This is a genomic window from Yoonia maritima (genome assembly GCF_002933395.1).
Taxonomy (GTDB): domain Bacteria; phylum Pseudomonadota; class Alphaproteobacteria; order Rhodobacterales; family Rhodobacteraceae; genus Yoonia; species Yoonia maritima_A.
The window spans coordinates 114,137-168,115 of the sequence record NZ_PKFN01000011.1; the positions used below are offsets into that span (position 1 = coordinate 114,137).

Sequence of the window (53,979 nt, forward strand, 5' to 3'; positions counted from 1 at the left end):
ACTTCGACAAAATCGCCAATTTTTACTGGACGGAAGAACACGATCATCACACCAGCCGCGACGTTTGACAGCGTGCCCTGCAACGCAAGACCAATCGCCAAACCAGCGGCACCGATGACGGCGACGAACGAAGTGGTTTCGACGCCAAACGTGTTCAACACAAATAGGAATGCAAAGCCAATCGCGATATACCGCGCTATATTTCCAAGGAAATTGAATAGCGTAATATCGAGATGTTTGTTGTTTTCACCAAGATGAACGAGCCGTTTTCGTAGCCAACCGCCGATCACAAAGCCGGCGATGATGATCAGTAACGCCGCAACGACATTACCAAAAATAGACGCTAGAAACTCAAGCGTCAGTAGATCTCCGATGGTTTTGCCATTCCAGATGGCGGTGTTTAGTAGCTTGTCCAAGTCAGCCCCCTGCGAGTTTGTCTAATTTAGCGCCGAGTTTGGCGTCTAGCGCCGATAGACCACCTGCGTCATGTGTGGTCAACGTAACCTTGACGGTTTTGTAGACATTGAACCATTCGGGGTGGTGGTTCCATTTTTCAGCCCAGATCGCAGCGCGGGTCATAAAGCCAAAGGCGTCGATGAAATTTGAGAACGTGTAGGTCTTTTCTATCGCATCACGACCACTGACAAAGCGCCAGCCGGTAGAAAGCAGTGGATTGATGAGTGCGTTGCGTTCGGTTTCGGTCAATGTGTTGGTCATTGCTGTTCCTCACGGTTGGATTTGCGGAATGGTCCATAGCTGGTCAGGACTTCGATTTCGTGGTCGATGGCGTCACGTTCTGCGTCAAGATAGCGCGCGACAGCGTCCCGAAAACCCGGATCACCGAACCAGTGCAGCGAATGTGTCGTGACAGGTAGGTACCCGCGCGCCAGTTTGTGTTCGCCTTGCGCCCCTGCTTCGACACGCGACAGACCCTGGGTGATGGCGAAATCAATCGCCTGATAGTAACAAAGTTCAAAGTGAAGACAGGGGTGGTGTTCGATACAGCCCCAATAGCGCCCAAATAGCGTTTCGCGCCCAATGAAATTCAGCGCCCCAGCCACGGCGCGACCGTCCCGCATAGCGAGCACCATCATCATATCGTCGCGCAGGGTTTCTTGGGCGCAGTCAAAGAATTCGCGCGTCAAATACGGGGTGCCCCATTTACGATTACCCGTGTCTTGGTAAAACTGCCAAAAGGCATCCCAATGTTCGGGCTGAATATCTTCGCCTGTCAGGGTAATGATATCTCCGCCAAAGCTTTGCGCTTGTGCGCGTTCTTTGCGGATGTTCTTGCGCTTGCGGCTGGATAGCGTGGCAAGGAATGCGTCGAAGTCTTTATAGCCGTCGTTGACCCAGTGGAATTGCTGGCCAATGCGGGCAAGCAGCCCCATTTCCTCGCCCGCGATTGCTTCGGCCTCGGTGCAAAAGGTGGCGTGGACGGATGAGATTTCGTTGTCTGCGGCGATCTGGATCGCGCCTTGGATCAGGGCAGACATTCCAATCACCTCGTACCCCGGTCTGGTCAGAAACCTGCGTCCTGTCGCAGGGGTGAACGGCACAGCGATTTGGAGTTTAGGGTAGTATCGCCCGCCCGCGTTTTCATAGGCATGCGCCCAGTTGTGATCAAAGATGTACTCGCCTTGGCTGTGCCCCTTTGCATAAAGCGGTGCTGCGGCGATCATTTGGCCGTTTTGGCGCACGGTCAAATAACGAGGCTGCCAGCCACTGCCGCCACCAACCGATCCGCTGTCTTCTAATGCCTTTAGAAATCGATACGTCGTGAATGGATCATAGGGGCGACCGTCGACTGCCTCTGGGCATGCGCAGGCATCCCAGTCGGTTGGGTTAATGTCCGCAAGGCTGGGATGGGCCGCGACTTCGATTGGGATGTCTGTCATATTATCAGACTTGGGTGCGATCTGCGCTTCGTCAAGCGAGGTAGCCTTCAAAGGTCACATTTTCGGCGATCTCGCGCGCTTTTGCCTCGGCTTCGGGCGAACGGATTGTCCAGCAAAGCACCTGCGCGCCTTGGGATTTCAGCTCTGCAACCCGAGGACGGTCCAAGTCGGCCGCTTCGTGGCTGATAAAGCAGGCCCCTGTGTGATCATAGTCGGGGATATCGCGCAAAACGGCGCGCGTTTCATCAGGGACTTCGGGCCAGTACTGCGCCTGATAGCTAGATGTGGTGATCCCGCGCGGGATATTTGGCGCAATCTGTGCCATCGCAGCGATGCTGTGCGGATTGAACGACATGACCGCAACCTCTCCGGAGTAGTCCTTGAGCGCGTTGCCCGTTGCCTGTTCCAGTATGCCGACATTCGGGCCCATTGCGCCGTCTTGATCCTTGATTTCGATCAGCAAAGGCACGCGGCCACCAACGGTTTCCAGAACTTGCGTCAGCGTTGGAATGGTTCCGGGGTCACCAGTCAACTTGATCGCGCCCAGTTCTTTGCTTGTGCGTGCTCGGATAGCGCCAGTTTCTGCGGTCAAGCGATCAAGCAGGTTGTCGTGAAACACCATTGCTTGATCATCGCGGCTTAGCTGTACGTCAATTTCGATGCCGTAGCCTGCATCGATTGCCGCTTGGATCGAGGCAAGGCTGTTTTCCACCCGCCCCGCAGCGCGGTCATGAAGGGCGCGGTGGGTGATCGGGCGGGCAATGAAAGATGGTGGCAAGGTCATTTGATCTGGAAGATTGCTTCGATTTCAACAGCAACGCCAAATGGCAGGCTCGCGGCACTTACCGCAGACCGCGCGTGGCGTCCCGCATCGCCGAGCGCCGCAACCATAAAGTCAGAAGCGCCGTTGATTACCTTCGGCTGGTCTGTAAATTCAGGGGTCGAGTTCACAAAGCCTACCAGCTTAACGACGCGCACGAGCCGGTCGATGTCGCCGCCACAGGCTGCTTTGAGTTGAGCGAGTAGGTTGACCGCGCATGTTTGTGCAGCGGCGGCGCCTGCTTCGGCGTCAGTGTCCTGACCCAGTTTTCCAGTAATCAGCCCGTCAGCATTGGCCGAGATCTGGCCGGATACATGGACCATATCGCCAATAACCACATAGGGAACATAGTTCGCTGCCGGCGCAGGCGCATCCGGTAGGGTGACGCCCAGTTCGGCCAGTTTGGTTTCGATCTCGCTCATGGGAATCTCCTGTCATTTTGCCTGAACGCTAGCGGGCAAAACGACAGGGTGCAATCACGACTCGCGGAAGGCCTTGGCGAAATAGTCAGCTAAAGGTTTGAGGAAGTACGCCATCGGGCTGCGGTCGGCTGTACGCATGAATGCTTCGACGGGCATACCGGGAATCAAAGCCATGTCTTTAGGTAGTCGGTCAATCTCGCCTTCGTTTAGCTGAACCTCTGCACGGTAAAACGACAGGCCGGAGTTTTCATTCTGAAACGCATCCGCGGAAACAAGTGTCACCTTGCCATTCAGTTCAGGTGTACGGCTGCGATCAAAGGCGGAAAAGCGCAGCGTCACGTCTTGGCCGACATAAATCTGATCGACGTCTTGCACGTTAACTTGGGTTGCGATGACCAACGGGCGGTCTTGGGGGATCAAGAAAAGCACAGGGTCGGCGGGTAGGATAACCGATTGCTGCGCAAAAACCTGCATGCCGTAAATAATGCCAGAAACAGGGGCGCGCACGTCAAGCCGATCAAGCTGCCGCACCAAGGTCCGGCGCCGTTCGGCAAGTTCCAATTGATTGTACTGAAGATCACGCAGCCGCGTGATTGCTTCTTCGCGGCGGGTGGTTGCAAGGCTTAGAATTTGTAGGTCTATTTCTGTTGTACGTTCTGCTGCTTGGGCCGCTTGGGCAGTGAGTTCACCCATCGTTCCCAACAGGCTTGCCTCTTCGCGCTGCAGCGCAAGGACGCGGCTGGCTTGGGCGAGGCCGCGATCAAGTAGGCTTTGTTGGTCACGCAGTTCTTCGGCGATTAAATTGCGCTGCGTGGTCAGCGCTGTTTGCTGCGCTGTGATTCCGTTGATTTGGCTTGCGATCTGCGCACGCTGCTGGGTCAGCTGTTCAACAGCGCCATCATTGGATTCACGGCGCGCATCAAACAGCCGATTTTGGCCGGCGATCAGTTCTGTGACCTCGGGGGTGTCGACCTCTAGTAGTGTGGACGAAAATGTAAGCGTGTCAGTATCGTCTCGTTCCGCTTCAAGACGCGCGCGCCGAGCAAGGATTTCAAATAGCTGCCCTTCGACAACGGCCAGTTCCGATTGTAGGACCGTCGCGTCAAGGCGGATAAGTAAATCACCTGCGATCACGGTGTCACCTTCATCCACAAGGATTTCGGAAACAACCCCGCCATCAGGGTGCTGCACGACCTGTCGGTTGCGGTCTACTTCGATTTGGCCGCTGGTAATAACGGCGCCTGTGATTTGGGCAAGGAAAGCCCATGTTCCAAAGCCGCCTACAAGGATCAAAAGTGTTAAAACGCCAGCGCCCAAGTGGTTCTTTGCGGACCAACGGTTTTCTGGTTGATCGGTCATGCTACGCCTCCCGACTTGCCGGTCGAGCGTTGGATGTCGCCATGATTTTTGACCAATTCAGCCATGACAGCATCCTTTGGCCCATAGGCGCGCCGCGTGCCGTTGTCGATGACGAGCAATGTGTCACATTCTTGGATCGCAGCGGGACGGTGAGCCATGATGAATATGACGTTTCCTTCAGACTTTAGGACCTTGATTGCTTGGTTCAGGGCAACGGAACCTTCGTTATCTAGGTTAGAATTGGGTTCATCCAACACCAACACGACCGGATCGCCGTAAAGGGCACGTGCAAGGCCGATCCGCTGAATTTGCCCACCTGATAGCCGCCCACCATTGGCCGAAACCCGAGTATCATATCCGTCGGGTAGTTTTAAAATCATGTCATGTGCCGCAGCTTTTTGTGCGGCTTTGACGACGGCTGCGTCGTCGGGCTGCATGAGCATACGTGCGATGTTTTCTTTGATCGTCCCGTCAAACAGTTGCACGCGCTGAGGTAAGTAGCCAATGTGTTTGCCTAAAACGTCAGGGTCATACTGTTCAAGCGATGCGCCATCTAAACGCACGTTACCAGATGCGGGTTGCCAAACACCTGTCAGCACCCGGGCAAGCGTTGATTTTCCTGCGCCTGACGTACCAATCACGCCGATGGCCTGTCCGGGTTTGACCTCGAAACTGATTGACCGCAGCGCGGGCAGTTTTTCCCCCGGCGGTACAACGGTAACCTGCTCAACACGTAAAGCAGCCTTGGGCTTTGGCAGTTCTGTACGAGGCATGTCTGGCGGCACCGCGCTGAGAAGAACACCTAAGTTGGCCCAGCCTTCGCGTCCGCGTTGAAATACGGCCCATTGGCCGACAATCATTTCAATCGGGGCAAGCCCGCGGCCCAGCAGGATCGAGCCCGCAATCATCGCACCGGGCGACAGTTCGTTGATTAGCACCAAGTATGCGCCAAGGCCCAGCATCGCCGATTGCAGGAATAGGCGAAACGTTTTGGTCATCGCGGTGAATGTGCCAGACGCGTCAGCCGCTGAAATGCTGGCGTCCAGCGACTTGCCACGTGCAAGCTGCCAGCGATCAAAGGCTGCGCTGCGCATTCCCAAAGAGTGAACCATTTCACTTTCAGACCGGATCTGGTTGCCGAGTTGATCTGCTGCAAAGCGTGAGGAGTTTGCGGTCTCTAGCGGTTTATGGCTGGTGACTTGGTTCGCGATGGCGACAATCATCAATACGATCGCGCCAAACAGGGCAAGAATGCCCATCGCTGGGTGGAAAATAAAGATGCCAAAGAAGAACAGCGGTGCCCATGGTAGGTCGAATAATGCCATCAAAGCGGGCGATGTAATTAGGCGCTGAACCGATTCGAGGTCGCGCAGGCCTGTTGCCGCTTCGCGAGGGGCGCGTGACAGTGTTGTTGCACGCATAACCGCCGCGAAAACAGGGCGATCAAGGCGCGCTTGAAACCGCGCACCGATCCGCCCCATGACCCGACCACGCACATAATCAAGAATCCCCATCATTCCATAAAGAAACGCGACGAGCGCAGACAGTGCGATCAAAGTTTCGAACGATCGTGAGCTAAGAACTCTGTCGTATACGTTTAACATATACAATGGGCCGGTTAGCATCAGAAGGTTCACGAAAAAGCTAAAGATCGCAACGGCCCAGTAAAGAGAACGGCTTTCTTGTCGGGCGGCGCGCAACTGCGCGCGTCCGTTCGGATATGAAGGCATTGGTTGGTCTTTTCCTTGCATCGAAAACCTATTGTGCAACCTATAGAAAAACGCGGCGTTAGTAACTGTTTATCTGGGATCATGCCCCGCGAAGGCGCAAGAATAATATAAATGATTGATCAATATGGCGATTTATCGCAAATATCAACGTCATGAAATATCTGACTTCTTTTTCGTTCGCCGCCGCTGTTTTGACGCCTGTTCTTGCTTTTGCAGGACCCTATGATGGTGTTTACAAACAAACCGCCCATTCCGAATGTGCGCTAGTTGGTGTCGATGGCGGTTCTCTTAAGATCGAAGAAGTCGTCTTTCATGGGGTTGAAATGGAATGCCGTATGACAAACCCTGTTGATATTAACGACATGGATGCGACGATATATCAGATGGAATGCTCTGGTGCCGGACAGACGTGGACGGAACGGTCAATCCTGATGAAAGACGCAGAAACTGACGGAATTATCATGGTGTGGAATGGCTACGCGTTTCGCTATGACCGCTGCGAAGAAGGCGAATATTGACGCTTGATTGATTGCCCGACATGCTTGGTGGTCGGGCAATCAAATCGGGATTTAGTTTCCGACAATCGAATCTAGCAAGTTCAGAATGTCTTGATCCAGCACTTCGCCGCCTTCGCTATGCAAAAGCCCCGACTGCGCTGGTTCTGGCGGGATTGTCATGGGAAGAGGCGTTGGGTTTTTGTCAGCAAGCACACGGGTCATGGTTTCACGCCAGATCGTTGCTGGCAGCCCCCCACCTGTTACGCCGCTTAGCGGGCGGTTGTCATCATAACCCATCCAGACCGCCGTGACATAGTCACCGGTAAAGCCAATGAACCACGCGTCGCGGGCACCTTGCGTCGTGCCGGATTTCCCGGCGATTTGCCATCCATCAATACGTGCGCGCCGTCCGGTGCCTTCTTCGACGACTTTCGTCATCATCCACGTTAGCTGCCGGGCCGCATCTTGACCGATGATCCTTTCGCCAATGCCTGCGCCCTGAGAATCCATCAAGGATTCATTGTCACCACGAATGCGCAGGTCGACAAGCCCGTAGGGCGTCACCTGCGATCCACCGTTTAGGATGCCGGCATAGGCGCCTGTCATGTCTAGTAGTGTGCTTTCAGAAACGCCAAGCGCCAAGGCCGGACCGGCGGCTAAGTCACCGTTTAGGCCGAATCCATTTGCGACATTCCGGACCAGTTCGCGGCCAACGTCTTCTGACAGGACAATCGCAGGGATGTTGCGGCTTTCGGCTAAGGCTTGGATCAATGTAATCGGACCTTTGAAAGTGCGATCATAGTTTTCCGGGCACCAATCGCTTGCGCCACGGCGTTTCCAGCATGTGCGTTCATCGTCAATCATCGTGTAAGGCGACATGCCCAGATCAAGCGCCGCGGCGAATATGAACGGCTTAAAGGATGAACCTGTCTGACGGTTTGCCTGTGTCGCCCGGTTAAATGCGCCAGTTTCGCCGATATTACGGCCCCCGACCATTGCACGGACGGCACCATCTGCGGACATCACAACAATGGCCGCTTGCGCCTCGGAACCTTCGCGAACTTCGTTTTCAAAGACACTGATCATCGCTTCTTCGGCAGCCGTTTGGATCGCTGGGTCAAGCGTCGTGCGGATGAATACGTCTTCGGTTGTGTTGCGGGTGAACGATTCTGGACCGCTGCGCATGATCCAGTCAGCAAAGAAAGTCGCTGCGTTGGCGCGCGCAGTTTCTGATAGCGTCGCTGGGTTCGCGCGGGCTTCATCGGCTTGGGCTTGGCTGAGATAGCCCTGATCCTCCATCAGGCCGACAACAACGGCTGCGCGGTTTTGCGAGCGCTGTAAGTTGCTTGTCGGGGCCAATGTCGATGGTGCGGTCAGCAAACCTGCAAGCATCGCAGATTGCGCAGGGCTAAGCGCCATAGCAGGAATGCCAAAGTACCGTTGCGACGCTGCCTCGAAGCCACGCGCCCCTGCGCCCAGATAGGCACGATTCAGATAGATCGTTAGGATTTCGTCCTTGGTGTAGGCGATTTCCATGCCAACTGCAAAGACGGCCTCGCGGGCTTTGCGCCAAAGCGATCCTTGGCGGCAGTCGTTTTCATATTCTGCCTCTGAATCCCACTTGTTCGGATCGAACGGAACACCAAGGCAAAGCAGTTTTGCTGTTTGCTGAGTGATTGTCGAACCACCATGACCCGATAACGGACCGCGCCCTTCGCGCAGGTTGATGCGCACTGCGGATGCAACCCCACGTGGGGAAATCCCAAAGTGACGGTAGAACCTTTTATCTTCGGTTGCGATAACTGCGTTGGTCAGGTGGCCGGATACGGTGTTAACTGTCACCATCCCGCCGAATTGATCGCCACGCCACGCAAACACTTCACCGCGGTAGTCGGTCATTGTAACCGAGCCACGCGTGCGACCGTCGATCAATTCGTCAACAGGGGGCATCTGCGCGGCAAAATAGAATGAAAAGCCAGCGATAATCAGGCCAACAACAAGCCCCAGTCGCCAGCTAACAGCCCAGATAATACGTGCCGCCCAAATGAATGGGAAAAGTAGCCACCCCAGTAACCCGCGCGGTTTGGTGCGCTTAGGTGCGGCCTTGCGGCGCGTTACTGTTTTTTTAGCGGGCTTTTTCTTGGGCGCAGGTTTCTTTTTCGCTGTCCCGTTTCCCGGGTAGCGCTTTTCGGCCACCAAAGGTGTCCGCTTATTGCCATTTCCACTCATGTTCTGCCCGACCGACTGTTTGTCTGATTTTTTACTACCATAGCGGGGGCTTTCACAAATGTAGAGCGCGATGAGTCGCCGATGCGGTGTTTTTATATTGCTAAACAATTAGGCGTTTCTGCTTATTTGTGCAAAAAATGTGCAATCGTGCCTGCTTTTGGGGCGGTCTGATACCTCAGGAGGCTTGCTCGCGGTGGCGACACGCGGTTTCTGTCTCTTTGCAAGCGGGCGCTGCCAAGAGCGCTTTGCATATGAATTTGCAAGGGGAAGAACGTGAAACTCATCATTGCAACAATTAAGCCGTTTAAACTCGAGGAGGTCCGCGAGGCGCTGACCACCGTGGGTGTACGCGGCATGATGGTGTCAGAAATCAAGGGCTTCGGCTCTCAATCCGGCCACACTGAAATTTACCGTGGCGCGGAATACGCCGTGAATTTTGTACCAAAAGTTAAGCTTGAGGTCGTCGTGCCAGATTCAATGGCTGAACAGGTGGTTTCTACTATCGCGTCCACCGCGAAAACCGAAAAAATCGGTGACGGTAAGATTTTCGTTCTCGACGTTGAAAGCGCCCTTCGCGTGCGCACCGGCGAGACAAACGACGACGCGCTTTAATCGCGCAACTAAGGGACAGAGACTAATGAAACTCAATAAATCACTTCTTGTTGGTGCGGGCCTTGCGCTTATGCCGACATTCGCGCTGGCGCAGGACGCCGCGCCAACATTCGATGAAATCGGCCCATATCTGATGACAACCTTGCTGTTCCTTGTGGGCGGCTTCTTGGTGTTCTGGATGGCTGCTGGTTTTGCCATGCTCGAAGCGGGTCTGGTGCGTTCCAAGAACGTTACAACACAGCTGACAAAGAACATCGCGCTGTTTTCAATCGCATCCATTATGTATTGGTTGGTTGGTTTCAACCTCATGTACCCAGGTGAATGGGTTGTCGAAGGCTGGCTTGGCCCGTTCTTCTCGATCACATCACTTGAGCCTGTAGGTCTGGCTGCTGCTGATGCGTCACTTGACTATGCATCTGTCGCGTCTGACTTTTTCTTCCAGCTGATGTTCTGTGCGACAACTGCATCGATCGTTTCTGGTACTTTGGCTGAGCGCATCAAACTGTGGCCATTCCTAATCTTCGTTGTTGTGCTGACTGGCTTTATCTACCCAATCGAAGCATCTTGGCAGTGGGGCGGTGGTTTCTTGTCCGCAATGGGCTTCTCTGACTTCGCTGGTTCAACGCTGGTTCACGCTGCTGGTGGTTTCGCCGCCCTCGCTGGTGCCTTTGTTCTGGGTCCACGGATCGGTAAATACAAAGATGGCAAAACAATCCCAATGCCGGGTTCTAACCTGACACTTGCTACACTGGGTACATTCATCCTGTGGCTGGGTTGGTTCGGCTTTAACGGTGGTTCGCAGTTGGCTGCGGGTACTGTTGGTGACATCACTGACGTTGGTCGCATCTTTGCAAACACCAACATGGCGGCTGCTGCCGGCGCTGTTGTGGCTCTGATCGTGACGCAAATCATGTACAAAAAAGTCGATCTTACCATGGTACTGAACGGCGCGCTTGCTGGTCTGGTGGCGATCACCGCCGAACCGCTGGCACCGTCACTTCTTAGTGCGCTGATTATCGGTGGTATTGGTGGCCTGATCGTTGTCTTCACTGTGCCTCTTTTGGACAAGTTCAAAATCGATGATGTTGTCGGTGCGATCCCTGTTCACTTGATCGCAGGTTTCTGGGGTACGATGGCAGTTGCCTTCAACACTCAAACGGAAATTTCCGAAGGTGTTGCTCGCTCTATGGGTGCGCAGTTCATGATCCAGTTCATCGGCTTTGCTGCAGTGGGTATCTTTGTCTTTGTCGTATCGCTGATCGTTTGGATCATCTTGAAAGCGACAATGGGTATCCGAGTTTCCGAAGAGGCTGAGATTAATGGTCTGGACGTGTCCGAACTGGGCATGGAAGCCTACCCTGAGTTCTCGAAAGGCTGATACCCTTCCTGTCAGTTTTTCAATACTTGCCCGGGCGTTCGCGCCCGGGTTTTTTGTTGGTAGGGTGGATCAAGATCCACCCTACGTAGTGTGTGCAATATTATCCCGTTTGTGGGATTTCTACGCTCCTATGTTGCGTATTTAGGTTTATCACTGGCCCACTTAGCGATGTAATTCCATATTTTACGCGCAATCCTCTCATGAATACCTTTTCTCGAATCCGGAGTGCCCAAATGATCCAGACCCCTTACCTACTGTTTCTTGGCGACGCGCCCGATCAGCTGGCCGCGAAGGTTGCACAGGGCATCAAAGACTGGCGCCCAGATAATGCGGTCGGTCAGTTTCGAATGCCGGGCTGTGGCGCTGATGTAGGTGCGAAAGACATGACTTTGGCCGATGCCAAAGCGGCAGGAGCAAAGACACTTGTGATCGGTGTGGCAAACCGTGGGGGGGTTATTTCGGATGCTTGGAAGGCTGTCCTGATCGAGGCTCTTCAAATGGGTTTCGATATTGCGTCGGGATTGCATAACCTTTTGCGCGACGAAAACGATTTGATGGCAGCTGCACGAGTATACGGTTGCAGCCTATTCGATGTGCGTATCCCATCGGTAGCCTACCCTATCGCAAATGGAAAAAAGCGTAGGGGGAAAAGATGTTTGGCGGTTGGTACGGATTGTTCTGTAGGTAAAATGTACACGGGCCTTGCTATGGATGCCGAGATGCAAAAGCGTGGCATGAAGTCGACGTTCCGTCCGACAGGTCAGACCGGCATCCTTATTACAGGTGGTGGCGTGCCACTGGACGCGGTGATCGCTGATTTTATGGCGGGCGCTGTAGAATACCTGACCCCCGATAATGACCCTGACCATTGGGATCACATCGAAGGGCAGGGCAGCTTATTTCACGTGTCATATTCAGGTGTGACAATGGCGCTGATTCACGGCGGGCAGCCTGATGCGTTGGTGCTCGCGCATGAACCGACCCGCACACATATGCGTGGTTTGCCCGACTATGCACTGCCGAGCCTAGATGCGCTTCGCGATAGTGCGCTTTCGATGGCGCGTGTTGCTAATCCGGCGTGTCAGGTCATAGGCATATCGGTGAATACGCAGCATATGTCTGAGCCCGAAGCGATAGCATATATGGCAGAGGTCGAAGAGCGGATGGGCCTTCCTACTGTCGACACGTTCCGCCAAGGGGCAGGGCGACTGGTCGATGCATTGGCGGCGATGTAAGATCAAATTTAGCTAAATTTGATCGCGCCCGCGTTCTAACCGAGAAAAGGCATATCGATGAAAATTCAAGTGACGCGCGATGTATTCCAGCTTGCGCAGGTATTCACGATCAGTCGTGGTTCGCGCACGCAGGCAGAGGTGCTAACCGTCACGGTTAGCGGCGATGGCGCCGTTGGTTGGGGTGAATGCGTGCCATATGCGCGCTACGACGAAACCTTGGATAGCGTGACAGAACAGATCAACGGCTTTTCTGGCGCGTGGGGTGACCTGCACGATGCTTTGCCAGCCGGCGCTGCCCGTAATGCTTTGGACTGTGCGTATTGGGATCATGCAGCCACGCAAGCCGGAAAACGGGTTTGGGACTTGTTAGGCCTGCCAGCCCCCGGCCCGGAAATCACGGCCTATACTTTGTCGCTTGATACGCCCGAGGCCATGCAGGTGCAGGCCGCAAAAAACGCGCACCGTCCGTTGTTGAAAATTAAACTTGGCACGCCCGACGATATGGCCCGGCTAGAGGCGGTTCGTCGCGGTGCACCTGACGCCCGGATCATCGTGGATGCAAACGAAGGTTGGACTGCTGATGTCTATGCCGACCTTGCGCCCCACTTGATCCGGCTTGGGGTTCAAATGGTTGAACAGCCGCTGCCCGCTGGCGAAGACGACATGCTGGCGGAAATCGCGCGCCCCTTGCCGGTGTGCGCCGACGAGAGCTGCCATGATCGAACCAGTCTGCCTGCGCTAAAGGGCAAATATGACATGGTGAACATCAAGTTGGACAAAACGGGTGGCCTCACCGAAGCGCTCGCATTGAAAGAGCAAGCCATCGCCGAGGGTTACGGTGTTATGGTTGGTTGCATGGTCGGATCGTCGCTTGCCATGGCACCTGCTACCATTCTTGCGCAGGGTGTGGCCTTTACGGACCTTGACGGCCCGCTCTTATTGGCCGAAGACCGTGATCAACCACTGATTTTTGATGACAAAGGCGTGCATCCACCTGCCGCCGCATTATGGGGATGACCATGCGCACAGTTTACGTCAACGGCGAATACCTACCTGAAAACGAAGCCAAGATTTCGATCTTTGATCGCGGTTTCCTGATGGCCGATGGCGTTTACGAGGTGACATCGGTGCTGGATGGCAAGCTGATTGACTTTGATGGGCACGCCAAACGGCTGGAGCGTTCATTGAATGAACTCGACATGCCGCGCCCTGATGTGCTGCCTGATTTGCTAGAAGTGTACCGTGAATTGGTGCGTTTGAACGGCATTGAAGAAGGCATGATATATCTTCAAATCACACGCGGTGCGCCCGACGACCGCGACTTTGCCTTCCCTGATCCTGAAACGACCAAACCGACTGTTGTTTTGTTCACCCAAAACAAACCGGGCCTTGCGGACAACCCGGCGGCCAAGAAAGGGATCAAAGTGATCTCGATTGAGGATCAGCGCTGGGCGCGCCGTGACATCAAAACCGTTCAATTGCTTTACCCATCTATGGGTAAAATGATGGCCAAAGCCGCTGGCGCAGACGATGCGTGGATGGTCGAAGATGGTGCTGTGACCGAAGGCACGTCAAACAACGCCTATATCGTCAAAGGCAACACGATCATCACGCGTAATCTGGGTAGCGAAATCCTGCACGGTATCACCCGCGCCGCCGTTCTGCGTTTCGCTCGCGAAGCACAGATGCAGGTCGAAGAGCGCAGCTTTACCATTACCGAAGCGCAAGAAGCCGACGAAGCATTCATCACGTCGGCCAGCACTTTCGTGATGCCCGTCGTCGACATCGATGGTGCATCCATCGGCACCGGCACACCCGGCCCAATCGCGGCGCGCCTGCGCGAGATCTATTTGGATGAAAGCCGCAAACTGGCTGTTTGATAATCGCATCTACGATCCCTCGTTCCGCGGGGGATCTGCTTTGCCTGCACTTATTTTCTGTTAGTGTTATGGCATGAATGATGCCGCAAAACAGGTCATCCCGCTTTACCGCCGCCATGCTGCCGCTTGGGTGCGTAATCATGGTACCAGCCTGATTGAAAAGAACTGGTTGGACCGGTTCACTGCGCCGCTCACTGTGAGGGCGCAGTTGTTGGATATTGGCTGCGGTGCCGGCGATCCGATTGCGCGATATCTGTTGGATCGCGGTTTTGCTGTGACCGGGGTCGATGCTTCGCCGGAGTTAATTGATGTGGCGCAGGAAAACATGCCAGCGGCGCATTGGGTCGTTGCTGACATGCGCGCATTGCAATTGAGCCAGCGGTTTGACGGTATGTTGGCGTGGGACAGTATATTTCACCTCACGCCGGGTGATCAGCGGTTGATGTTTCCCGTATTCGCCGCGCATGCCAATGTCGGGGCACAGCTGATGTTCACAAGCGGCCCGGCCCATGGCGACGCAATTGGCGAATTCGAAGGCGAGCCGCTGTATCATTCCAGCCTCGACCCTTCTGAGTACCGCTTGCTGCTTGATCAAAACCGGTTCGAGGTCGTCGATCATATCGTCGAAGACCTCGATTGCGGATTTCGTACTGTCTGGCTTGCGCAATTTGTGGGGCGTGAGTAGCCGAGGCGCGTTCTACCCGTGTGACTTCTTGAACGCGTCTTTGGCTTCAGCGCTCGCTTCGGTCTGGTGCTTCGCTTTCCACTCAGCAAACGGCATGCCGTAGAACGCTTCGCGGCCTTGCTCTTTGTCCATTTCAATGCCGTGCGCGTTCGCGGCTTCTTGGTACCAGCGCGACAGACAGTTACGGCAGAAACCGGCAAGGTTCATCATATCGATGTTTTGCGCGTCGGGGCGGTCTTCCAGAAGGTGCTGGCGTAGGCGGCGGAATGCTGCGGCTTCGATTTCGATGCGAGTTTGGTCGTCCATGGTGTTCTCCGTCAAAGCCCAGTCTGGGCGAGTACTTTTTTCAATATAGGTGCTAATCGCTGCGCCCAAAGGATTTGTCCGGCTTCTTCAGCAATAAGGTCGTTGCGCACTTCGATAAGAACGTTTGGCCGTCCGTGCTGTAGCGCATGTCGGTCGACAGCGTCGCCTTTGAGGTGGCCAGAGTAGGGTTCGTTGTCTCCAACGCACCAACCTTGATTGATACAGGCTTCGATGAATGGTTTCGCAAGCCGTTCATCATGCGCGTAAAGAACACCAACTTCCCAAGGGCGCGCTGAGCGTCCGCGCAGTTGCGGTGTAAAGCTATGGACCGCGCAGATCACGGGGTCCTGCATTTTTGCAGCTAGTTCCGCATAGGCGTTGTGATAGGGGCGGTGAAGCTGCTTCAGCCGCTTTTCCTTTTCAACCGCATCGGCATGACGGTTCGCGGGTATGATGGTTCCATCATAAAGGCGCATGAGCAATGTTGGGTCGTCTTCGCCCCGGTTAGGGTCAATCACAAGCCGCGAGAAGTTTGATAGAATGGCTGGGCTGTCCAATGCCTCTGCCAAATGTCGGGTCACCCCAGCTGCACCGACATCATATGCGATGTGGCGCTGCATGTCGTCATGGGGAAGCCCAAGGTCGCCGCTACTGATCCAATCTGGGACATGGTTAGTCGCATGATCACAGCTAACCAGCCATCGCCCGGACCTGTTTTTATCAATAATTTGGTAAGCAGAGTGTGTCATCTTTGGTGTCATTCCTTTGTCACCCGATTTAGGCTAGTTGTGATAGGATTGGAATTGCGTAATAAGGGCAACAAGCCACCTGTTATCGCTAACGGCATAGCCGCACGAAGGAAAAATCATGAGACGCCACCGTAACGTAAAGATCGTCGCCACACTTGGCCCAGCTTCCAATGATTATGAGATGATCCGCGCATTGCATGAAGCAGGCGCAGACGTTTTCCGCCTGAACATGTCACATGGTGATCATGCTGAAATTAAGGTCCGTCACGAGATTATCCGCCAAGTTGAAAAAGACATGGATAGCCCGATTTCCATTCTTGCTGATTTACAGGGGCCAAAGTTGCGCGTCGGTGTTTTTGCCAACGGCGAAGAGGAATTGGTCGAAGGCGCTGCATTCCGGCTTGATCTGGACGACGCCGAAGGCGACGTGAACCGCGTTAAGTTGCCTCACAAAGAGATTTTCGACGCGCTAGAGCCCGGCGCGCATCTGTTGGTGAATGACGGTAAGATTAAGCTGCGCGTCAAAGACTGCGGTCGCGACTTTGCTGATTGTGAAGTTATCGTTGGCGGCACGATTTCCAACCGCAAGGGCGTGAACGTTCCTGATGTTACCTTGCCGGTGGCGGCCTTGTCTGAAAAAGACCGCAAAGACCTCGAATTTGTATGTGAGCTGGGTGTTGATTGGTTGGCGCTGTCGTTTGTGCAACGTGCTGCCGACGTCGAAGAAGCGCGCGCGCTTGCCAAAGGCCGTGCCGCGATTTTGTCGAAAATTGAAAAGCCAAACGCCGTAAAGTCATTTGATGAGATTTTAAAGGTCAGTGATGGCATCATGGTTGCTCGTGGTGATCTGGGCGTTGAACTGCCTGTTCACGCTGTTCCGCCCATCCAAAAACAACTGATCCGCAAGTCACGTGCTGCGGCAAAGCCGGTCATCGTGGCGACGCAGATGCTCGAATCAATGATTGATTCACCGATGCCGACACGTGCCGAAGTATCCGACGTTGCAAATGCGATTTACGAAGGTGCAGACGCGATCATGTTGTCTGCGGAATCCGCTGCCGGATCGTATCCGATTGAAGCGGTAAGCACGATGAACAACGTCGCGGGTGAGGTCGAGTCAGACCCAACCTACACCGAGATCATCGAAGCATCGCGGAAAACGGATGGGATAACAGTTGCAGATGGTATCGTATCTGCGGCGCGTGAAATTGCGGAAACGACCGACGTTAAAGCAATCTGCTGTTTCTCTCAATCTGGTACAACAGCTTTGCTTGTTTCGCGAGAACGCCCGCGGGTTCCAATCGTTGCGATGACGAACCAAATCGGAACAGCCCGTCGTCTGTGCCTATCTTGGGGGACGAACTGCGTTGTTACCGGCCCTGTTGACCGCTTTAAAGACGCGGTTCTTGCTGCGGTTAGCGCAGCAACGAGCCTGAAGCTGGCGAACAAAGAAGATATGGTTGTGATTACCGCTGGGGTGCCGTTTAACACGCCCGGTTCTACAAACATCCTTCGTGTTGCGCCCTGCGATGAACGTTTGATTTTCCCAGCCGAAGCAGATTAAGCTGCCGCCTGTAAGAAAACGGGAACGCGCTAAATGGATTATGATCTGATTTTTGTTGTAGGCGTGCTATGCTGCGCCTTCGCAATTCCAGCCTTGATCAGCGCGTTTTCGGACAGGCGTTTTCCGCGTGTGGCGATCATGTTTGCCGTCGTTGGGGGTGTCAGCGTTGCCTATGCAATGCAGGAAAATCCCGGGGTTTACGGATTCGCGACGATTGACGACGTATTTGTTGATGTCGTGGGGCGGTATCTGCTCTAAATCCCTTGCCTATTTGAATGATGCGTCCTATACGGCGCGTCTCAACCCGCGCGTCCGGCCCGTATGGCATGCCGAGTCGCGCTTCCGACCGACCCAAAGAGGAGACGGAAATGCCGAAGATGAAGACAAAATCGAGCTGCAAAAAGCGGTTCAAAACGACGGCTTCTGGCCGTGTCGTTGCTGCCCAAGCGGGTAAACAGCACGGCATGATCAAACGCTCGAACAAGTTCCTTCGTAACGCACGTGGCACAACCACGTTGTGCAAAGCTGACGAAGGTATCGTTAAATCAATGATGCCTTACGCACGTTAATTAGAGGGAATTAGGATATGCGCGTTAAAGGCGGAACAGTCACACATCGTCGTCACAAAAAAGTTCTCGACGCTGCCAAAGGTTATTATGATCGCCGGTCAAAGACTTTCAAAGTCGCTAAACAGGCCGTCGACAAAGCCAACCAATATGCAACACGCGACCGTCACAATCGCAAGCGCAACTTCCGCGCTTTGTGGATTCAGCGGATCAACGCAGGTGTTCGTTCGGTTGACGAAACACTGAACTACTCCAAGTTCATCAATGGCCTGACACTGGCTGGCATCGAAGTCGACCGTAAGGTTCTGGCTGATCTTGCCGTGAACGAACCCGATGCATTCGCGACAATCGTTGGCAAAGCTAAGGACGCTCTGGCTGCTTAAGCTGCCGAGTACCAAGAATTGATCAAGGGCCGCCCATTGGGTGGCCTTTTTTCGTTGCAGGGTATTTCGAAACGAAAAAGCAACGAATTTGCGCGATGCTGTACGCAATGATGATGCTACGTTTGATATTCGTTTGGGTGACTGCGATTTCACCTTTGGCTTGTTGGGGGCAATCGGGGTCTTTAGTGGGTGATGGCGCGTTTGGTCAGGTGCGGGGGCTTTTCGTGCAGGACGGTGTTTCCATTGCTCCGAAATCCACAAGTGCGAGCCTTTTCAGTGGGCATATTGATGGCAGTTTCTTTGCGCCGCCTCCGGTGGTGGTCAGACAGGCAGATCCTAGCGCTGTTCAGCGATTGCGTAGCATTATTGGGCAGGCGGAATCTCCTGTTGCGGGCTATGACGCGGTGCAGCATGGGGCGGTAATTAAACCGCGCAAGCGGCCGACAGACATGACAATTGGCGAAATTTTTGATTGGATCGCTGCAACGCCCGGCCAGCCACATGCGATTGGCAGATATCAGTTTATCCCAGATACGCTTGCGCGTGTTGTTGCGCAGGTTGGCGCACGGCGCAGCGATCAGTTTAGCCCTGCGATGCAGGATCAGCTCGCTGATGTCTTGCTTGATGATGCTGGATTTGGGGCGTTTCTGGCTGGTGATTTAAGCCAACAACGCTTCATGAACAACCTTGCGAGTATTTGGGCTGGGCTGCCGACATCGACTGGACGATCGAAATACCATGGTATTGCCGGAAACCGGGCGACGGTTACGTTGGCGCATTTCCAGTCCGAGATCACAAAAATCGCGCCCGGCTGATAGTGATGCGCGCCTGCATGAGCTTGCAACCAAGCCCCCATTTCGCTAGCACCCCTTGGACAGTTGTAAGAGGCGCGCCATGGACGATCTGAAATCTAAATACCTTTCCCTGATTGCCAATGCCGCAGATGAGGCCGCAATCGAAGACCTGCGTGTGCAAGCCGTCGGCAAAAAAGGCGAGATCAGCCTGAAAATGCGTGAGCTGGGTAAGATGACCCCAGAAGAACGCCAGACAGCAGGTCCCGCGTTGAACGCCCTCAAAGACGAGATCAACAGCGCCCTCGCGGGTAAAAAGGCGGCGCTGGCTGATGCCGCGCTTGATGAACGTCTGCGCAGTGAATGGCTGGACGTGACGTTGCCCGCGCGTGATCGTCGCGAAGGTTCGATCCACCCGATCAGCCAAGTGACTGAAGAAGTCAGCGCGATCTTTGCCGACATGGGTTTCTCTGTCGCCGAAGGCCCGCAGATCGAATCTGATTGGTATAACTTTGATGCGTTGAATATCCCCGGCCACCACCCCGCGCGGGCCGAGATGGACACGTTCTATACACACCGCGCCGATGGTGACGACCGGCCGCCGCATGTTTTGCGCACGCACACCAGCCCGGTTCAGATCCGGAGCATGGAGGCCAACGGCGCCCCGATCCGCATCATCTGCCCGGGCCGCGTGTATCGTGCGGATTATGACCAGACGCACACGCCGATGTTTAACCAAGTCGAAGGTTTGGCCATCGACAAAGACATCAGCATGGCAAACCTGAAATGGACGCTGGAAGAATTCTTTAGCGCGTATTTCGGTGCCCGCGTGAAGACCCGTTTCCGCGCGTCCCACTTCCCCTTCACGGAGCCATCAGCCGAAGTTGATATTCAATGTTCATGGGTTGATGGGCAACTAAAGGTCGGCGAAGGCGATGGCTGGCTCGAAGTTCTGGGTTCCGGCATGGTCCACCCCAAAGTGCTGCAAGCCGCCAAGATCGACCCTGACCTGTGGCAAGGCTTTGCCTTTGGCGTTGGTATCGACCGGATTGCGATGTTGAAATACGGGATTCCTGATTTACGCGCGTTCTTTGACAGCGACCTGCGCTGGCTGCGGCACTATGGATTTGGTGCGCTGCAAGTGCCGACGCTACATGGCGGGCTTTAGGTGAGAAAAGATACGCAGATTGCTCTACTTGCCGCACTAGCGGGCTTTTCTATGAGTATAGCATTCTGTGTTTGGCTGGACGCTGGACATTTGGTTTCTGATCGATTTGTGCCAGGTGTTATCGGGTCATGTACAGCGCTCATTATCGCATTCGTCGTCTATCCTTGGCAAAAGGAACGAGATCGATGGCTTCAATTACGGTCTGAGTCCCGGAGTAGTTACCAAGCGTTTGTCACTGACTGGGTGGCGCTTGAGGCGAAAATTTCCAATTTCCGAACCGCGTGTGGTGGCAACGAAAACGTAAATATTTTCTATGTGATAGACTTGATGGAAGAGGCGCGAAAGCTACGAGTTAAGGCGTATCTTACAGCATCGCCTGTGATAATTAAGAAAACTACCGAATTAAACCTGCACATGAATCAACTTCTTGGGACGCTAGATGAGCAGAGGAAGAAATATGCCGGAAGAGATGAGGTATCGGTTTCGGAATTTACTAACGATTTAAAGGGAGTTTTTGATCAGACACGTGGTAACAGGATTAAAGCTTTTGAAGAACTTGTTACTCTGATGGGAGAAGACGAATTTGGTCAAAAATGGCCGTTCAAGTATTAGCGGCCAATCTATAGCCCCGTCGCCCGGCATCGCCGGGCAGCGCCCGGACCTCCCTCATGGGGAGGGCGCTTTGCACCCACCCCGAGGTCCGAACGATGCCCTCTGTTTTGAATGAATGGAAACCACATGACCAATGACGTTGAAGACCTGCAAGACACATACCCCGGCGCGGGGACGTTTCGGTTTGGTGATGGACCAGAGCTGTGCCAGCATCTGATCGCGCTTGTCCGCAAGGGCAAGAAGCGCGCGACCTGTGGTGCGCTTTCTGAATTCGATGGTGACCCTGATTCCATGCCCGTCGTTGGTCGCTGCGATATTGCCGCCAACTGGGACGGCACGCCTGCGCTAGTCATCCGCACCACGGGCGTCGAAGCAGTCCGCTATTGCGACGTAACCGAAGAAATGGCGCTGGCCGAGGGCGAAGACGATACGTTGTTGGCGTGGCGAAAATCGCACAAGGCCTATTTCAAACGCAACGGTGACTTTGACCCTGAAATGATGCTCGTGTTCGAACATTTCGAATTGGTTGAGGATCTTGCTGGGCGTGAACTTTAGGGTGTCGGTGGGGTAAACCCCACCCTACGGTCTTTCCCCTTGCTGCGTAATCCGGTAAGCCCTGTTTAACCTATTTAAACCGCAGGACCGGACCCATGAAATTCACCCTCTCCTGGCTGAAACACCACCTTGAAACTGACGCATCCGTTGCGGAAATTGAGGAAGCGCTGACCGACCTCGGTCTTGAGGTCGAAGGTATCGAAGACCCGGCCGCAAAGCTGCGCGATTTTACCATCGCCAAAGTCGTGCACGCAGAAAAGCACCCTGATGCGGACAAGCTGAAGGTTTGTAAGGTAATTTCGGACGAGGGCGAGACACAGATCGTCTGTGGCGCACCGAACGCACGCGAAGGTATTACTGTCGTTCTCGCGAAACCCGGCACCTACATTCCCGGTCTGGATATCACCATCAAGGTTGGCAATATCCGCGGCGTTGATAGCTTTGGCATGATGGCCTCTGAAAAAGAGCTGGAGCTATCCGACGAACATAACGGCATCATTGAACTGCCATCTGGCGAAGTCGGCGAGAACTTTGCTGATTGGCTGGCAGCGAACGATCCGTCTAAGGTCGATCCCATGATTGAAATCGCGATTACTCCGAACCGTCCCGATGCGTTGGGTGTTCGTGGAATTGCGCGTGATCTGGCAGCGCGCGGTCTGGGTAAGCTGAAACCGTGCGAGGTTGATCCTGTCGCGGCATCGTTCAAATCTGACATGACCGTATCAATCGATGACGATACGCTTGATGGCTGTCCCGTTTTCTACGGTCGCTTGATCAAAGGCGTTAAAAACGGACCAAGCCCGGAATGGCTTCAGCAGCAGCTGCGCGCCATTGGTTTGCGTCCGATCAGTTTCCTTGTCGATGTGACGAACTGGTTCACATATGATCTGAACCGTCCGCTGCACGTGTTCGATGCGGACAAGGTCGCGGGTAACCTGCGTGTTCATCGTGCTAAGGGTGGCGAAACCATCACTGCGCTGGACGACAAAGAATACACACTGCAGGCTGGCCAAATGGTCATTTCTGACGACAAGTCGGTCGAAAGCATCGCTGGCATCATGGGGGGCGCCGACACTGGATGCACCGAAGATACTGTGAACGTGTTCGTTGAAAGCGCCTATTGGGATCCGATCCAGATCGCTTACGCGGGTCGTGCGCTTAAGATTAATTCGGACGCGCGGTATCGTTTTGAACGCGGTGTCGATCCGGCCTTTACACCCGAAGGGTTAGAGCATGCTGTGCGTATGATCGTGGATCACGCTGGTGGTGAGGTATCCGAGGTTGTTCAAGCAGGCGAGGTTCCTGATACCGCACGCGCCTATAAGCTGGATGCCAAGCGTTTGATCAGTCTGGTGGGGATGGATATCCCAGAAAGCACACAGCGTCAGACACTGACTGCGCTTGGCTTTAGGCTCGAGGGTAACATGGCGCATGTGCCGTCATGGCGGCCCGATGTTCAGGGCGAGGCTGATCTGGTCGAGGAAGTCGCGCGTATCGCGTCGCTGACCAAGCTCGAAGGTAAGCCGCTGCCACGCATGGATGCTGGCGTGCCAAAACCAATTCTGACAGACGGTCAAAGCCGCCAGAAAAACGCGCGCCGGACTGCTGCTGCGCTTGGTTACAACGAATGCGTCACCTACAGCTTTATCGACCGTGAGGCAGCGACGCTGTTTGGGGGTGGCGATGATGCGACGATGCTTGAGAACCCGATTAGTTCGGAAATGTCGCATATGCGCCCTGCGTTGCTGCCCGGTCTGTTGCGTGCTGCTGCCCGTAATCAGGCGCGTGGTTTCATGGATATGGCATTGTTCGAAGTTGGCGCAGCCTTTCACGGCGGTGAACCGGGCGAACAGCATAACCTCGTTTCTGGTGTTTTGATCGGCCGCACTGGCCCTAAGGATGTGCATGGCACGTCCCGTCCGGTTGATGTTTATGACGCCAAGGCAGATGTTGAGGCTGTGTTGGCCGCGATTGGTGCGCCTACAAAGGTGCAAATCCTACGTGGTGCGCGAGAATGGTGGCACCCCGGCCGTCACGGTAAAGTATGCCTTGGCCCAAAAAAGGTTCTGGCTGTCTTTGGTGAATTGCACCCAAAGGTGCTGCGCGAGATGGATATCAAAGGCCCAGCGGTTGGCTTTACCGTTTGGTTGGATGAAATCCCGACGCCGAAAAACAAATCTGCAACGCGTCCTGCGCTTGCCGCGACTGACTTGCAAGCGGTCGAGCGTGACTTTGCCTTTGTCGTTGACGCAGATGTCGAGGCGCTGACGTTGGTCAACGCTGCTGCAGGGGCAGACAAAGGGTTGATCACTGATGTGCGCGTTTTTGACGAATTCATCGGTGGCGCTTTGGGTGAAGGCAAGAAATCCCTTGCCGTAACAGTACGCCTGCAGCCCAAAGACAAAACGCTGAAGGATGCGGATATCGAAGCGGTCAGCGCGAAGATCGTCGAGAAGGTAGCCAAAGCCACAGGCGGAACGCTGCGCGGATAATACCGCGACTGCGTATAGTTTGAAGCAATTAAAGGAGCAGAAAATGCTAAAGGTATATTTGTCGGGTGAAATCCACACTGACTGGCGTGACCAAATCACGGCAGCGGCGGGTGATCTGGACGTCAGCTTTTCTGCTCCGGTGACTGATCATGCGGCGTCTGATGATTGCGGTGTTGCGATCATGGGCGCAGAGCCGGACAAGTTTTGGCATGACAACAAAGGTGCTAAGCTAAACGCGATCCGCACCCGCCACGCGATTGAAACCGCTGATATCGTTGTTGTTCGGTTTGGTGACAAATATAAACAGTGGAATGCAGCCTTTGATGCGGGATACGCCGCTGCGCTTGGCAAGTCACTGATCGTGATGCATGGCGATGACCACCAGCACGCCCTGAAAGAAGTCGACGCAGCGGCCCTTGCTGTTGTGCAAGAGCCGGCGCAGGTCGTTGATATTTTGCGCTACGTGCTCAGCGGACAGCTGCCCCTATCAAGCTGATCCATTCGGGTCAGGGATAGTCTTGGCCTTTTGGACTGCTGGGCGTGCAAAAAACCGCTCAACATATGCAGGCACGTTTTTCAGATCGTGATAGCCGACTTCGTCCTTGGTGCCATAGAACTCTAACGCGTTGACCCAAGGCGCAATTGCCATGTCCGCGATAGAGTAATCACCGGCGACCCAGTCTTGCCCATCTAGCTGTTTTTCAAGCACGTTCAAAAGGCGGATTGCCTCATCGCGATAGCGTTCGCGCGGGCGGGGATCTTCGATCTGGGAACCCGCGAATTTATAGAAGAAACCCATCTGCCCAAGCATCGGCCCGAGGCCGCCCATTTGAAACATCAGCCACTGGGTGACACGTGCCTTATCAGTTGCAGTTGAACCGATGAATTTTCCAGTTTTTTCAGCCAGATAAAGTAGAATGGCACCACTTTCGAAAATGCCAATCGGGCCATCGGGTCCGTTGGGGTCAACAATAGCTGGAATCTTGTTGTTTGGGTTAAGCGACAAGAACGCCGGGCTTTTCACGTCATCGTCGCTAAGCGTCACCAGGTGCGCCTCGTAGGGCAGGTTCATTTCTTCGAGCGCGATAGAAATTTTGACCCCGTTTGGAGTGGGATAAGAGTAAAGTTGAATGACCGATTTATCTTGGGCTGGCCAACGTTCGGTAATCGGAAAATTTGCAGTATCAATCATCAGTTGAATCCTTTGTGTGGCTTCGTTGTTTTCAAGTAGGGGGAACGCACGGAAATAAAACCCATGATTTTGTTCGTAAAACTGCGTAAATATGTGCGCACATGCGCAGCTGGCGTAGGATCAGCGCGCCAAAAAGGAAGTGGGACAACACATGATCAACGAATTCAAAGACTTTATCGCCAAAGGCAATGTCATGGACATGGCCGTTGGTATCATCATTGGTGCCGCCTTCACAGCGATTGTGTCATCGCTTGTTGGTGACCTGATTAACCCAATCATCGGCCTTGTGTCTGGTGGTGTTGATTTTACAAATAAATACGCTGTTCTTGCCGGTGAAGTGCCAGCTGGCGCGTCTTTGGAAGCTGCGCGCGAAGCGGGTGCGTCTATCTTTGCTTATGGTTCTTTCATCATGGCAGTCATCAACTTTTTGATCATCGCATTTGTTGTGTTCATGCTGGTTAAGATGGTGAACCGTGCGAAAGATGCCGCTGCGAAGGAAGAAGAAGCAGCACCAGAAGCACCAAAAGGTCCAACACAAGAAGAACTGTTGGCTGAAATCTTGGTTGCACTGAAAAAATAAGCTTAACGTTGTTAAGCATGAGGGCCCGTCATTGCGACGGGCCCTTTCTATATTTTAAGCGCTAAAATTGGCGGTAGTACGTCAAGATCCAGCGCCTTGCCGACTGCGGCATAAGTTACTTTGCCTGCGTGAATATTTAAGCCACGCAAAAGGTGTTCGTCGTCTTTACAGGCCTGTTTCCAACCTTTGTCCGCCAAGGCAAGCATATAAGGCATCGTGGCATTTCCCAACGCGATGGTAGACGTACGCGCAACGGCGCCCGGCATATTGGCGACGCAATAATGCATGACCCCATCCACACTGTAGATCGGGTTTTCATGGGTCGTAACGCGTGATGTTTCGAAACATCCGCCTTGGTCAATAGCGACATCGACAAGCACAGCACCGGGTTTAAGTTCAGACAGTTGCGCGCGGCTGAGCAATTTGGGTGCTGTGGCCCCCGGAATGAGCACGGCACCGATAATCAGGTCGGCTTCTTTTGCGAGGTCGATGATGTTACCTGCGCTTGCGAAATTGGTTTTGAAACGTCCGCCATACACTTCGTCTAAATAGCGAAGCCGAGGAAGCGAGCGGTCTACGACAGTTACATCTGCGCCCATCCCAGCAGCGATTTTGGCCGCCTGCGTGCCAACAACACCCCCACCAAGAACCGCAACATTTGCAGGACTAACACCGGGAACACCGCCCATAAGAACCCCACGACCGCCATTTGCCTTTTGAAGGGTCCACGCCCCCATTTGCGGCGCAAGCCGACCCGCGACTTCTGACATCGGCGCGAGCAGGGGCAAACCCCCTGCATCATCGGTCACGGTTTCGTAGGCGATACATGTGGCGCCAGAGTCCAGCAGATCGTCAGTCTGTCCTATATCCGCTGCAAGGTGAAGATACGCAAAAAGAAGCTGCCCTTCGCGTAGCATTTTACGTTCTGGTGATAGCGGTTCTTTGACCTTCACAATCATTTCTGCGCTGCGATAGATCTCAGCGGGGGTGCCGACAATTGTGGCGCCTGCGTCAATGTACGCTTGATCGGCGAAGCCTGCGCCGGTCCCTGCGCCGGTTTCGACGGTGACGGAATGCCCATGGGCGATCGCCTCTTGGGCTGCATTCGGGGTAATGCCGACGCGAAACTCCTGAGGTTTTATCTCTTTGGGGCAGCCAATATGCATGTACATCTCCTACTATTTACAACCCTAAGCGCATTCTGACGCATTTTTCTGGGTATTTTGATTGTCTGTGGTGGTATCGGCAGTAAAATCGTGCGTAACTTTGGCTTTTAACAACATGATTGCGCGTGAAATGGACCTAGACACGATTGATCGGCGAATCCTGCAGGTTTTGCAAAAGACGGGGCGCGTATCCAACGCGGAACTTTCTGAGGTTGCAAACCTGTCACCTTCGGCGTGCCACCGCCGCGTGCAGCGCATGGAAAAAGAAGGCTATATTCGCGACTATGTGGCGCTTTTGAACCCGCGTAAGGTAGGTCTGCCAACAACCGTGTTCGTTGAAATAACTTTAAGCGCACAAGCGGATGAAGTTTTGGATGCATTCGAGCGCGCCGTTGCATTGGTGCCTGATGTTCTTGAATGTCATTTGATGGCTGGAACTGCCGACTATTTGCTAAAGGTTGTCGCAAACGACACCGAAGATTTTGCACGTATTCACCGCCGATACCTGGCTCGGTTACCGGGGGTCGCGCAAATGCAGTCTTCGTTCGCCTTGCGAACAGTGCGTAATACAACAGCTTTGCCAGTTTAGGCATTTGTTACCCCAAATCGGTTTGGGGTTGGGGAAGTATGGCGCGCCACCGCCATCTGTAGGCAGTTGTCATTCGTTGTTTTCGTAGCATAACCAATCATTTTGCTGCGGCCCCAATGCGAAAGAATGAAATGGAAGGTCTCACTGTTTGCTGCTTTGAAGGACCGTAGTCAAATATTTCATAATTGTTATGTATCCAAAGGTATCAGTGCCGAAGCAAAGGTATAGCTTTACGGCGTTCCGGTTTGGGCATGTTCGGAAGGTGTCATTGCCCCGGGTTCCTGTTGAAATGGCTGCGCATAGCACTGACGTGTCCCGATTAAATTCGCGGACAGCAGCGTGCCCCTTTCCCTTAACGGCTTAGCGCGTTAATAGGCCTTTGATATAACGAAGGAGCCAGCCAAATGGGTTATAGAATCGTCGTCGTGGGTGCCACCGGAAACGTGGGCCGCGAAATGCTGAACATCCTTGATGAACGGGAATTCCCCATCGAAGAACTTGCCGTGTTGGCTAGTCGTAAATCGCTGGGCAGCGAAGTTAGCTTTGGCGAAAAGACTTTGAAAACAAAGGATCTTGATACCTTTGATTTTGCTGGGTGGGATATGGCTCTCTTTGCAGTCGGTTCCGACGCGACAAAGAAATACGCGCCAAAGGCCGCAGCGGCTGGTTGTGTTGTTATCGATAACTCTTCGCTGTACCGCTATGACCCTGATGTGCCGCTTATTGTTCCCGAAGTGAATGCCGAAGCAATTCACGGCTATTCAAAGAAAAACATCATCGCGAACCCGAACTGTTCGACCGCACAAATGGTTGTGGCGCTGAAGCCGTTGCACGACCGCGCAACGATCAAACGCGTTGTGGTAAGCACATATCAGTCCGTATCTGGCGCTGGTAAGGGCGGCGCTGACGAACTTTGGGATCAAACCAAATCGATCTACAACCCGACCGACGACAAGCCCGCGCGCCAGTTTACCAAACAGATTGCCTTTAACGTCATTCCGCACATTGATGTGTTCATGGAAGACGGTTCCACCAAAGAAGAGTGGAAGATGGTCGCGGAAACGAAAAAGATCGTCGACAAGAACATCAAGGTCACCGCGACTTGCGTACGTGTGCCCGTATTTGTTGGCCATTCAGAAGCGATCAACATCGAATTCGAAGATCATCTAGACGAAGACGAGGCGCGCGAAATTTTGCGCGAAGCACCGGGTATCATGGTGATCGATAAGCGCGAAGATGGTGGTTATGTCACACCGGTCGAATGTGTCGGTGATTTCGCGACTTTCATCAGTCGTATCCGTCAAGACAGCACAATCGACAATGGCCTGAACCTATGGTGCGTGTCAGACAATTTGCGCAAAGGTGCCGCACTGAACGCGGTACAGATCGCCGAAGTGTTGGGTCGTGAGTGCTTGAAAAAGGGGTAACAACCCGTTTTAGTATTGATAACGAAAGGGCGTCTTCGGCGCCCTTTTTTGTGTCTAAACGGTGGGGGTGATCATGGCGACTTTTTTGACGCGTGCCGAACCTGATGCGCGCCCATTGGTCGGGGTCGCGCTTGTTGCGCTGGCCGTGCTATTTTTTGCGCTGGGTGATGTTCTGACCAAGGGGCTGACTGCCCGTTATCCAATTCCGATGATCGTCGCTGTGCGGTATTTGGCGAGCCTTATTTTGCTCACGGTCTTTGTTTGGCCACGCTTGCGATCCAGACTTTGGAAAACGGAGCGCACGGGGTTGGTGCTGCTAAGAGGCTGCACACTGGCTTTGGCATCGTTAACGATGGGGTTGGCGTTGCGGCTGATGCCAATCGGTGAAACCATCGCCATTATGTACGTTTCTCCGTTCGCGGTAATGGCGATTGCAGTGCCATTGTTGGGCGAAAAGGTTACGCCGGTAGGCTGGTTCTTTGCGATCCTTGGCTTTTGCGGCGTGCTGTTGATCATGCGACCCGGTGGCGGGCTTGATCCGATGGGGGTGCTATGGGCGCTGTTAAATGCAGCATGCGCTACGGCCTATCACTTGCTGACGCGCGTGTTGTCGCGGACAGAAACCAGCATCGCAATGATCTTTCATGTTACGCTGGTGGGGGCGGTATTCTTTACGCTGTCCGCGCTACCAACGCTGAGCGGCCCATTGCCAAGCTTGCCTGACTTTGGCGCAATGGTTTTGCTTGGTATGTTTGCGACTTCTGGACATTTTCTGTTTGCAGTCGCGTACCGTCATGCGCCAGCGTCACTCATCGCGCCGGTGAATTACCTGCATTTGGTTTGGGCGGCATTGTTGGGTTGGCTGGTCTTTGGCGATCTACCTGACGGTATATCGATGATCGGTATTGCAATGATCATCCTTGCGGGTGTGTGTCTCGCGGTGAAGTCGCACCTTCAACGTCATTAGCGGGGTTTACTGCGCCACATAATGATTAAGCCAGATGCCACGATCAACGCACTGCCGAACAACATATTGGTGCTGACGGTTTCTTTGAAAATAAGGACGCCGCAGGCGACTCCGAACAGCAGCCGCGCATATCTGAACGGGGTCACAGCGGATACTTCACCTGTACGCATTGCTTTCATCAACCCGGCATAGGCGGCTGCCCCGACCAATGACGCGCCGCAAAGGTGTAGGGCTGCGACTGGTGTGATGGTTGCGAAGGCTACGCCTTCATAAAACGCATAAATCACCCCAGCAATCACGACAGCAAGAAACCCGTAAAACCCAAGTGCGGCCGTCCCTAGCGTCTTAGGCGCCGCGCGGCTTGCTAGATCGCGACCTGCAAAGCCGAGCATCCCAAGCACCGCCAAAATGGATAGCGCAGAAAAGCTATCACTGCCGGGTTGGATTATGATAAGCACGCCAATCAGTCCGACAACAATTGCGATCCAGCGGCGTAGCCCGACCTTTTCACCAAAAAACAAAGCGGCGCTTGCGACGACGACAATCGGGGTGGCTTGTAAGATTACTGTCGCAGATGACAGTGGGGTAAGCGCAATAGCCAGCGCATAGAATAGACGGCCCATCACCTCGAATAGGACCCTGATCCGCATTGGGCGCGAAACGACATCAGCGCTAAGAAGCGGTGTTTTCGTTAGGAATGCCGCTGCGGCGAATACAATCGCGCCCCCGGTGCCAAACAAAATCAAGAGCTGCCCAACGGGTAGGGTCACTGCGGCTGCTTTGACAAATACGTCTTCAATTGCAAAGCACGCCATTGCAGCGATCATCCATAGGCTACCAATTAAATTGGCACGCCGATCCAATGTGTGTTGGTCTTGCATGCTGATCCTGCTGAGAGTGGGACGGCCATGTGTGAGCGGCTTTGGGTTGATGGTCAATTGAACATTAAAAAATAATTTTCGATGGCGACCAAGGATTTCCCCGTGACGTGCGTCATACAGTGTACAACTATCTAGCGAAATTTGCAGGAGAACTCATATGTTTCGCCCACTTCTGACCACAAGCCTTATCGCGCTCTGCGCTCCCGCCTTTGCCGATACATTCACTGGCGAGGCCAGCGTTGATGCAGTCACGATCTATCCGGGGCTGGCCACGGTGACCCGCCAGGTCACGTTGGATTTACCTACTGGTCAACATGAAATCATCGTGCCCGGCCTTCCTGAACAGCTTGCGACCGAAAGCTTGCGCCTTTCTGCCCCGCAGGGCGTTCAGCTTGGCGCGGTTAGTCTTGCACATGACCGTTTGCCGGTGACGCCCGATCAGACATCGTCCGAAATTCTGGCTGCAAAGGACAAGGTTGCGCGTTTAGAAGATGTGTTACGTCAGCGTGACGCAGAGATTGCAGAAATTCGGTTGCAAGTGATAGCCGCCGAAGAACAGATCGCGTTCCTGCAAAGTCTGTCACAGGCCAGTGCTGGTGAAACCTTAACCACGAGTAGCATCACCGATATTCAGGCACTTGCGCAAATGGTCGGGGCTGAAACGCTTGCGGTTCGCAAGGCCGCCTTTGAAGCGGAACAAGAGGCGCAGGCGTCTGAACGCGCCCGTGAAGATGATGTCGAAGCGCTCGATGATGCACAGCGCGCGCTTAACGCGTTGATGGCGCCAGAGCAGGACGGATCGGTCTTAACCTTTTCGGTTGTCACGGCAGAGGCAGGCGAGGTGACGATTGACGTCAGCACGCAAGAGGGGTTCGCGAATTGGTCCCCGGTTTACGATATGCGGCTGACGACGGGGGATGCGCCGACGCTTGATTTAGATAGGTCCGTGGTGGTGGGCCAACACACGGGTCAAGACTGGACAGATGTTAAACTGGTACTGTCTACGGCACGCCCGGGCGAACAAATTGCCCCAAGCGGCGTTTGGGCGCCACTGCGCAGGATCGTTTCTGAAGATGAGTTGCAGCGTGACAAGATGATGCGCACGATGGAAGATGAGATATCCATGGAGGCTTCGGATATCATGGGGTCGTTGGCTTCGCCGCTAGCACCCGCGCCGAGCGTGCAAGCGACGGCGGACTTTAGTGGTGCAGCGGTTACCTATACCTATCCGGGTCGCGTGAGCATTCGCAATGGCGTGGATGACTTGCGGTTGCCGCTAGATACACTGTCGCTTGATGCGGATATTTGGGCCGAAGCCGCCCCGAGTCGCGACAACATCGCCTACCGCGTCGCAGAGTTCACGAATGATACGCAAGAATTGCTGCTGCCCGGAAAGACGCTGATGTTTGCTGACGGCACAATGATTGGGTTCTCTAGCTTGCCCATGATTGCAACCGGTGCAGAGACCCAAATGGGCTTTGGTCCACTGGATGGTATCGTGCTGAACCGAATGACACCCAACAAGTCAGAGGGCGAGCGCGGCGTGTTTTCCAGCAGCAACCAGTTGGAAGAAGAGGCCGTAATTACGGTCGAAAACCTGACTGGCCAAGACTGGGACGTGCTGCTGCGTGATGCAGTGCCATATTCGGAACAAGACGACCTAGAGGTCGAAGTCACCGCTAGCCCGACTGTGACGCGCACGAACCCCGAAGGGCGTCGTGGTATTCTTGAATGGGATTTGTCAGTGCCGGCTGGTAAAACGCAAGAAATTACGTTGGATTATACTCTTACGTGGCCAAGCGGGTATGTGCTGCAATAGGAATGTCCGGGTCTAAAACGCTAGCGGAGTTGTACAGTTTCATTTGGTGATGAAAGTTCGCCAAATGAAATCGATAATTAACACTGCCAACAGCGTCAAAAAGCCAAACAGGACGAGCTTCGAGCGCAGGCTCGTCCGTACTTCATGATCAGGGTAAGCTAGGATCCACTTTCCAGCCTCTGCCGAGGCAGTCAGTATGTCTAAGCTGACAGGGATGAATGGATACACCTGACCATGGCGGTCGATTGGCAGTACACGCCGATGCCCCGGCGGTTCGTCACCAACGTAGTGGAAGTAATATAAGAAGCCGCCCATATCGACATCAAAGCGCTTGGCGAAGTCATCTATCAGTTCATTAGCATCGTCGCCTTCAATGCCATTTCCAATAAATACATCCGAAAGATCAAAGCTATCCTGCCCGCGAAAGTTATATACGGACAGGTGCTCTAAAATTTCTTCACGACGGCCCATATGCGTTACATGTTCGGGTAATTCGGCCCGTCGCCACCTTGTGGGACTGTCCAGTTGATGTTCTGGCTTGGGTCCTTGATGTCACAGGTTTTACAGTGGACGCAGTTTTGGAAGTTAATGACAAAGCGGGTGTCTTTGCCTTCTTCCTCTACGTACTCATAGACGCCTGCCGGGCAGTAGCGTGCGGCGGGGCCAGCGTATTTGGGCAGGTTGATGTTAACCGGCACTGATGGGTCTTTGAGGTGCAGGTGGGCAGGTTGGCTTTCCTCGTGGTTGGTAAAGCTGAATGCCACGTTTGTAAGCCGGTCAAATGACAGCGTGCCATCAGGTTTGGGGTAGTCGATAACCTTGTGCTTACTGGCCTCTTCGGTGGCATCTGCGTCGGATTTGCCGTGCTTGAGGGTGCCAAGTAGCGAGAAACCGAATGTGTTGGTCCACATGTCCATGCCGCCGACAGCCAACGAAGCAAGTAGACCGTATTTCGACCAAAGTGGTTTCACATTGCGCACCTTTTTCAGGTCATCGCCGATTTCGCCATCGCGTACGACGGTTTCATAATCGGTGAGTTCGTCGCTTTGACGGCCGTCTTTGAATGCTTCGACCGCTGCTTCGGCAGCCGCGATGCCTGATAGCATTGCGTTATGGTTGCCTTTGATACGTGGAACGTTGACCATGCCCGCAGAACAACCCAGTAGCGCGCCGCCGGGGAATGTCAGCTTTGGCATCGACTGATAGCCGCCTTCGGTAATTGCGCGGGCACCGTAAGCGATACGCTTACCGCCCTTAAGCAGGTCGGCGACCATTGGGTGATGCTTAAAGCGTTGGAATTCCATGTAAGGAAACAAGTGGGGGTTTTTATAGTTCAGGTGAACCACAAAGCCGACATAGACTTGATTGTTTTCAAGGTGATAGATGAACGATCCGCCGCCCGCGTTTCCACCCAAAGGCCAACCCATCGTGTGGGTGACGGTACCTTCTTTGTGCTTAGCTGGGTCGATTTCCCAGATCTCTTTCATGCCAACGCCGTATTTCTGAACGTCGTGGCCCGCACTTAGCGCGAATTTCTCGATGACTTCTTTTGATAGTGAACCGCGCACGCCCTCGGACAGGAACACGTATTTCCCGTGCAGTTCCATGCCGGGTTCATAGGATGGGCCTTGGGTGCCGTCTGCATTTTTGCCGAATTCGCCAGCAACGACGCCTTTGACTTCGCCGTCGTCACCGTAAACCAATTCAGAGCAGGCCATGCCGGGGAAGATTTCGACGCCCAACTCTTCGGCTTGTTCGGCCATCCAGCGACAGACGTTGCCCATCGACACAATGTAGTTGCCGTGGTTGTTCATCAAAGGCGGCATAGCAAAATTCGGCACGCGAATTTGGCCTGCTTCGCCAAGCATATAGAAATTATCGTTTTCGACAGGCACGTTCAGCGGCGCGCCTTTTTCTTTCCAATCAGGGATTAATTTGTTCAGGCCGACCGGATCAAGCACCGCGCCGGATAGAATATGTGCGCCAACTTCAGATCCCTTTTCCAGAACAACGACATCCAGATCGGCGTCAAGTTGCTTGAGGCGGATCGCCGCTGATAGGCCAGCAGGCCCTGCGCCAACGATTACTACGTCATATTCCATCGCTTCGCGTTCAATCTCGGCCATCTAGAAATCCTTCACTTGTTGGGACTGCTGCCCCCTTTTAATCGGTTGCAGCAAGGGTTACCTGATGCGGGATTGTGGGGCAATCAAGACACAACGTCAAAACTAGATACCGCGACACGTGATCACGGCATAAGGCTTGACTTTGATCACCCCACTTAGGCTATGAACGTTCGATTGACACTTTTTACCCCGGGAGCGGATGCACTATGGAAAAAATTCCACTCACACGCGCAGGCTTTGACAAATTGGATGCTGAACTGAAGCACCTGAAAACGATTGAACGCCCCGCCATCATTCGCGCCATCGCCGAAGCCCGCGAACACGGCGACCTGTCCGAGAACGCGGAATATCATTCTGCGAAGGAAAAGCAGTCTTTTATCGAAGGCCGCGTGAAAGAGCTGGAAGGCGTAATTTCACTGGCTGACGTGATCGACGTGGCCAAGCTAAAGGGCACCGTGAAATTTGGTGCGACAGTTGAACTGGTCGATGAAGACACCGACGAAGAAAAGACCTATCAGATTGTGGGCGAGTATGAAGCCGACATCGAAAGCGGTAAGCTGAATATGCAGTCGCCGCTATCTCGTGCCTTGATTGGCAAAGATGAAGGCGACAGCGTTGAAGTCCGTACGCCAGGTGGTGTGCGTAGTTATGAAATTCTTAGCATTATATATAAGTAAGGGTGCCTTGTTATGGCGCGACGATCGCAGAGCGGATCGACGACAGGTAGCGATGGTTTGACACAGTTTGACCGAATGGCTCTGGGGCTTTCGGTTGGTTGGCTAGTCATCGTTGGCTTGTTTTTTGTGATACTACCTCCGGGTATTTTCACTGAAGCTGGCTTTGATAGTTTGCGTTTTATGATGCTGTTGGTGGCGGTTTTTATGCCTGTGGCAATGATTGCGGTTGTCGCAGTTGTTGCCCGTGCGCAGCGCGTGTCGCGTGACGAAGCATTCCGCATGCAAGCCGCGCTTGATGCGATGCGGCAGACGCGTGTGTCGCAGCCTGCCCCCCAACGCCCTGCTGCTGCAGGGCCCAGTGCGACGGCCCGCCGTCAGCCTCCTGAAATGCAGGCACCGCTTACCGTGATCGAAGCACCGGTTGAGCCCGCGCCACCTACTCAGCAATTATCTCATATCGATTTAGTCCGCGCCTTGAACTTTCCTGACAACGAAGAAGACGTCGAAGGCTTTGCCGCACTTCGCTGTGCACTGCGCGACCCCGATGCGCGTCAGATCGTGCAATCCAGCCAAGATGTACTGACACTACTGTCGCAGGACGGCATCTATATGGATGATCTTCATGCGGAACCCACGCATCCTGACCTATGGCGCCGATTTGCTAAGGGCGAGCGTGGTGAGGGTATCGCTGGGCTGGGTGGTGTGAATGATCCTGCGCATCTGGTACCAACTGCCAAACGGATGACCGAAGACACGATTTTCCGTGATTCTATGTCGCATTTTTTGCGCCGCTTTGATCAGACCGTCGCGGCCTTTGAAATCAACGCCAGCGATGATGATTTGCTTGCCTTGGCTGAAACCCGGACGGCACGCGCCTTTATGCTGCTTGCCCGCGTGAAAGGCAGCTTTGAATAAGCAAGCCGGGTGACAAGATAGTCATGGTGCGCTAGCCCTTTACCAAACGAAAGGGGCTAGCAATGAAAACCATTTCTGAAAATCGCTGCTACGGCGGCACCCAAGGGGTCTATTCCCACGCTTCTGACGCGTGTAACTGCGATATGACTTTCGCGGTTTTCCTACCCGAAGAGGCCGCGTTTGGTCCGGTTCCCGTTCTGTGGTTCCTGTCGGGGCTGACCTGCACCCATGAAAACGCGATGACCAAGGCGGGTGCGCAGGCATGGGCCGCCGAACAAGGGATTGCTATCATTTTCCCTGATACGTCACCGCGTGGCGAGGATGTCGCCGACGACGAAGCCTACGATTTGGGGCAGGGCGCTGGGTTCTACATCGACGCGACCGAGGAACCTTGGCGCAAGCATTACAAAATGTGGAGCTATATCGCGGATGAACTGCCTGCCTTGGTCGGCGAGAACTTCCCGCTTGATATGGAGCGTCAGTCGATTTGCGGTCATTCAATGGGCGGTCACGGTGCGCTGACGTTTGCGATGGCGCTGCCCGGCCGTTTCCGGTCTGTGTCTGCCTTTGCGCCGATCTGTAATCCGCTGAAAAGCGACTGGGGTCGCAAGCAATTCACGGCCTATTGGGGCGCAGATGAATCCAAATGGGGTCCACATGACGCCAGTGTCCTGATGCAGGGCGAGGGATTTGATGGGCCAATCTTGATTGATACAGGAACAGATGATCAGTTTGGTGACTTGCTTGGGACCGAGGCGCTTGCCCAAGCGATGGCTGCAAAACGCCAAGAAGGAACGATCAGGCTGCAAAAGGGCTATGATCATTCGTATTTCTTCATCTCGACCTTCATGGAAGATCACGTCAACTTTCACGCCGAGGCGCTCTACGCATGATATACGTTGATGCTGACGCCTGCCCGGTCAAAGCCGAAGTAGAACGCGTCGGTACCCGCCATAAGCTAAAGATGTTCGTCGTTTCTAACGGCGGCATCCGGCCTTCGGTTAATCCATTTGTAGAAACCGTGGTGGTTCCCGATGGCCCCGATGTGGCGGACATGTGGATCGCCGACCGGGCAACCAAAGGCGATGTGGTCATCACGGGTGACATTCCTCTTGCTGCGCGGTGCATCGAAAACGGTGCGCTGGTGCTAAAGCATAACGGTGAACCACTGACGCAAGCCAACATTGGCAACGTGCTTGCGACCCGGGATCTTATGGCAGACATGCGCGCAGCCGACCCGTTTCGCCAAGGCGGTGGTAAGCCCTTTGGCAAGGCCGACCGCGCCCGTTTCTTAGACTCTCTTGAACGGATGGTGCGGCAGGCGGCACGCTAGCCAAGTCTACCGTTTACACCCTGTAAGCGACTGCTAAGGTGGCCCTAATTTGAACACGAGGGCCCAACATGGCAGATATTCAGGCAGTTATTTTTGACATCGGAAACGTGCTAATCGAATGGCAGCCAGAGCGGTTTTATGACCGTGTTATTGGCGCTGATCGACGCAAGGCGATGTTTGCTGAGATTGATCTGCACGGTATCAATGATCTGGTCGATCGCGGCCATCACTTCCGCGACACGATCTATGCGGCTGCTGAAGAAAACCCCGAATGGCGTAACGAAGTCCGCATGTGGCATGACAATTGGTCCGAAATGGCAACGCCGACGATTGACCATTCTGTACGTTTGTTACGTGCGCTGCGCGTGGCTGGCGTGCCAGTATTTGCGCTTTCGAATTTTGGCATTCAGACGTTTGAAATCGCAGAGCCTGTCTATCCATTCCTAAAAGAATTCGACCGCCGTTATATCTCGGGCCATATGCAAGAGGTTAAGCCGGGCCACCGGATTTATGAAATGGTCGAGGAAGACTGCGGTATCGCGCCTGCTGGCCTGCTGTTTGCCGATGATCGGGCGGATAACATCGCGACTGCTGCGGAACGGGGGTGGCAAACCCATTTGTTTACGCACCCACAGGGTTGGGCAGATCGGCTAGTGGCCGAAGGTCTGCTAACACCAGAAGCCGCACAATGACTGTGATGATCCCTTTTGCCGAGGGGGAGGCCCAGCTTGATTGGATTGCGCTGACGGATGCCTTGGCCGATGGGCACAAACTGAAAAAGGCCGATGTCGCGGATGTGTTTCTGTACGAGGGCGACAACACGCTTTTGAACCGATCCGCGTGGATTTCCGGGATGGGCCTCGCTGTGAAATGCGCGACCGTGTTTCCGGGGAACCGTTCTGTCGGCAAACCAATGGTCGGCGGTGCCGTGAACCTGTTTTCGGATAAGGACGGATCGCTTGAAGCAATTGTCGATTTCCATCTTGTGACCAAATGGAAAACGGCGGGCGATAGCCTGCTTGCCGCACGTCGGTTGGCGCGACCTGACAGCAAAAACATTCTGATCGTTGGTGCCGGCACAGTCGGACACGGGCTTCGCGAAGCCTATGCTGCGGCCTTTCCTGATGCGCAGTTTACCGTATGGAATAGATCGCCCGAAGGCGCTGATCGTTTCAAAGAAGCATTTCCCGATGTCTATATCGCAGCAGACCTTGCCGAGGCGGTGAACCGCGCAGATATCGTGACCTCGGCCACGATGTCGACCGAGCCGCTGATCAAAGGTGAATGGCTCCGACCCGGTCAGCACATTGATCTTATCGGTGCGTATCGGCCCGATATGCGCGAAGTTGATGACGCCGCGTTGCAGCGGTCGCGCATCTTTGTTGATAGCTTTGACACCACCGTCGATCACATCGGAGAGATCAAAATTCCGCTCAAAAATGGGGTGATTACCCAAGACAGTATCGTGGCGGATTATTATGCGTTAGACCAGTTCGTGCGCACAGATGATGCTGAAATTACACTCTTTAAAAACGGCGGTGGTGCGCACCTTGATTTGATGACGAGCCGCTACATACTGGCGGCATGGCTAGCGCGGGGCGCGACCTAGCCAAAAAACGGGACGGAATAATGATGTCGTATCTAGTGTATTTGGGGCTGTTTTTATTTGTGGCGGCTTTGCCCATTCTTTTAGAATTACGACGTAAACCGATCTCCGAAGAAGAACGTGGACAGACGACTGGTGATTTAGCGCAGCTAAGCCAAGGCGTTACGCACTACCGTTGGATCGGCCCAGTGCGTGGACCGGTTGCCGTTGTTGTGCACGGGGTGTCGACGTCTTCGGTCGCGGTTGAAGGTCTTGCGCATGGGTTGGGTGAGTTAGGCTATCGGGTATTGGTCTATGATCTGTACGGTCGTGGGTATTCAGATGCGGTATCTGGCCGACAAAACCAAGCATTTTTCTTGCAGCAATTAGTTGATATTCTTGCGCACCAAGGATTAGCCGAAGATATCACACTTGTTGGGTATTCGATGGGCGGTTCTATCGCGACTGCGTTTGCATCCGACAATCCGCATTACATCAAACGTCTTATTCTTGTTGCGCCAGCGGGTGTTGTGACTAACGAAAGCAAGTTTGCGCAGTTCTGCCGCCGGTTCCCGATCATCGGGGATTGGGCGCATGGTGTGCTGGCACGTCGTCGTGCGCGCAAGGCGATCCCTCGCGATGGGGATAATCCGATGGCTAACACTGTCTATGCCGCGCAACGTCAAGAACTGCGTCGTCGCGGCTTTCTGCCTGCAATTTTGTCTAGCCGTCGCGGAATATTGTCTGACGTTCAAGAAAAAGACCACCGCCGATTGGCGCGTCTTGATGTGCCAACAATCGCGGTTTGGGCCGAAAATGATAAAGTAATTCCAATCCAAGCGCTGGGCGTCATGGCGCAGTGGCACAGAAGTGTGCGACAAGAAGTCGTTGCCGAGGCCGGGCATGCTATGCCGTACACCCATTGCCCACAGCTCATGCAGGCCATTGGCAAGGCGTTAAAGTCTTAACGACTAGGCTGGTGCGGCGGCGGGCCTGTTTTCTTTGATGGGTAAATGTACGATTGCGCTGAATGCGCCAATTGCGACCCCGACCCACCACACGTGGGAATAGGTCCCATAGATATCGTATAGCTTGCCGCCCAGCCAAACGCCCATGAACGATCCCAATTGGTGCGAAAAGAAGACGATCCCATAAAGCGTCCCCATATATCTGATCCCATACAGATGCGCGACGAGTCCAGATGTCAGTGGAACGGTCGCAAGCCACAGGCTGCCCATGCCAACAGAGAACAAGATGACACTGAACGGGGTTATCGGAAAGATGATGAATGCTGCGGAAATGATCGTCCGGCCAGCGTAAATTCCAGCCAGCAAGTATTTCTTAGAATATCGATTGCCAGCCCAACCCGCGAGCAAGGTACCCGCGATGTTGGCAAGTCCGATCAAAGAGATCGCCACAGCGCCAAGCCTGCTTGTTGTCGTTATGCCCATACTGGCAAGAAGACCGCCTTGGTCCAGCGGTCCGCACATTTCGGTCACAAGGGCCGGAAAATGCGCGGTGACAAAGGCAAGCTGATAGCCGCACGAAAAGAACCCTAGAAAGATGAGCGTATAGGATGGGTCTTTGAATGCACGGATCAGGATCGCGCCCATGCTTTCCTCAAGCTCTGCCTTGGTTGCTTTGGCGGGGCTGCGCATCATTGGCAGAACCAGCAACGTTGCCATGATCATGCCAGCGAATGCGACGAAGGTGGACTGCCATGTCATGAAGCCCAGCAAATATTCGGCAAGCGGTGCGCCAAACACTTGGCCAGCTGACCCTGCAGCCGTCGCAATAGCGAGCGCCATCGAACGGTTTTCGGCAGATGCCGCACGCCCTACGACGGCAAGGATCACACCAAACCCGGTTCCAGCAATCCCGAACCCGACAAGAATTTCATAGAACTGATGTGCTGCTGGCGTGGTTGCACCTGCGGACAAGAGCAGGCCGGCCGCATAAAACAGTGCCCCCATAATGATCGCTTTACGGTCGCCAATTTTCTCGGCAATTGCGCCAAAGATTGGCTGCCCGATACCCCAAGCGAGGTTTTGAATCGCAATCGCTAGGCTGAAATCCGAACGGAGCCACCCGAATTCAGAGGCGATTGGAATTTGAAACACCCCAAAGGACGCACGAATCGCGAAACCGGTCATGATGATCAGGCATCCCGCAATTAGCACGGGGGTTATTAGGGGGGCTTTGTGTTCCATTCAGACAGTTCGCGCGGTCACCGGATCATTGTCAATTATTCAATTGTATCGACACGCTTTTCATCATTGCGGTGCCGGGGTATCCCACGGCTATGACAGTTCAAAACGCATATCAATCCGCCGTTGCTGCGGGTACTCTTAATTCTGATGACGCGCAGATCGCGGTCCTTCCTGAGCTTGAGCGTGTTCGCACAGCACTGGCCACCCCGGTTAAGCGCGGGCTGTTCCGCAAGGCGCCGCCGCCGGTGCCTGGTCTTTATATGTGGGGCGGGGTTGGGCGCGGAAAATCCATGCTGATGGATCTACTTTATGATCAAGTCGATGTGCCAAAGCGTCGCCGACATTTCCATGCTTTCATGCAGTGGGTGCATTCTGAAATGACCGAAGCCCGCAAGCTAGGGGTCGACGACGCGATTGCCCCTGTCGCCGCCAAACTGGCGGATGAGGTCCGGTTTCTTGCGTTCGATGAAATGCAGATCACCGATATTACAGACGCCATGATTGTGGGGCGCTTGTTCGAAGCTTTATTTGCAGCGGGTGTCGTTGTGGTTACGACGTCAAACCGCCCGCCCGACGATCTTTATAAAAACGGTTTGAATCGCCAATTGTTCACGCCCTTTATCGCGCTGATCAAAGAACGGATGGTGGTCCATGAATTGGTCAGCGACACGGATTACCGGCAGGACCGTCTTGCCGGGAAACAAAGTTATTTCACCCCAAATGATGACGCCGCGCGGATAGCGATCAATGAAATTTGGGACCACCTCAGTAATGGTAAGTCTGAACCTTTGGTTCTGCATGTCAAAGGCCGAGAGGTCGAACTGCCGGGTTATCACAACGGTACAGCGCGGGCGAAGTTTTATGACCTTTGTGGTCGGTTCCTTGGCGCTGCGGATTATCTGGCGTTGGCCGATGCGGTACGGGTATTGATTCTCGAAGATATTCCAGCGCTATCGCGTAGTAACTTTAACGAGGCCAAACGGTTCGTCACACTTGTTGACGCACTTTACGAAGGCAAAGTGCAACTGATCTGTTCAGCGGCCGCCGAACCAGAGATGCTGTACCTCGAAGGTGAGGGCACTTTTGAATTTGAGCGTACCGCCAGCCGTTTGCGGGAAATGCAATCGGCTGACTGGGGGGCTTAGATACCGACGAATGCTTCGGCTTCTGGATCGTAGGCCTCAAGGGTGCCTTCGCCGATGTCGTTCCATAGGCCGTGAATTGATAATGTGCCGTCTTTGACAGCCTTTTCCACGAACGGGAAAGTCATCAGGTTTTCTAGAGACACCAGCACCGCGCCTTTTTCCAGTGCGCGTAGGCGGGATTCTTCGTCGCCTTCTGGCAAGGCATCGAAACCGGGGCGCAGAATATCCATCCAACGGCCAACAAAGCTGCCTTTTTCTTCAAGTTCGGGCGCGTTGCCTGAACACATATGATAGCAGCCAGCGACGCCGCCGCAGCTTGAGTGCCCAAGAATCACAAGATGCGACACCTTCAACGCGGTTACTGCATATTCGACGGCTGCTGAGGTACCGTGTTGATTGCCGTCGGGTTGGAACGGGGGCACCAAGTTCGCGATGTTGCGGTGAATAAAGAATTCACCCTGATCCGCACCAAAGATTGAGGTGACATGCACACGGCTGTCGCAGCATGAAATAATCATGGCGCGCGGGCGCTGACCTTCGTCAGCAAGGCGACGATACCAACCTTTGTTGTCTGCATAGGTTGTTGCTTTCCAGCCGTGATAGCGGGTGACCATGTAAGCTGGCAGTGGGCGGGCGAATTTCATAGCGGGCTCCCTAGCGATTTCGAACGAAACTATGTCGTATTTTCGGAAATTTCGAGCGGTTTTTCACGCCGTTATCAACCTTCTGAAAACTAAGCTTCGCTAGATTTAGATTTATGGAAAAAAATACCACTAAATTCGCGCTCCAACGGGGTGCTTACGATGATATCGTTATCTTGTGCTGTTTGGATAAATTGCAGTTCGATCCGGCACCCTTGCAACGTTTATTCGCAGCCAAAACAGAGGGGGAAGCAGAACAAATTGTATGTAGGGTGTTAGAAGAATTAGCCACCCAATTGGCTGGGTTACAACAAGGGCTTGCTGCACAAAACTTTGCTTTGATGCTAAAGCTATGCCGTAAAATTCGGTTGGTTGCAGAACAAATTGGTCTTACCGAAATGGCGATTACCGCCGGTCATATCCAAACTTGCCTTAAACAATCCGATGGCATCGCGTTAGAGGCGACATTGGCCCGGTTGGAACGTGCGTTTGACTTTGCCGTGAACGAGGTGTGGAATTTCCGCCAAAGGTGACGCCTGCACTTGCGGCCCCATCGCAGCGGGGTAATCTGGCAGCAACACTGACGTGATAGGACGCACCCCATGTTACTTAACTTTGCCACCGACACTGCGAACGCAATTCCACTGCATGTGGTCGAAGCGGACGGTCTGACTGATACGCTTGATAAACTCTCAGCGGTTCAAAAGAATTGGACTGTCACGCAAGGGTTCAAAGCGGGGTTAGGGCAGGTTGTCGCGATCCCTGGTGCGGATGGTGCCATTGCGCAGGTGCTTGTTGGGTACGGGACGGTCGACAGTCGTGCGCGCGGTCGCTTTCATATGGGTGGAATTGCGGCCAAGCTACCGGACGGAGTGTATCAAATTGCAAGCGGCCTCGCTGGTGCTGAGCTAGAAGAAGCGGCACTGGCTTGGTTGTTGGCACAGTATAAGTTTGACCGTTATGCGCCATGCCACGCAGCTAGTGCGCAGCTGGTTGCGCCCGATGCGATTGATGCAGACCGCATTGCGATTATCGCAAATGGAGAGGCCCTGACCCGAGATCTGATTAATACACCCGCATCGGACATGGGCCCGCAAGAGCTCGAGGATGCGGCGCGTGCTTTGGCCGCTGAACACGGTGCAAAGATGACTGTCACGCTTGGTGATGACTTGATCGAAGCAGGGTTCCCAATGATTCATACGGTCGGGCGCGCTTCGTCACGCGCACCACGCCTATTGGATATGCGTTGGGGGGAAACTGGCCCGCAGTTGACGCTGGTTGGTAAAGGGGTGTGTTTCGACACGGGTGGCCTGAATATTAAGCCGGGTTCATCTATGGGGCTGATGAAAAAGGACATGGGCGGTTCCGCGACTGTATTGGGGTTGGCGCATATGATTATGGGGCTCGGCGTACCTATTCGCCTACGGGTGCTGATCCCTGCCGTTGAAAACAGCATTGATGGCGATGCCTTCCGCCCACAAGACATCCTGATGTCACGCAAGGGGCTAACGGTTGAAATAAACAATACTGACGCCGAAGGGCGATTGGTCTTGGCGGATGCACTGACCCTTTCGGATGAAGATAAGCCAGAGCTGGTGATTTCCATGGCCACGCTAACCGGGGCAGCCCGTGTTGCGGTCGGCCCTGACCTGTCACCGTTTTACACCGACAGCGATGCGCATGCTGACGCGATTAGTGATGCAGCGCGCGCTGTTGCAGACCCTGTGTGGCGGATGCCGTTTCACGCGCCTTATGAGGCAATGATTGAACCGGGCGTTGCCGATCTTGATAACGCGCCCAAGGGCGGGATGGCGGGAAGCATCACAGCAGCACTATTCCTGCGTCGCTTTATCGAAAGCCCATATATTCACTTTGACATTTATGGTTGGCAGCCCGCAGCGGCACCGTCCCGCCCGAAAGGTGGTGTTGGAATGGGCGCGCGCGCTGTGCTTGAAGCACTGCCAAAATTGCTGAACCTATGACCGATCATAGGCTGACCCCCGCAAACGGTCGGGTTGCGGCAATGTCCCTTGCGGGTAAGGTTAAGGCAGAAAACTATGTTTCTGGCTGGCCAATGATGATCAATCGCCCGGTTGTTGATTTGTTGCGGACACCAGATGGTGCCCGTGACCGGCAGTTGTTACTTGGCGCGATCGTCACCGTTTTTGAAGACCTTCAAGGCTGGTCCTTTGTTCAGGCCGCCAACGGCTACGTCGGCTATGTGCGGGGCGAACATCTGGTGGAACCCCTTGCCGTGAGCCATTTCGTGGGAACCATGGCGACCCACGCGTATAGCGAAGAAGATTTTAAATCAGAACCTGCGATGGCGCTGCCTTTTGGTGCGCGTGTTCAAGTGCTGAACGAACGACGCAACTTTTGGGAAACGAGCGTTGGTTATGTCTCTAAAAAGCATTTGCGCGCGGTAGAGCGTCCGTTTCTAGATCCAATTAACGTGGCCCAGATACATTTTGGCGTGCCCTACCTTTGGGGGGGGGATTCTACGCGTGGGATTGATTGTTCGGGCCTGATTTCGGCAAGTTTGACTGCCTGCGGAATTCCGTGTCCGGGTGATAGCGACTTGCAATGCGATGTTCTTGGATCCGATGTGCAGGGTGAGTTGCAGCGCGGTGATATTGTGTTTTGGACAGGCCATGTCGGCATGATGGTAGATGCCGAAACGATGCTACACGCAAGCGCAACACCTATGGCGACCGTATACGAACCCGTAAAAAAGGTTATTGCCCGGGTCGAGGTTCAAGGACACGGCGGGCCGATATCGCGCCGTCGCCTTTAATGCAAAGTTGCATGTGCGGGTGCTTGGGCGCGTGGCATAGGTTGTCCTCGCATCAGCATGGTCTTCAACGCCAACCCCAAATCGGACGCCAATGATGTGATCAGCGGCGCAATGTCTGCGCGCACCAAAAGAGTTGCGATTAACAACGCGTCTTCGCGGTCTCCTTCGGTTGCGGTTGCCACAAAGTTGGCGAAACACGCTTCGTCAGCGCCTAGGCAGCTGCATCCGACCGCATGACGCATCAGTGGACGGCGTCGATGTTCGGTGCAAATTGCAAACAATTGCTCTAATGTCTTAAGCGTCGCGCGACCGTGCGCCTGACCTAACCCCAATGAAAGGTCGTTCCATACGGCCTCCTGTGAATCAGGTCCATCACACCACATGCGGAAATACAGAACGATGCAGGCCTCAAGTCGGGGCTGGTCTGACAATTGACCGACGGCTGCGCCGCCCTGTTTGCGAGCCGCCATATTCATTTTGTCAGGATCAATTTACCGGCACGCGTGATGCGTAATGTATAAACTTGGTCGCGCAACACGATGTGCGCTTGGTCGCCATCTTGGGTCAGAATATCTGCGTTATAAGTCGGTAGGTTCTGGGTCGCTGCCGGCTGTGGGCGTGGGACACTGTGGAATGACATTTTTGCGCTCCTTGCGGTGACTATTGTTGTCGAAGAGCTGCGACCACCCGGTTGGGAGACTGGAAGATGCATCGCCTTCGTCCTTTCATTTTCATGATCGGGCTAGCTGTCGTGTGAACAGGTGGCTGGATACAGCGCTACATTCGTTGAAAGCGCCTAAAAAGTCAATCCGACTTTTTTAGTCAGGTATATTATTTTCTATTCGACTGATCGGATCAGCTTGCGTTCGAGCACGCGTAAAACCTGTTTCAAATCGTTTCCGCGCTTTAAAACACGTCCATCCATGCCGATGACGGCGTATTGCCCCTGTTTCATACGCAGCTTTGGGCGTTTTTCGATACGGTAAATAGGATGTTCTGCTGCGCGCCGGAAAATCGAAAACACAGCAACCTCACGCAGGCACGATATGCCGTAATCGCGCCATTCTCCGGCAGCGACCATTCGGCCATATAATCCAAGAATCACCCCAAGCTCTGTTCGGTGAAAGGCAATTTGCGGTGGATGTGAAAACGGTTCGGGGGAAAGAATAGTCATATGTAAGCGTCGCGCTAAACGCCCTAAAAATCAAGCATCCAAGCTAAATGACACTGTTTTGCCGCAAAATGAACGCTGTAGCGTCGCAGGCATTACCAACTCGGAACACAAGTCACTGCAAATCTAGCCTTATAGCAAATGCTACCCCGGTGTTGCGGCTCATAGCCCCCACCTTGTTCGTGACGCCGGGGACTATTTTCTCAAATTTTAGCCGCAGGTAATTGATGTAATGATTTCATTTGCGTCGATGCGAAAATTGATGCGCTCTTGACGATAGTCCATCGTTACAATGTCGTCAGGACGAATGGTGCGGACCATTCCTAAAATCAAAACCTTTTCAAGCGCGGTTGCGTCCTGCCCGACAAGCGCGGCATAGCTGTTTGCATTACAGGTATCTTCCTGAGCGGTAGGAAGGCTGGGCGTGGTTGTCGCGCAAGCGGACAGAACCAAAAATGGGATGATATACTTCATGCCCTACTAATGAGGGTTTTCGCCACCGACACGCAAGTCAAAACAAAGTCTTGGTTGAAGTTGCGCGTCATTTGGCAGATCGTCATGTCAACAAACTAGGAGACGAAGAATGCGTACACGTGCCGCGGTTGCAGTTGCAGCTGGCAAGCCACTTGAAGTGATGGAAGTGAACCTCGAAGGGCCGCGTGCCGGTGAGGTTTTGATCGAGGTGAAGGCGACTGGCCTGTGTCACACCGACGAATTCACCCGCTCTGGCGACGATCCCGAAGGTATCTTTCCAGCGATCCTAGGTCACGAAGGTGCGGGCGTTGTGATCGAGGTCGGCGAGGGCGTCACGACGCTTGAGGTCGGCGATCACGTCATCCCGCTTTACACGCCGGAATGTCGCGAATGTGAATATTGTCTGAACCCAAAAACCAACCTGTGCCAAAAGATCCGCAGCACCCAAGGTGCCGGCCTGCTGCCCGATGGATCGACCCGGTTTTCGATGCTCGATGGTACGCCGATTCACCATTACATGGGCTGTTCGACGTTTGCGAACCACACGGTTGTGCCGGAAATCGCCCTAGCGAAGGTCCGCAAGGACGCCCCGTTTGATAAGATTTGCTACATCGGTTGCGGCGTCACCACCGGCATCGGCGCAGTGATTAACACCGCCAAGGTCGAGATAGGCAGCCGCGCGATTGTGTTCGGTCTGGGCGGCATTGGCCTGAACGTTTTGCAGGGCCTGCGCCTTGCTGGGGCGGATCAGATTGTGGGCGTCGACATGAACGATGGCAAAGAAGAAATGGGTCGCCACTTTGGGATGACTGATTTCGTGAACCCATCAAAAGTCGAAGGCGATCTGGTCGCGCATTTGGTCGAACTGACTGGCGGTGGCGCGGATTACACGTTCGACGCCACGGGCAACGTGGGCGTGATGCGCACGGCGCTTGAGGCCGCGCACAAAGGTTGGGGCGAAAGCATCATCATCGGCGTGGCACCTGCCGGGGCCGAGATTTCAACCCGCCCATTCCAACTGGTCACTGGCCGCAGCTGGCGCGGCACCGCGTTCGGCGGCGCACGCGGCCGGACCGACGTGCCCAAGATCGTCGACTGGTACATGGAGGGCAAAATCGAAATCGACCCAATGATCACCCACAAGCTCAAGCTCGAAGACATCAACAAAGGCTTCGACCTGATGCACGAAGGAAAATCAATCCGCGCTGTCGTGGAATACTGATCCGAAATTATTCAGAGGGCCCGGTGCAGTTCGGGCCCTTTGTAGCCAGCCTACTTAGTGGCCCCATACCGCGCGATAAACACATCGACGGCGCCTTTGGCGACACGTTGTTTTTCATTTGCGCTAAAGCTGTCCGCCATGTTGAATATCATACGTGGAAATAGGTCAGCGCGGCATAGTTCATTGAACTGATCCGCCGCGAGTTCGCGATCACTGATGATAAGATCACCCTTGGCAATAGCCTTGTCAAAATATGCGACTAGCCGGTCGCGCACCAAAAGCGGCCCGCTTTCGTAAAACTGTCGACCGAGTTCAGGGAATCGACCACCTTCGCCGACGCAAACGCGAAAAATCCGCATGCCAAAGTCCGAGGTGATAAAATCCCCAATTTCGCGGGCGGCTTGATATAGCACATCTTGGACAGGCGCATCCATGTCGATCGTTTCGATCGCGCGTTCGGCCTGTTTGCAGCATTCGGATTTAGCAACCTGCATAAATAGGAACCGTTTATCCGGAAAGTAGCTGTAAAGCGTGGCTTTTGACACGCCTGCAGCCTTGGCAATATCGTCCACGGACGCACCGTCAAACCCGTCGCATAAAAAAACTTTTCTAGCTCCATCAAGGACCTGATCAAACTTGCGACCTTTTTTGGGTTCTTCTGCGCCGTCGGGCATTTCTGGTCCTCCTGAGTGAAGCCCTATATAAACTGACCAGTTCAGTTCAGGCAAGAATAACGTCGCGACGAAGTTGAAGAAAACGGGCTAGGTCGCATCTCGATCAGAAAGTTAAATGCTAAGTAGGGCCAAACTGTTTTAGTTTATCTATGGGGGTAGAACTGAAATGATTAGATCTATTCCATAGATCCGCGACATTGCGTGGCAGATAAATATCGGGGCCGTTCTCATGCACGGCTCCCCGGATTTTTGTGCAGACTTTTTAGCCTCTGTTGAAGCGTTTGCCAGCGTGACAAGGGAGGAAGATAAGCACTGACTTTGTCTAATCAATCTGCTTAGCAACATGCCCTCTCTCATTCGCTATAAGAAAATGACAGGCTAGACGTCGCGGACCATCACAGTCGCAGCGTTAAACCCAAAGATATAGCGGAGCAGCCCTAACTTGTGGGTTTCGACCTCGCGGAAGCCTTCGTGCAGATATAGAGCGCGGGCGCGGGGGTTCGTATCGACGACGTCTAACCGCACTTGGCGATACCCACGTCGCTTTGCTTCGGCGGAAACTTCATCAAGCAATGCGGTCCCGACGCCTTTGCCCCGTGCCTCGTGGGCGACGAAAAGCCCGTCCATTAAGAAACGTTCATTTTCGATGTCATTTTCTAGAGTTCCCATGAGCCATACGCGGATGACCGCGCCGATCCAGCCATAGACCTTGCGAATGTCAGTAAATGTTCCGCCGACCAACGCGCCATTCGATGTTTTGAACCCGGCAACCCCTATCAGTCGCCCGTGGTCGTCATGTGCGCAAATCCCGTGGTCTGATCGCATAACCCGGTTGATATAGATTAGTGCCCGATATTTTGGGCCCATCGTGAACCCAAGCTTTTTGCCGAAGGCATCCCAGTATAGGGCGGCGGCCTCTTCTCGGCTGGCGTCTGGAATACCTACTGTTATTTTCATAGTGCAAAGTTTCCAAAGGGAATGAAGCGGACAAGATCGCCAGGTGACACCTTTTGCGCGGGATCGTCCAGTTCGACAAGCCCGGTTGCCCAACTAAGCCCCGAAACACGACCTGAACCTTCTGATGCAAAAGTGTGGACCTGACCGTCACGAATGCGGGCACGTAGATATTCGCGGCGTCCTGCTTTCTTGGATTTTGTGAAGGCCGCAGGAAGCATGTAACCTTCGGTTTCGTGCCAATCGCCACCGCCCAATCGTCGCAAAGCTGGCCGGGCAAATATAAGTGCGCAAACCATTGCTGCGACGGGGTTGCCGGGTAGCCCGAATACTGGGGTGTCGTTCCATAGCCCCATAGCAAGAGGTCGCCCCGGCTTCATTGCAATACGCCATAGCGCTAGTGATCCGGTGCCCTGAAGCAATGCAGACATGTGATCTTCGTCCCCGGCAGATGCCCCGCCGGAGCTGATGATGACGTCACAACGTTGGCTTGCGTCATCCAATATTCTTTGCAGTTTGGGGCGATCATCTGGTGCACGCCCAAGATCAACCACATCATATCCCCAACCGGCTGCGACAGCGCATAGCATTGGGCGATTTGCATCAAAGATTTGCCCAACGTCAGCCTGTGTGCCCGGCTCGCAAAGCTCGTCACCTGTTGACAATATACCAACCCGCAATTGCCGCCTGACATGAACGTGCCCAACACCGGCCGCCGCCATGGTTCCCAAATCAGCAGGGGCTATCTTATGTCCGGTGGCTAGAATGACATCGCCACGTTTCATGTCCTCGCCAGCATCTCTTGCATTTGCGCCACGTTTGAGAGGCCCCTGAAAAGCGATGTGGTTCTGGGAAACATTTACGTCTTCTTGAAGGATAACAGTATCGACACCTTCCGGTAAATTTGCGCCTGTCAAAATTCGGATAGCATGACCCTTTGGTACGGCGCCACGAAATGGTTGCCCAGCAGCAGAGCGACCGGCGACCAACGGCATGTAATGCGGTTCCTCAGGCGCGTGTCCGGCAAAGCCATAGCCATCAACAGCGGCGTTCGGTGCGGGGGGGTGTGATCTTGCTACAATCACATCCTTTGCAAGAAACCGGCCGTTAGCTTGCGATAAGGTAACCACTTCGGCCCCGGTCACAGGGCCAAGCCTATCGCGTAAATGCTGAAGAGCCACAGACACTGGTGTCCAATGCGCACCCTGCGGCATGGCAAAGCAATCATTTGTTAGAGAAGGTGCCGTCAGCGCAGTCTGCTGGCTTGCCATCTCTAATAACTGTGGATCATTTAATCCAAAAATCGTTCCTTCTGCTGTTGGCTCAACGTTTAGCAGCTTGCTTCGATGATCGTCGGGCATCCCTGAAATCGCCTTTGCCATAAGCCAGACTTGATGCGCGTCTTTGATCCGGTCTGTGGGCTGGGTCGCCGTCACGGCCTTAGCTATAAGAGAAGGCCAGATTTCGATAAATGTGATAGGATTTTCAAGTGGCTCAAATGGCCAAACTGATACTGAAAACTTGTGCCGTAAACGTGACAGCATCGGCAACCCCATAATCACCTGCGATCCGACCGCTCCGGCACCTGAAAGCTGCCAAACTGGAAAGGCTCTGGTTGCGATCTGCTCTGCTGAGCGACGTTCTGCGAATGATGTATTGGTTCGTAGGCTTCCTTTGCGAGGGAGACCCGCAATGTCGCGCTTCAATCCATTTCCCCAAAATGGGCCGATGCCCGAAAACAGGCCGTTGATTTCGCCAGCCAGTTCAAAGCGATTGTTTTCTTTGGCTGTGTCAATCACCCGCTCAGCGAACCAGTCCCATAAGGCGAGTGGGTCATCAGATCCCGTCAATGCGTTGCTAAATCCATGCGGGTAACCAAAAGCAAAATCAAATCCGGCCAACACCCGTCGGTTTAAGGCCTGCTCTTGTGCTAGAAATGTCTCTATCCATTGCTCTGCTTCGTGACGATTGCGAAAATACAAAGGGTCTTCTGCATCACCTTCGCGTGCCACACAGGCCCAAATGGCGTCTTTCTTTGGCGTGGGGCCGCGATCATTTCCGCCAGACCAATCAACCATGAGCACGCTATCAAATTTCATAGCGCGACCTCTGTTAAAATGAAGTCCGCAATGGATTTGGTGTCGTTTAGATCGAACGTCGGCCGCGTGCTATCAATGGGTGTATCTGTCGCAATCGCGCGAATGGTCGGGTCGGTCGGCGCGAGCAATGCGTTTTGTGGTTCCGCGCGAAAGGCCTCGATCTTGGGGTGTGAGTCGCGTTTGTATCCTTCGATCAGAACCAGATCGACAGGGGTCAGCTGTGCAAGAAGATCAGCAAGCGGTGGTTCAGGGTGGTCCCGTAGTTCTGTCATAAGAGCCCAGCGGGTATTGGACGCAAGGAGTACCTGATGCGCGCCTGCTGTTCGGTGGCGATAACTGTCTTTTCCGGGGTGATCGACATCGAAGCTATGGTGTGCGTGCTTGATTGTGGAAACACTGATGCCGCGCGCGCTGATCTCAGTCACCAGACGCTCCATCAGCCCTGTTTTGCCAGCGTTTTTATATCCGACGACACCAAAGATTTTCATAGCATCGCCTGCGCTTGCACCAAGTCATCGCGTGTGTTGACGTTGAAGAATGCAGTGTCCTCGGGGAATGCCGCTGATCCAGCGCCATGTTTGTCTGTCCATAGGACAACCTTGCGCAGCCCATCCTCTAAGGCGGCACGCAGGTCATCACATAGCGCGACAGGCCATAGTCCAAATGTGGGGTGACGCCCGCCGGGACTGGTTGCAAGTGCGATTTGTGAATTGGCGTTTTCGGCGGCCATCATCAACTGGGGAACCAAATCACACGGAAAGAATGGCGTGTCCGCAGCTGCGGTCACGATGTGCGTTGCACCTTTGGTCGCAGCCCAGTCTAGCCCGGCGAGAACCCCAGACAACGGACCTGCAAAACCTGCGATACTGTCGTGAATGACCGGTAGATTAAGGTTGTCAAAACGTGCGGGGTCACCATTGGCGTTTAGCGCTACGCCTGCGACTTGCGGCTCTAGCCTTTCAATAACATGTGACAGAATAGTTCCGCGACCAAGCGGCAATAGCCCCTTATCGCCGCCGCCCATACGCGTGGCCTGCCCGCCAGCAAGGATAACACCAAGTGGTTGGATCATCGGCTCACCTCGCCTGCGGCGCGGCGAATCCGCCTCTGGCGGGAGTATTTAGGGCAAGATGATAGGTGAGTCATTCACGGCCCTTTCGTCCGCTTTTGCGCGGTTCATTCTCGATTTTGTTTGGGTCTGCATCGCGGATAAGGCGGGTTTCGCCTGAAAGGCAGACAAACCGTTGGCCTTTCATCCGCCCGATCAGCGTTAAACCGACTTGCTGCGCGATTTCGACGCCCCACGCAGTAAATCCGGATCGTGATGCCAAAACAGGAATGCCCATAAGGGCCGTTTTGATCACCATTTCTGATGTAAGCCGCCCGGTCGTGTATAGAATTTTGTCA

61 protein-coding genes (2 of these 61 only partly in view) are annotated in these 53,979 nt (G+C 54.0%); 34 read left to right on the forward strand and 27 right to left on the reverse strand.

From position 1 onward, the window contains the following. The 7 genes in view from CYQ09_RS15410 to CYQ09_RS15440 are tightly spaced (at most 54 nt apart) and all read right to left on the reverse strand, a layout consistent with a single transcriptional unit that may run on beyond the window. Nucleotides 1–416, reverse strand: the start of a protein-coding gene (locus CYQ09_RS15410) for a mechanosensitive ion channel family protein (RefSeq protein WP_106746286.1). It extends 430 nt beyond the left edge of the window; only the first 416 of its 846 coding nucleotides appear in the window; it begins with the start codon at nt 414–416; the stop codon falls past the left edge of the window. A 1-nt stretch (nt 417) separates the two neighbouring features. Further along, nucleotides 418–717, reverse strand: a complete 300-nt coding sequence (locus CYQ09_RS15415) for a 4a-hydroxytetrahydrobiopterin dehydratase (RefSeq protein ID WP_106746287.1) — start codon at nt 715–717, stop codon at nt 418–420. After that, nucleotides 714–1,898, reverse strand: coding sequence for a GNAT family N-acetyltransferase (locus CYQ09_RS15420; RefSeq protein ID WP_106746408.1), 1,185 nt, complete (start codon nt 1,896–1,898; stop codon nt 714–716). Before CYQ09_RS15420 ends, CYQ09_RS15415 begins: the two co-directional genes overlap by 4 nt. A 31-nt stretch (nt 1,899–1,929) precedes the next feature. Further along, nucleotides 1,930–2,682 carry a glycerophosphodiester phosphodiesterase family protein gene (locus CYQ09_RS15425; protein WP_106746288.1) on the reverse strand — a complete coding sequence of 251 codons (753 nt, stop codon included), beginning with the start codon at nt 2,680–2,682 and terminating at the stop codon, nt 1,930–1,932. Next, a complete protein-coding gene (locus CYQ09_RS15430; protein WP_106746289.1) occupies nt 2,679–3,140 on the reverse strand; it encodes a RidA family protein in 462 nt (153 codons plus the stop codon). Before CYQ09_RS15430 ends, CYQ09_RS15425 begins: the two co-directional genes overlap by 4 nt. Before the next feature lie 54 nt (nt 3,141–3,194). Then, nucleotides 3,195–4,499, reverse strand: a complete 1,305-nt coding sequence (locus CYQ09_RS15435; protein ID WP_106746290.1) for an HlyD family type I secretion periplasmic adaptor subunit — start codon at nt 4,497–4,499, stop codon at nt 3,195–3,197. Further along, complete coding sequence (locus CYQ09_RS15440; protein ID WP_106746409.1) at nt 4,496–6,229, reverse strand: type I secretion system permease/ATPase; 1,734 nt, start codon at nt 6,227–6,229, stop codon at nt 4,496–4,498. The genes CYQ09_RS15435 and CYQ09_RS15440 overlap by 4 nt, the downstream gene beginning before the upstream one ends. A 152-nt stretch (nt 6,230–6,381) precedes the next feature. Between CYQ09_RS15440 and CYQ09_RS15445 the strand changes: the two genes are divergently transcribed. After that, nucleotides 6,382–6,747: a hypothetical protein gene (locus tag CYQ09_RS15445; RefSeq protein ID WP_106746291.1), complete on the forward strand. Its 366-nt coding sequence runs from the start codon at nt 6,382–6,384 to the stop codon at nt 6,745–6,747. Nucleotides 6,748–6,798: 51 nt separating this feature from the next. Here the strand turns inward: CYQ09_RS15445 and CYQ09_RS15450 are convergent, their stop codons facing one another. Then, nucleotides 6,799–8,955 (reverse strand): transglycosylase domain-containing protein, encoded by a 2,157-nt coding sequence (locus CYQ09_RS15450; protein ID WP_106746292.1) that lies wholly within the window; start codon nt 8,953–8,955, stop codon nt 6,799–6,801. Nucleotides 8,956–9,228: 273 nt separating this feature from the next. Between CYQ09_RS15450 and CYQ09_RS15455 the strand changes: the two genes are divergently transcribed. The 6 genes from CYQ09_RS15455 (at nt 9,229) to CYQ09_RS15480 (ending at nt 14,745) form a co-directional block, all read left to right on the forward strand. Continuing rightward, nucleotides 9,229–9,567 carry a P-II family nitrogen regulator gene (locus CYQ09_RS15455; RefSeq protein ID WP_106358923.1) on the forward strand — a complete coding sequence of 113 codons (339 nt, stop codon included), beginning with the start codon at nt 9,229–9,231 and terminating at the stop codon, nt 9,565–9,567. 25 nt (nt 9,568–9,592) lie between these two features. Next, on the forward strand, nt 9,593–10,945 hold the full coding sequence (amt, locus tag CYQ09_RS15460; protein WP_106746293.1) for an ammonium transporter: 1,353 nt from the start codon (nt 9,593–9,595) through the stop codon (nt 10,943–10,945). 233 nt (nt 10,946–11,178) lie between these two features. Next, nucleotides 11,179–12,180 carry an N-acetyltransferase DgcN gene (gene dgcN, locus CYQ09_RS15465; RefSeq protein ID WP_106746294.1) on the forward strand — a complete coding sequence of 334 codons (1,002 nt, stop codon included), beginning with the start codon at nt 11,179–11,181 and terminating at the stop codon, nt 12,178–12,180. 57 nt (nt 12,181–12,237) lie between these two features. Beyond that, nucleotides 12,238–13,197: an N-acetyl-D-Glu racemase DgcA gene (gene dgcA / locus CYQ09_RS15470; RefSeq protein WP_106746295.1), complete on the forward strand. Its 960-nt coding sequence runs from the start codon at nt 12,238–12,240 to the stop codon at nt 13,195–13,197. Next, the gene (locus CYQ09_RS15475; protein ID WP_106746410.1) at nt 13,194–14,060 is read left to right on the forward strand and encodes a D-amino-acid transaminase; all 867 of its coding nucleotides are present in this window, start codon (nt 13,194–13,196) and stop codon (nt 14,058–14,060) included. The genes dgcA and CYQ09_RS15475 overlap by 4 nt, the downstream gene beginning before the upstream one ends. A gap of 73 nt (nt 14,061–14,133) precedes the next feature. Continuing rightward, on the forward strand, nt 14,134–14,745 hold the full coding sequence (locus CYQ09_RS15480) for a class I SAM-dependent methyltransferase (RefSeq protein WP_106746296.1): 612 nt from the start codon (nt 14,134–14,136) through the stop codon (nt 14,743–14,745). Nucleotides 14,746–14,757: 12 nt separating this feature from the next. Here the strand turns inward: CYQ09_RS15480 and CYQ09_RS15485 are convergent, their stop codons facing one another. Both CYQ09_RS15485 and CYQ09_RS15490 read right to left on the reverse strand, forming a co-directional pair. Continuing rightward, complete coding sequence (locus CYQ09_RS15485; protein WP_106746297.1) at nt 14,758–15,051, reverse strand: DUF1244 domain-containing protein; 294 nt, start codon at nt 15,049–15,051, stop codon at nt 14,758–14,760. Nucleotides 15,052–15,062: 11 nt separating this feature from the next. Further along, on the reverse strand, nt 15,063–15,800 hold the full coding sequence (locus CYQ09_RS15490) for an N-formylglutamate amidohydrolase (protein ID WP_106746411.1): 738 nt from the start codon (nt 15,798–15,800) through the stop codon (nt 15,063–15,065). Between the two features lie 118 nt (nt 15,801–15,918). Between CYQ09_RS15490 and pyk the strand changes: the two genes are divergently transcribed. The 10 genes from pyk to CYQ09_RS15540 all read left to right on the forward strand — a co-directional run bounded on the left by pyk (nt 15,919) and on the right by CYQ09_RS15540 (nt 24,427). Continuing rightward, nucleotides 15,919–17,364: a pyruvate kinase gene (pyk, locus tag CYQ09_RS15495; protein WP_106746298.1), complete on the forward strand. Its 1,446-nt coding sequence runs from the start codon at nt 15,919–15,921 to the stop codon at nt 17,362–17,364. Between the two features lie 33 nt (nt 17,365–17,397). Then, nucleotides 17,398–17,622: a hypothetical protein gene (locus CYQ09_RS15500; protein ID WP_106746299.1), complete on the forward strand. Its 225-nt coding sequence runs from the start codon at nt 17,398–17,400 to the stop codon at nt 17,620–17,622. A gap of 110 nt (nt 17,623–17,732) precedes the next feature. After that, nucleotides 17,733–17,933, forward strand: a complete 201-nt coding sequence (gene rpmI / locus CYQ09_RS15505; protein WP_045997239.1) for a 50S ribosomal protein L35 — start codon at nt 17,733–17,735, stop codon at nt 17,931–17,933. A 17-nt stretch (nt 17,934–17,950) separates the two neighbouring features. Beyond that, nucleotides 17,951–18,313 (forward strand): 50S ribosomal protein L20, encoded by a 363-nt coding sequence (gene rplT, locus CYQ09_RS15510; protein WP_106746300.1) that lies wholly within the window; start codon nt 17,951–17,953, stop codon nt 18,311–18,313. Nucleotides 18,314–18,408: 95 nt separating this feature from the next. After that, nucleotides 18,409–19,128, forward strand: a complete 720-nt coding sequence (locus CYQ09_RS15515) for a hypothetical protein (RefSeq protein ID WP_239495972.1) — start codon at nt 18,409–18,411, stop codon at nt 19,126–19,128. A gap of 79 nt (nt 19,129–19,207) precedes the next feature. Further along, nucleotides 19,208–20,272, forward strand: a complete 1,065-nt coding sequence (gene pheS, locus CYQ09_RS15520; RefSeq protein WP_106746301.1) for a phenylalanine--tRNA ligase subunit alpha — start codon at nt 19,208–19,210, stop codon at nt 20,270–20,272. Further along, the gene (locus CYQ09_RS15525) at nt 20,273–20,884 is read left to right on the forward strand and encodes a hypothetical protein (RefSeq protein WP_106746302.1); all 612 of its coding nucleotides are present in this window, start codon (nt 20,273–20,275) and stop codon (nt 20,882–20,884) included. A gap of 126 nt (nt 20,885–21,010) precedes the next feature. Continuing rightward, a complete protein-coding gene (locus tag CYQ09_RS15530; RefSeq protein ID WP_106746303.1) occupies nt 21,011–21,439 on the forward strand; it encodes an ASCH domain-containing protein in 429 nt (142 codons plus the stop codon). 95 nt (nt 21,440–21,534) lie between these two features. Continuing rightward, on the forward strand, nt 21,535–23,931 hold the full coding sequence (gene pheT, locus CYQ09_RS15535) for a phenylalanine--tRNA ligase subunit beta (protein ID WP_106746304.1): 2,397 nt from the start codon (nt 21,535–21,537) through the stop codon (nt 23,929–23,931). 43 nt (nt 23,932–23,974) lie between these two features. Next, the gene (locus CYQ09_RS15540) at nt 23,975–24,427 is read left to right on the forward strand and encodes a YtoQ family protein (protein ID WP_106358909.1); all 453 of its coding nucleotides are present in this window, start codon (nt 23,975–23,977) and stop codon (nt 24,425–24,427) included. Here the strand turns inward: CYQ09_RS15540 and CYQ09_RS15545 are convergent. Beyond that, nucleotides 24,419–25,123, reverse strand: a complete 705-nt coding sequence (locus CYQ09_RS15545) for a glutathione S-transferase family protein (protein ID WP_106746305.1) — start codon at nt 25,121–25,123, stop codon at nt 24,419–24,421. The genes CYQ09_RS15540 and CYQ09_RS15545 overlap by 9 nt on opposite strands. Before the next feature lie 151 nt (nt 25,124–25,274). Here CYQ09_RS15545 and mscL point away from each other — a divergent pair, with 151 nt between their 5' ends. Beyond that, nucleotides 25,275–25,703 (forward strand): large conductance mechanosensitive channel protein MscL, encoded by a 429-nt coding sequence (gene mscL, locus CYQ09_RS15550; protein ID WP_106746306.1) that lies wholly within the window; start codon nt 25,275–25,277, stop codon nt 25,701–25,703. 47 nt (nt 25,704–25,750) lie between these two features. Here mscL and ald read toward each other — a convergent pair whose 3' ends face one another. After that, nucleotides 25,751–26,869 (reverse strand): alanine dehydrogenase, encoded by a 1,119-nt coding sequence (ald, locus tag CYQ09_RS15555; RefSeq protein WP_106746413.1) that lies wholly within the window; start codon nt 26,867–26,869, stop codon nt 25,751–25,753. 130 nt (nt 26,870–26,999) lie between these two features. Between ald and CYQ09_RS15560 the strand changes: the two genes are divergently transcribed. The 3 genes from CYQ09_RS15560 (at nt 27,000) to CYQ09_RS15570 (ending at nt 29,852) form a co-directional block, all read left to right on the forward strand. Continuing rightward, nucleotides 27,000–27,458: an Lrp/AsnC family transcriptional regulator gene (locus CYQ09_RS15560; RefSeq protein WP_106358905.1), complete on the forward strand. Its 459-nt coding sequence runs from the start codon at nt 27,000–27,002 to the stop codon at nt 27,456–27,458. Between the two features lie 404 nt (nt 27,459–27,862). Beyond that, the gene (locus CYQ09_RS15565) at nt 27,863–28,885 is read left to right on the forward strand and encodes an aspartate-semialdehyde dehydrogenase (RefSeq protein ID WP_106746307.1); all 1,023 of its coding nucleotides are present in this window, start codon (nt 27,863–27,865) and stop codon (nt 28,883–28,885) included. A 73-nt stretch (nt 28,886–28,958) separates the two neighbouring features. Next, complete coding sequence (locus tag CYQ09_RS15570) at nt 28,959–29,852, forward strand: DMT family transporter (RefSeq protein ID WP_106746308.1); 894 nt, start codon at nt 28,959–28,961, stop codon at nt 29,850–29,852. Here the strand turns inward: CYQ09_RS15570 and CYQ09_RS15575 are convergent. Further along, nucleotides 29,849–30,733, reverse strand: a complete 885-nt coding sequence (locus tag CYQ09_RS15575) for a DMT family transporter (RefSeq protein ID WP_239495973.1) — start codon at nt 30,731–30,733, stop codon at nt 29,849–29,851. The two genes, CYQ09_RS15570 and CYQ09_RS15575, sit on opposite strands and share 4 nt — an antisense overlap. 157 nt (nt 30,734–30,890) lie before the next feature. On the opposite strand from CYQ09_RS15575, the gene CYQ09_RS15580 reads away from it, so the two are divergent. Further along, nucleotides 30,891–32,552, forward strand: coding sequence for a mucoidy inhibitor MuiA family protein (locus CYQ09_RS15580; protein ID WP_106746309.1), 1,662 nt, complete (start codon nt 30,891–30,893; stop codon nt 32,550–32,552). Nucleotides 32,553–32,591: 39 nt separating this feature from the next. Here the strand turns inward: CYQ09_RS15580 and CYQ09_RS15585 are convergent, their stop codons facing one another. Beyond that, nucleotides 32,592–33,023, reverse strand: coding sequence for a DUF1493 family protein (locus tag CYQ09_RS15585; protein WP_106746310.1), 432 nt, complete (start codon nt 33,021–33,023; stop codon nt 32,592–32,594). A gap of 5 nt (nt 33,024–33,028) precedes the next feature. After that, nucleotides 33,029–34,678, reverse strand: coding sequence for an electron transfer flavoprotein-ubiquinone oxidoreductase (locus CYQ09_RS15590; RefSeq protein WP_106746311.1), 1,650 nt, complete (start codon nt 34,676–34,678; stop codon nt 33,029–33,031). A gap of 206 nt (nt 34,679–34,884) precedes the next feature. Here CYQ09_RS15590 and greA point away from each other — a divergent pair, with 206 nt between their 5' ends. From greA to CYQ09_RS15625, 7 genes are all read left to right on the forward strand, one after another. Then, a complete protein-coding gene (greA, locus tag CYQ09_RS15595; protein ID WP_106746312.1) occupies nt 34,885–35,355 on the forward strand; it encodes a transcription elongation factor GreA in 471 nt (156 codons plus the stop codon). Between the two features lie 12 nt (nt 35,356–35,367). After that, nucleotides 35,368–36,270 (forward strand): hypothetical protein, encoded by a 903-nt coding sequence (locus CYQ09_RS15600; protein WP_106746313.1) that lies wholly within the window; start codon nt 35,368–35,370, stop codon nt 36,268–36,270. A gap of 62 nt (nt 36,271–36,332) precedes the next feature. Further along, nucleotides 36,333–37,163, forward strand: a complete 831-nt coding sequence (gene fghA / locus CYQ09_RS15605; RefSeq protein ID WP_106746314.1) for an S-formylglutathione hydrolase — start codon at nt 36,333–36,335, stop codon at nt 37,161–37,163. Then, entirely contained in the window at nt 37,160–37,603 is a 444-nt protein-coding gene (locus CYQ09_RS15610) for a YaiI/YqxD family protein (RefSeq protein WP_106746315.1), read from the forward strand. Before fghA ends, CYQ09_RS15610 begins: the two co-directional genes overlap by 4 nt. 68 nt (nt 37,604–37,671) lie before the next feature. Continuing rightward, nucleotides 37,672–38,295, forward strand: a complete 624-nt coding sequence (locus CYQ09_RS15615) for an HAD family hydrolase (protein ID WP_106746316.1) — start codon at nt 37,672–37,674, stop codon at nt 38,293–38,295. Continuing rightward, nucleotides 38,292–39,212, forward strand: coding sequence for an ornithine cyclodeaminase family protein (locus CYQ09_RS15620; protein ID WP_106746317.1), 921 nt, complete (start codon nt 38,292–38,294; stop codon nt 39,210–39,212). The genes CYQ09_RS15615 and CYQ09_RS15620 overlap by 4 nt, the downstream gene beginning before the upstream one ends. 20 nt (nt 39,213–39,232) lie before the next feature. Further along, nucleotides 39,233–40,156, forward strand: coding sequence for an alpha/beta fold hydrolase (locus CYQ09_RS15625; RefSeq protein ID WP_239495974.1), 924 nt, complete (start codon nt 39,233–39,235; stop codon nt 40,154–40,156). 3 nt (nt 40,157–40,159) lie between these two features. On the opposite strand, the gene CYQ09_RS15630 is transcribed toward CYQ09_RS15625, so the two are convergent. Continuing rightward, complete coding sequence (locus CYQ09_RS15630; RefSeq protein ID WP_106746318.1) at nt 40,160–41,398, reverse strand: MFS transporter; 1,239 nt, start codon at nt 41,396–41,398, stop codon at nt 40,160–40,162. Nucleotides 41,399–41,490: 92 nt separating this feature from the next. Between CYQ09_RS15630 and zapE the strand changes: the two genes are divergently transcribed. Continuing rightward, nucleotides 41,491–42,543 (forward strand): cell division protein ZapE, encoded by a 1,053-nt coding sequence (gene zapE / locus CYQ09_RS15635; protein WP_106746319.1) that lies wholly within the window; start codon nt 41,491–41,493, stop codon nt 42,541–42,543. On the opposite strand, the gene CYQ09_RS15640 is transcribed toward zapE, so the two are convergent. Beyond that, entirely contained in the window at nt 42,540–43,187 is a 648-nt protein-coding gene (locus tag CYQ09_RS15640) for a carbonic anhydrase (protein WP_106358891.1), read from the reverse strand. The two genes, zapE and CYQ09_RS15640, sit on opposite strands and share 4 nt — an antisense overlap. 113 nt (nt 43,188–43,300) lie before the next feature. Here CYQ09_RS15640 and CYQ09_RS15645 point away from each other — a divergent pair, with 113 nt between their 5' ends. The 3 genes from CYQ09_RS15645 (at nt 43,301) to CYQ09_RS15655 (ending at nt 45,978) form a co-directional block, all read left to right on the forward strand. Further along, nucleotides 43,301–43,717, forward strand: a complete 417-nt coding sequence (locus tag CYQ09_RS15645; RefSeq protein ID WP_106746320.1) for a hypothetical protein — start codon at nt 43,301–43,303, stop codon at nt 43,715–43,717. Between the two features lie 69 nt (nt 43,718–43,786). Further along, nucleotides 43,787–45,166, forward strand: a complete 1,380-nt coding sequence (locus CYQ09_RS15650; protein WP_106746321.1) for a leucyl aminopeptidase family protein — start codon at nt 43,787–43,789, stop codon at nt 45,164–45,166. Beyond that, entirely contained in the window at nt 45,163–45,978 is an 816-nt protein-coding gene (locus tag CYQ09_RS15655; protein WP_106746322.1) for an NlpC/P60 family protein, read from the forward strand. The genes CYQ09_RS15650 and CYQ09_RS15655 overlap by 4 nt, the downstream gene beginning before the upstream one ends. Here CYQ09_RS15655 and CYQ09_RS15660 read toward each other — a convergent pair. From CYQ09_RS15660 to CYQ09_RS15675, 4 genes are all read right to left on the reverse strand, one after another. Continuing rightward, nucleotides 45,975–46,454, reverse strand: coding sequence for a hypothetical protein (locus tag CYQ09_RS15660; RefSeq protein ID WP_106746323.1), 480 nt, complete (start codon nt 46,452–46,454; stop codon nt 45,975–45,977). The genes CYQ09_RS15655 and CYQ09_RS15660 overlap by 4 nt on opposite strands. Next, complete coding sequence (hemP, locus tag CYQ09_RS15665) at nt 46,451–46,618, reverse strand: hemin uptake protein HemP (protein ID WP_106358886.1); 168 nt, start codon at nt 46,616–46,618, stop codon at nt 46,451–46,453. Before hemP ends, CYQ09_RS15660 begins: the two co-directional genes overlap by 4 nt. Nucleotides 46,619–46,816: 198 nt before the next feature. Further along, entirely contained in the window at nt 46,817–47,152 is a 336-nt protein-coding gene (locus tag CYQ09_RS15670) for a DUF2794 domain-containing protein (protein ID WP_106746324.1), read from the reverse strand. Nucleotides 47,153–47,359: 207 nt separating this feature from the next. Next, nucleotides 47,360–47,623 (reverse strand): I78 family peptidase inhibitor, encoded by a 264-nt coding sequence (locus CYQ09_RS15675; RefSeq protein WP_106746325.1) that lies wholly within the window; start codon nt 47,621–47,623, stop codon nt 47,360–47,362. A gap of 109 nt (nt 47,624–47,732) precedes the next feature. Here CYQ09_RS15675 and CYQ09_RS15680 point away from each other — a divergent pair, with 109 nt between their 5' ends. Then, entirely contained in the window at nt 47,733–48,845 is a 1,113-nt protein-coding gene (locus tag CYQ09_RS15680) for an S-(hydroxymethyl)glutathione dehydrogenase/class III alcohol dehydrogenase (RefSeq protein ID WP_106744986.1), read from the forward strand. A gap of 50 nt (nt 48,846–48,895) precedes the next feature. Here the strand turns inward: CYQ09_RS15680 and CYQ09_RS15685 are convergent, their stop codons facing one another. The 6 genes from CYQ09_RS15685 to CYQ09_RS15710 all read right to left on the reverse strand — a co-directional run. Then, nucleotides 48,896–49,519: a TetR/AcrR family transcriptional regulator gene (locus CYQ09_RS15685; protein WP_106746326.1), complete on the reverse strand. Its 624-nt coding sequence runs from the start codon at nt 49,517–49,519 to the stop codon at nt 48,896–48,898. Nucleotides 49,520–49,897: 378 nt separating this feature from the next. Next, complete coding sequence (locus CYQ09_RS15690; protein ID WP_106746327.1) at nt 49,898–50,476, reverse strand: GNAT family N-acetyltransferase; 579 nt, start codon at nt 50,474–50,476, stop codon at nt 49,898–49,900. Further along, nucleotides 50,473–52,572 (reverse strand): molybdenum cofactor synthesis domain-containing protein, encoded by a 2,100-nt coding sequence (locus CYQ09_RS15695; RefSeq protein ID WP_106746328.1) that lies wholly within the window; start codon nt 52,570–52,572, stop codon nt 50,473–50,475. Before CYQ09_RS15695 ends, CYQ09_RS15690 begins: the two co-directional genes overlap by 4 nt. Then, nucleotides 52,569–53,060: a molybdopterin-guanine dinucleotide biosynthesis protein B gene (gene mobB, locus CYQ09_RS15700; protein WP_106746329.1), complete on the reverse strand. Its 492-nt coding sequence runs from the start codon at nt 53,058–53,060 to the stop codon at nt 52,569–52,571. Before mobB ends, CYQ09_RS15695 begins: the two co-directional genes overlap by 4 nt. Next, a complete protein-coding gene (gene mobA / locus CYQ09_RS15705; RefSeq protein WP_106746330.1) occupies nt 53,057–53,644 on the reverse strand; it encodes a molybdenum cofactor guanylyltransferase MobA in 588 nt (195 codons plus the stop codon). The genes mobB and mobA overlap by 4 nt, the downstream gene beginning before the upstream one ends. 70 nt (nt 53,645–53,714) lie before the next feature. Next, a protein-coding gene (locus tag CYQ09_RS15710; protein ID WP_106746331.1) for a formate dehydrogenase accessory sulfurtransferase FdhD crosses the window boundary here: on the reverse strand, nt 53,715–53,979 show its end. Its footprint extends 617 nt past the window's final position; the window shows 265 of its 882 coding nt (coding positions 618–882); the start codon falls outside the window, past its right edge — the gene reads right to left on this strand; its stop codon occupies nt 53,715–53,717.

Excerpts from the sequence above, each read along its gene's own strand:
- CYQ09_RS15415 (WP_106746287.1), bottom strand. The coding sequence starts at position 717 with ATGACCAACACATTGACCGAAACCGAACGCAACGCACTCATCAATCCA.
- CYQ09_RS15420 (WP_106746408.1), bottom strand. The coding sequence starts at position 1,898 with ATGACAGACATCCCAATCGAAGTCGCGGCCCATCCCAGCCTTGCGGAC.
- CYQ09_RS15425 (WP_106746288.1), bottom strand. The coding sequence starts at position 2,682 with ATGACCTTGCCACCATCTTTCATTGCCCGCCCGATCACCCACCGCGCC.
- CYQ09_RS15430 (WP_106746289.1), bottom strand. The coding sequence starts at position 3,140 with ATGAGCGAGATCGAAACCAAACTGGCCGAACTGGGCGTCACCCTACCG.
- CYQ09_RS15435 (WP_106746290.1), bottom strand. The coding sequence starts at position 4,499 with ATGACCGATCAACCAGAAAACCGTTGGTCCGCAAAGAACCACTTGGGC.
- CYQ09_RS15440 (WP_106746409.1), bottom strand. The coding sequence starts at position 6,229 with ATGCCTTCATATCCGAACGGACGCGCGCAGTTGCGCGCCGCCCGACAA.
- CYQ09_RS15445 (WP_106746291.1), top strand. The coding sequence starts at position 6,382 with ATGAAATATCTGACTTCTTTTTCGTTCGCCGCCGCTGTTTTGACGCCT.
- CYQ09_RS15450 (WP_106746292.1), bottom strand. The coding sequence starts at position 8,955 with ATGAGTGGAAATGGCAATAAGCGGACACCTTTGGTGGCCGAAAAGCGC.
- amt (WP_106746293.1), top strand. The coding sequence starts at position 9,593 with ATGAAACTCAATAAATCACTTCTTGTTGGTGCGGGCCTTGCGCTTATG.
- dgcN (WP_106746294.1), top strand. The coding sequence starts at position 11,179 with ATGATCCAGACCCCTTACCTACTGTTTCTTGGCGACGCGCCCGATCAG.
- dgcA (WP_106746295.1), top strand. The coding sequence starts at position 12,238 with ATGAAAATTCAAGTGACGCGCGATGTATTCCAGCTTGCGCAGGTATTC.
- CYQ09_RS15475 (WP_106746410.1), top strand. The coding sequence starts at position 13,194 with ATGACCATGCGCACAGTTTACGTCAACGGCGAATACCTACCTGAAAAC.
- CYQ09_RS15480 (WP_106746296.1), top strand. The coding sequence starts at position 14,134 with ATGAATGATGCCGCAAAACAGGTCATCCCGCTTTACCGCCGCCATGCT.
- CYQ09_RS15485 (WP_106746297.1), bottom strand. The coding sequence starts at position 15,051 with ATGGACGACCAAACTCGCATCGAAATCGAAGCCGCAGCATTCCGCCGC.
- CYQ09_RS15490 (WP_106746411.1), bottom strand. The coding sequence starts at position 15,800 with ATGACACACTCTGCTTACCAAATTATTGATAAAAACAGGTCCGGGCGA.
- pyk (WP_106746298.1), top strand. The coding sequence starts at position 15,919 with ATGAGACGCCACCGTAACGTAAAGATCGTCGCCACACTTGGCCCAGCT.
- CYQ09_RS15500 (WP_106746299.1), top strand. The coding sequence starts at position 17,398 with ATGGATTATGATCTGATTTTTGTTGTAGGCGTGCTATGCTGCGCCTTC.
- rpmI (WP_045997239.1), top strand. The coding sequence starts at position 17,733 with ATGCCGAAGATGAAGACAAAATCGAGCTGCAAAAAGCGGTTCAAAACG.
- rplT (WP_106746300.1), top strand. The coding sequence starts at position 17,951 with ATGCGCGTTAAAGGCGGAACAGTCACACATCGTCGTCACAAAAAAGTT.
- CYQ09_RS15515 (WP_239495972.1), top strand. The coding sequence starts at position 18,409 with ATGCTGTACGCAATGATGATGCTACGTTTGATATTCGTTTGGGTGACT.
- pheS (WP_106746301.1), top strand. The coding sequence starts at position 19,208 with ATGGACGATCTGAAATCTAAATACCTTTCCCTGATTGCCAATGCCGCA.
- CYQ09_RS15530 (WP_106746303.1), top strand. The coding sequence starts at position 21,011 with ATGACCAATGACGTTGAAGACCTGCAAGACACATACCCCGGCGCGGGG.
- pheT (WP_106746304.1), top strand. The coding sequence starts at position 21,535 with ATGAAATTCACCCTCTCCTGGCTGAAACACCACCTTGAAACTGACGCA.
- CYQ09_RS15540 (WP_106358909.1), top strand. The coding sequence starts at position 23,975 with ATGCTAAAGGTATATTTGTCGGGTGAAATCCACACTGACTGGCGTGAC.
- CYQ09_RS15545 (WP_106746305.1), bottom strand. The coding sequence starts at position 25,123 with ATGATTGATACTGCAAATTTTCCGATTACCGAACGTTGGCCAGCCCAA.
- mscL (WP_106746306.1), top strand. The coding sequence starts at position 25,275 with ATGATCAACGAATTCAAAGACTTTATCGCCAAAGGCAATGTCATGGAC.
- ald (WP_106746413.1), bottom strand. The coding sequence starts at position 26,869 with ATGCATATTGGCTGCCCCAAAGAGATAAAACCTCAGGAGTTTCGCGTC.
- CYQ09_RS15560 (WP_106358905.1), top strand. The coding sequence starts at position 27,000 with ATGGACCTAGACACGATTGATCGGCGAATCCTGCAGGTTTTGCAAAAG.
- CYQ09_RS15565 (WP_106746307.1), top strand. The coding sequence starts at position 27,863 with ATGGGTTATAGAATCGTCGTCGTGGGTGCCACCGGAAACGTGGGCCGC.
- CYQ09_RS15570 (WP_106746308.1), top strand. The coding sequence starts at position 28,959 with ATGGCGACTTTTTTGACGCGTGCCGAACCTGATGCGCGCCCATTGGTC.
- CYQ09_RS15575 (WP_239495973.1), bottom strand. The coding sequence starts at position 30,733 with ATGCAAGACCAACACACATTGGATCGGCGTGCCAATTTAATTGGTAGC.
- CYQ09_RS15580 (WP_106746309.1), top strand. The coding sequence starts at position 30,891 with ATGTTTCGCCCACTTCTGACCACAAGCCTTATCGCGCTCTGCGCTCCC.
- CYQ09_RS15585 (WP_106746310.1), bottom strand. The coding sequence starts at position 33,023 with ATGGGCCGTCGTGAAGAAATTTTAGAGCACCTGTCCGTATATAACTTT.
- CYQ09_RS15590 (WP_106746311.1), bottom strand. The coding sequence starts at position 34,678 with ATGGCCGAGATTGAACGCGAAGCGATGGAATATGACGTAGTAATCGTT.
- greA (WP_106746312.1), top strand. The coding sequence starts at position 34,885 with ATGGAAAAAATTCCACTCACACGCGCAGGCTTTGACAAATTGGATGCT.
- CYQ09_RS15600 (WP_106746313.1), top strand. The coding sequence starts at position 35,368 with ATGGCGCGACGATCGCAGAGCGGATCGACGACAGGTAGCGATGGTTTG.
- fghA (WP_106746314.1), top strand. The coding sequence starts at position 36,333 with ATGAAAACCATTTCTGAAAATCGCTGCTACGGCGGCACCCAAGGGGTC.
- CYQ09_RS15610 (WP_106746315.1), top strand. The coding sequence starts at position 37,160 with ATGATATACGTTGATGCTGACGCCTGCCCGGTCAAAGCCGAAGTAGAA.
- CYQ09_RS15615 (WP_106746316.1), top strand. The coding sequence starts at position 37,672 with ATGGCAGATATTCAGGCAGTTATTTTTGACATCGGAAACGTGCTAATC.
- CYQ09_RS15620 (WP_106746317.1), top strand. The coding sequence starts at position 38,292 with ATGACTGTGATGATCCCTTTTGCCGAGGGGGAGGCCCAGCTTGATTGG.
- CYQ09_RS15625 (WP_239495974.1), top strand. The coding sequence starts at position 39,233 with ATGATGTCGTATCTAGTGTATTTGGGGCTGTTTTTATTTGTGGCGGCT.
- CYQ09_RS15630 (WP_106746318.1), bottom strand. The coding sequence starts at position 41,398 with ATGGAACACAAAGCCCCCCTAATAACCCCCGTGCTAATTGCGGGATGC.
- zapE (WP_106746319.1), top strand. The coding sequence starts at position 41,491 with ATGACAGTTCAAAACGCATATCAATCCGCCGTTGCTGCGGGTACTCTT.
- CYQ09_RS15640 (WP_106358891.1), bottom strand. The coding sequence starts at position 43,187 with ATGAAATTCGCCCGCCCACTGCCAGCTTACATGGTCACCCGCTATCAC.
- CYQ09_RS15645 (WP_106746320.1), top strand. The coding sequence starts at position 43,301 with ATGGAAAAAAATACCACTAAATTCGCGCTCCAACGGGGTGCTTACGAT.
- CYQ09_RS15650 (WP_106746321.1), top strand. The coding sequence starts at position 43,787 with ATGTTACTTAACTTTGCCACCGACACTGCGAACGCAATTCCACTGCAT.
- CYQ09_RS15655 (WP_106746322.1), top strand. The coding sequence starts at position 45,163 with ATGACCGATCATAGGCTGACCCCCGCAAACGGTCGGGTTGCGGCAATG.
- CYQ09_RS15660 (WP_106746323.1), bottom strand. The coding sequence starts at position 46,454 with ATGAATATGGCGGCTCGCAAACAGGGCGGCGCAGCCGTCGGTCAATTG.
- hemP (WP_106358886.1), bottom strand. The coding sequence starts at position 46,618 with ATGTCATTCCACAGTGTCCCACGCCCACAGCCGGCAGCGACCCAGAAC.
- CYQ09_RS15670 (WP_106746324.1), bottom strand. The coding sequence starts at position 47,152 with ATGACTATTCTTTCCCCCGAACCGTTTTCACATCCACCGCAAATTGCC.
- CYQ09_RS15675 (WP_106746325.1), bottom strand. The coding sequence starts at position 47,623 with ATGAAGTATATCATCCCATTTTTGGTTCTGTCCGCTTGCGCGACAACC.
- CYQ09_RS15680 (WP_106744986.1), top strand. The coding sequence starts at position 47,733 with ATGCGTACACGTGCCGCGGTTGCAGTTGCAGCTGGCAAGCCACTTGAA.
- CYQ09_RS15685 (WP_106746326.1), bottom strand. The coding sequence starts at position 49,519 with ATGCCCGACGGCGCAGAAGAACCCAAAAAAGGTCGCAAGTTTGATCAG.
- CYQ09_RS15690 (WP_106746327.1), bottom strand. The coding sequence starts at position 50,476 with ATGAAAATAACAGTAGGTATTCCAGACGCCAGCCGAGAAGAGGCCGCC.
- CYQ09_RS15695 (WP_106746328.1), bottom strand. The coding sequence starts at position 52,572 with ATGAAATTTGATAGCGTGCTCATGGTTGATTGGTCTGGCGGAAATGAT.
- mobB (WP_106746329.1), bottom strand. The coding sequence starts at position 53,060 with ATGAAAATCTTTGGTGTCGTCGGATATAAAAACGCTGGCAAAACAGGG.
- mobA (WP_106746330.1), bottom strand. The coding sequence starts at position 53,644 with ATGATCCAACCACTTGGTGTTATCCTTGCTGGCGGGCAGGCCACGCGT.